Annotated in this window: 36 protein-coding genes; 17 read left to right on the forward strand and 19 right to left on the reverse strand. The window is 59.0% G+C overall.

Annotation, left to right across the window (positions count from 1 at the left end; all coding sequences use genetic code 11):
* Window positions 1–42 precede the first annotated feature (42 nt).
* The 6 genes from WMP96_RS06560 to WMP96_RS06585 all read right to left on the reverse strand — a co-directional run bounded on the left by WMP96_RS06560 (window position 43) and on the right by WMP96_RS06585 (window position 7,396).
* Complete coding sequence (locus tag WMP96_RS06560) at window positions 43–1,215, reverse strand: alpha/beta hydrolase (protein WP_340432486.1); 1,173 nt, start codon at window positions 1,213–1,215, stop codon at window positions 43–45.
* A gap of 245 nt (window positions 1,216–1,460) precedes the next feature.
* Window positions 1,461–2,360 carry a polyphosphate kinase 2 gene (ppk2, locus tag WMP96_RS06565; RefSeq protein WP_023019951.1) on the reverse strand — a complete coding sequence of 300 codons (900 nt, stop codon included), beginning with the start codon at window positions 2,358–2,360 and terminating at the stop codon, window positions 1,461–1,463.
* A 171-nt stretch (window positions 2,361–2,531) separates the two neighbouring features.
* A complete protein-coding gene (locus WMP96_RS06570) occupies window positions 2,532–2,666 on the reverse strand; it encodes a hypothetical protein (RefSeq protein ID WP_023019952.1) in 135 nt (44 codons plus the stop codon).
* A 44-nt stretch (window positions 2,667–2,710) separates the two neighbouring features.
* Window positions 2,711–2,884: a hypothetical protein gene (locus WMP96_RS06575; RefSeq protein WP_023019953.1), complete on the reverse strand. Its 174-nt coding sequence runs from the start codon at window positions 2,882–2,884 to the stop codon at window positions 2,711–2,713.
* A 662-nt stretch (window positions 2,885–3,546) separates the two neighbouring features.
* Window positions 3,547–5,193 (reverse strand): chaperonin GroEL, encoded by a 1,647-nt coding sequence (groL, locus tag WMP96_RS06580; RefSeq protein ID WP_023019954.1) that lies wholly within the window; start codon window positions 5,191–5,193, stop codon window positions 3,547–3,549.
* A gap of 232 nt (window positions 5,194–5,425) precedes the next feature.
* Window positions 5,426–7,396, reverse strand: coding sequence for an OPT family oligopeptide transporter (locus WMP96_RS06585; RefSeq protein WP_340432489.1), 1,971 nt, complete (start codon window positions 7,394–7,396; stop codon window positions 5,426–5,428).
* A gap of 228 nt (window positions 7,397–7,624) precedes the next feature.
* On the opposite strand from WMP96_RS06585, the gene WMP96_RS06590 reads away from it, so the two are divergent.
* The 8 genes from WMP96_RS06590 (at window position 7,625) to WMP96_RS06625 (ending at window position 17,281) form a co-directional block, all read left to right on the forward strand.
* Window positions 7,625–8,992: a M20/M25/M40 family metallo-hydrolase gene (locus WMP96_RS06590; protein WP_340432492.1), complete on the forward strand. Its 1,368-nt coding sequence runs from the start codon at window positions 7,625–7,627 to the stop codon at window positions 8,990–8,992.
* 330 nt (window positions 8,993–9,322) lie between these two features.
* The gene (locus tag WMP96_RS06595; RefSeq protein ID WP_301716764.1) at window positions 9,323–12,304 is read left to right on the forward strand and encodes a Na+/H+ antiporter subunit A; all 2,982 of its coding nucleotides are present in this window, start codon (window positions 9,323–9,325) and stop codon (window positions 12,302–12,304) included.
* The gene (locus WMP96_RS06600; RefSeq protein WP_200288613.1) at window positions 12,305–12,805 is read left to right on the forward strand and encodes a Na(+)/H(+) antiporter subunit C; all 501 of its coding nucleotides are present in this window, start codon (window positions 12,305–12,307) and stop codon (window positions 12,803–12,805) included. It begins immediately after the preceding gene.
* On the forward strand, window positions 12,798–14,624 hold the full coding sequence (locus WMP96_RS06605; RefSeq protein WP_301716763.1) for a Na+/H+ antiporter subunit D: 1,827 nt from the start codon (window positions 12,798–12,800) through the stop codon (window positions 14,622–14,624). Before WMP96_RS06600 ends, WMP96_RS06605 begins: the two co-directional genes overlap by 8 nt.
* Window positions 14,617–15,144, forward strand: coding sequence for a Na+/H+ antiporter subunit E (locus tag WMP96_RS06610; protein ID WP_239205427.1), 528 nt, complete (start codon window positions 14,617–14,619; stop codon window positions 15,142–15,144). The genes WMP96_RS06605 and WMP96_RS06610 overlap by 8 nt, the downstream gene beginning before the upstream one ends.
* Window positions 15,144–15,419: a monovalent cation/H+ antiporter complex subunit F gene (locus tag WMP96_RS06615; RefSeq protein ID WP_086588236.1), complete on the forward strand. Its 276-nt coding sequence runs from the start codon at window positions 15,144–15,146 to the stop codon at window positions 15,417–15,419. Before WMP96_RS06610 ends, WMP96_RS06615 begins: the two co-directional genes overlap by 1 nt.
* Entirely contained in the window at window positions 15,416–15,796 is a 381-nt protein-coding gene (locus WMP96_RS06620) for a monovalent cation/H(+) antiporter subunit G (protein ID WP_239205425.1), read from the forward strand. Before WMP96_RS06615 ends, WMP96_RS06620 begins: the two co-directional genes overlap by 4 nt.
* Before the next feature lie 15 nt (window positions 15,797–15,811).
* Window positions 15,812–17,281, forward strand: a complete 1,470-nt coding sequence (locus tag WMP96_RS06625; protein ID WP_239205423.1) for a glycosyltransferase 87 family protein — start codon at window positions 15,812–15,814, stop codon at window positions 17,279–17,281.
* Between the two features lie 34 nt (window positions 17,282–17,315).
* Here the strand turns inward: WMP96_RS06625 and WMP96_RS06630 are convergent, their stop codons facing one another.
* From WMP96_RS06630 to WMP96_RS06640, 3 genes are all read right to left on the reverse strand, one after another.
* Window positions 17,316–18,452, reverse strand: coding sequence for a glutamate--cysteine ligase (locus WMP96_RS06630; protein ID WP_023019965.1), 1,137 nt, complete (start codon window positions 18,450–18,452; stop codon window positions 17,316–17,318).
* A gap of 180 nt (window positions 18,453–18,632) precedes the next feature.
* A complete protein-coding gene (locus WMP96_RS06635) occupies window positions 18,633–19,436 on the reverse strand; it encodes a LytR C-terminal domain-containing protein (protein WP_234288159.1) in 804 nt (267 codons plus the stop codon).
* A gap of 23 nt (window positions 19,437–19,459) precedes the next feature.
* Window positions 19,460–19,735, reverse strand: coding sequence for a DUF3263 domain-containing protein (locus WMP96_RS06640; protein ID WP_086588240.1), 276 nt, complete (start codon window positions 19,733–19,735; stop codon window positions 19,460–19,462).
* Here WMP96_RS06640 and WMP96_RS06645 point away from each other — a divergent pair.
* The 4 genes from WMP96_RS06645 (at window position 19,734) to cls (ending at window position 23,708) form a co-directional block, all read left to right on the forward strand.
* Window positions 19,734–20,357, forward strand: a complete 624-nt coding sequence (locus tag WMP96_RS06645; RefSeq protein ID WP_023019968.1) for a peptide deformylase — start codon at window positions 19,734–19,736, stop codon at window positions 20,355–20,357. The two genes, WMP96_RS06640 and WMP96_RS06645, sit on opposite strands and share 2 nt — an antisense overlap.
* Window positions 20,357–21,346: an N-acetylglutamate synthase, CG3035 family gene (locus tag WMP96_RS06650; RefSeq protein WP_301716761.1), complete on the forward strand. Its 990-nt coding sequence runs from the start codon at window positions 20,357–20,359 to the stop codon at window positions 21,344–21,346. The genes WMP96_RS06645 and WMP96_RS06650 overlap by 1 nt, the downstream gene beginning before the upstream one ends.
* A gap of 88 nt (window positions 21,347–21,434) precedes the next feature.
* Entirely contained in the window at window positions 21,435–22,244 is an 810-nt protein-coding gene (locus tag WMP96_RS06655; protein ID WP_301716760.1) for an exodeoxyribonuclease III, read from the forward strand.
* Window positions 22,245–23,708, forward strand: coding sequence for a cardiolipin synthase (gene cls / locus WMP96_RS06660; RefSeq protein ID WP_023019971.1), 1,464 nt, complete (start codon window positions 22,245–22,247; stop codon window positions 23,706–23,708).
* Between the two features lie 131 nt (window positions 23,709–23,839).
* Here the strand turns inward: cls and WMP96_RS06665 are convergent, their stop codons facing one another.
* From WMP96_RS06665 to WMP96_RS06675, 3 genes are read right to left on the reverse strand one after another with little or no spacing between them, the layout of a single operon-like run.
* Complete coding sequence (locus WMP96_RS06665; RefSeq protein ID WP_023019972.1) at window positions 23,840–24,619, reverse strand: ABC transporter permease subunit; 780 nt, start codon at window positions 24,617–24,619, stop codon at window positions 23,840–23,842.
* Between the two features lie 6 nt (window positions 24,620–24,625).
* Window positions 24,626–25,609, reverse strand: coding sequence for an ABC transporter ATP-binding protein (locus tag WMP96_RS06670; RefSeq protein ID WP_023019973.1), 984 nt, complete (start codon window positions 25,607–25,609; stop codon window positions 24,626–24,628).
* A gap of 29 nt (window positions 25,610–25,638) precedes the next feature.
* Window positions 25,639–26,133 (reverse strand): NUDIX domain-containing protein, encoded by a 495-nt coding sequence (locus tag WMP96_RS06675; RefSeq protein WP_023019974.1) that lies wholly within the window; start codon window positions 26,131–26,133, stop codon window positions 25,639–25,641.
* Between the two features lie 70 nt (window positions 26,134–26,203).
* Here WMP96_RS06675 and WMP96_RS06680 point away from each other — a divergent pair, with 70 nt between their 5' ends.
* From WMP96_RS06680 to WMP96_RS06690, 3 genes are read left to right on the forward strand one after another with little or no spacing between them, the layout of a single operon-like run.
* Complete coding sequence (locus WMP96_RS06680) at window positions 26,204–27,649, forward strand: hypothetical protein (RefSeq protein ID WP_023019975.1); 1,446 nt, start codon at window positions 26,204–26,206, stop codon at window positions 27,647–27,649.
* Window positions 27,649–28,662, forward strand: coding sequence for a glutamate ABC transporter substrate-binding protein (locus WMP96_RS06685; protein ID WP_301716758.1), 1,014 nt, complete (start codon window positions 27,649–27,651; stop codon window positions 28,660–28,662). The genes WMP96_RS06680 and WMP96_RS06685 overlap by 1 nt, the downstream gene beginning before the upstream one ends.
* On the forward strand, window positions 28,659–31,232 hold the full coding sequence (locus tag WMP96_RS06690) for a serine/threonine protein kinase (RefSeq protein ID WP_340432504.1): 2,574 nt from the start codon (window positions 28,659–28,661) through the stop codon (window positions 31,230–31,232). Before WMP96_RS06685 ends, WMP96_RS06690 begins: the two co-directional genes overlap by 4 nt.
* 133 nt (window positions 31,233–31,365) lie before the next feature.
* Here the strand turns inward: WMP96_RS06690 and WMP96_RS06695 are convergent, their stop codons facing one another.
* Window positions 31,366–32,589, reverse strand: coding sequence for an acetate kinase (locus tag WMP96_RS06695; RefSeq protein ID WP_005325574.1), 1,224 nt, complete (start codon window positions 32,587–32,589; stop codon window positions 31,366–31,368).
* Window positions 32,590–33,951 (reverse strand): phosphate acetyltransferase, encoded by a 1,362-nt coding sequence (gene pta / locus WMP96_RS06700; protein WP_301716756.1) that lies wholly within the window; start codon window positions 33,949–33,951, stop codon window positions 32,590–32,592.
* Window positions 33,952–34,179: 228 nt separating this feature from the next.
* On the opposite strand from pta, the gene WMP96_RS06705 reads away from it, so the two are divergent.
* Both WMP96_RS06705 and WMP96_RS06710 read left to right on the forward strand, forming a co-directional pair.
* Window positions 34,180–35,541, forward strand: coding sequence for an FAD-dependent oxidoreductase (locus WMP96_RS06705; protein ID WP_301716755.1), 1,362 nt, complete (start codon window positions 34,180–34,182; stop codon window positions 35,539–35,541).
* A gap of 3 nt (window positions 35,542–35,544) precedes the next feature.
* The gene (locus WMP96_RS06710; RefSeq protein WP_023019981.1) at window positions 35,545–36,027 is read left to right on the forward strand and encodes a GNAT family N-acetyltransferase; all 483 of its coding nucleotides are present in this window, start codon (window positions 35,545–35,547) and stop codon (window positions 36,025–36,027) included.
* Window positions 36,028–36,050: 23 nt separating this feature from the next.
* Here the strand turns inward: WMP96_RS06710 and purT are convergent, their stop codons facing one another.
* The 5 genes from purT to WMP96_RS06735 all read right to left on the reverse strand — a co-directional run bounded on the left by purT (window position 36,051) and on the right by WMP96_RS06735 (window position 45,876).
* Window positions 36,051–37,403, reverse strand: a complete 1,353-nt coding sequence (gene purT / locus WMP96_RS06715; RefSeq protein WP_301716754.1) for a formate-dependent phosphoribosylglycinamide formyltransferase — start codon at window positions 37,401–37,403, stop codon at window positions 36,051–36,053.
* A 151-nt stretch (window positions 37,404–37,554) separates the two neighbouring features.
* Window positions 37,555–38,388: a class F sortase gene (locus tag WMP96_RS06720; protein WP_301716753.1), complete on the reverse strand. Its 834-nt coding sequence runs from the start codon at window positions 38,386–38,388 to the stop codon at window positions 37,555–37,557.
* A 155-nt stretch (window positions 38,389–38,543) separates the two neighbouring features.
* Window positions 38,544–43,154, reverse strand: coding sequence for a VaFE repeat-containing surface-anchored protein (locus tag WMP96_RS06725; protein WP_340432508.1), 4,611 nt, complete (start codon window positions 43,152–43,154; stop codon window positions 38,544–38,546).
* A gap of 734 nt (window positions 43,155–43,888) precedes the next feature.
* Entirely contained in the window at window positions 43,889–44,212 is a 324-nt protein-coding gene (locus tag WMP96_RS06730) for a malonyl-CoA-ACP transacylase (protein ID WP_239205399.1), read from the reverse strand.
* Window positions 44,213–44,583: 371 nt separating this feature from the next.
* Window positions 44,584–45,876 carry an adenylosuccinate synthase gene (locus WMP96_RS06735; protein WP_301716751.1) on the reverse strand — a complete coding sequence of 431 codons (1,293 nt, stop codon included), beginning with the start codon at window positions 45,874–45,876 and terminating at the stop codon, window positions 44,584–44,586.
* Window positions 45,877–46,099: the final 223 nt, after the last annotated feature.

Genomic DNA, 46,099 nt, shown 5'->3' on the forward strand with positions numbered 1-46,099 from the left:
TACATGCCTGCCAAGAGTCCTCACTTTGAGGTCCGCGTGAATTTAGGCGTGGCGGTCGAGCCAGTCCACGACGGTATCGAGAGCCTGATCGGCAGCCGGCTCATTAAAGACCCCGTGCTTCTGCCCCTCCCAGGTCACGTACTCCACGTCCTTGGAGGAGATGGAGTTATACCAATCCTGGGAGAAGTACGGCGGAACGATGCCGTCTTTGGTGCCGTGCATGATGAGCGTCGGTGCGGTGAAGAGGTCCGCATTGACGGCGTCGTAATTCGCAATTGCCGCCAGCTGCAAGGCCGTGCCGGCACTGGTCTTCTGCGCAATGAGCGGGCTAGAGGCATACTCGTCCTTCACCGCTTGGTTAGTGGAGATACCATCCGTAAATGGATTAGACAGCTGAATGTCCTTGCTCCACTCCGGCGATTGTGCGCCGATTTCGGTGCGGTGCGGAATCAGGTTCTGCGCATAGTTCGCATTAAAGCTGGTGAGTTGGGCTAGCGGCAAGCGTTCAAAGATGGTGGGATCCAGCTTCTTCTGGGTCTCAGAAATATCATCCGGCGTGATGTTCTTTCCCGCAACATTCTTGCCCGAAAGGTTCAGCGGCGCGCCGCCACCGTTAGTGATGATGCCATCGACCTTGCCCGGCTCACGAATGCCATAGGCCTCCACGGTCAGCGAGCCCATCGAGTGGCCCAGCAGGAAGGTCTTTACTCCCTGATTTTCTTCCTTCGCCATGTCCACGACACGGTCGAAATCATCGAGGATGTACTGGAAATTATCGATATGCCCCATCGGTACGCTGCCGCCGGCGGATTTGCCGTGGCCGCGGTGATCTACGCGGTAGACGTTGTAGCCTGCATCGAGCAAGCGCTTGGCGACGTAATCGTAACGCCCCGAGTGCTCAGATACACCGTGCGCCAAAACCACCGCACCGCGTGGGTTTGCCACCTTCTGCTTCCGGTAGTAAATCTTTACACCCTGACCGCGCTGGCTATCGAAGTAGCCATCCTCGTCAGAAACCTGCTTGTCAGAGACGGTCGGGCGTCCCAATACATCTGGCTTCTGGTCTGCCGTTGGGGCCGGTGCCTCTTGAGCAGCTGCGCCAACTGTAAACGTTCCAGATACCGCCACTGGTGCCGCCATGACAGCAGCCGCCGTCAAGCAAGCGGTTACATGCTTCTTCATCATCACCGTCTCCTCTTTAGTGTTGTATCTCATAGTGCTTTCCTGGATGAGATTGAGATAACAGTGATGCTAAATACGCGACGATATAAAGCACAAATAACTTCCAATTATGTAACCTACGGTTCCGTAAAATAACCGCACGGAAACGGACTTTTAGGAAGAACAAATTTTGCCAAAACTATTGCCCAAATCCACCCCCGTTACCCCCTTAATACAAAAAGCGGGAAACTCGAAGTTTCCGAGTTTCCCGCCGTCGTGATGGCTAATCCAGCTAAAGCTTAGTCACCAATCTGGTCGCGACCACGCTTAACAATATTCTCATCAACCTCGCCCACCAGCTCGTGATCCTTGTTCGTATACTCGAACTTGGACAGTACATAGCGCATAGCGTTAATGCGGGCACGCTTCTTGTCGTTGGACTTAATGGTAATCCACGGCGACTCTTCCGTATCCGTATAACGGAACTGCTCTTCCTTAGCACGGGTGTAGTCGTCCCACTTATCCAGCGAGGCCAAGTCCATCGGGGACAATTTCCACTGGCGCACTGGGTCAATCTGGCGAATAGCGAAGCGAGTGCGCTGCTCCTTACGAGTAACCGAGAACCACAGCTTGGTCAGGGAGATACCCGAGCCCAGAATCATATTCTCCAGCATCGGAACCTCGCGAAGGAATTCCGCGTGCTGACTTTCGGTACAAAAGCCCATAACCCGCTCCACCCCGGAACGGTTATACCAAGAGCGGTCAAAGAAGACGATTTCACCACCGGCCGGGAAATGCTCGATGTAACGCTGGAAGTACCACGAGGTGGACTCACGCGGCGACGGCTTTTCCAATGCCACTGTGCGGGCACCGCGCGGGTTCAGGTGTTCGTTAAAGCGCTTGATAGTGCCGCCTTTACCGGCTGCGTCGCGCCCCTCAAAGATAATAATATGACGCTGACCAGTTTCCTTGGTCCAGTTCTGCCACTTCAGCAATTCAATCTGCAGCGCACGCTTAACGGACTCGTACTCATCGCGAGTCATGCGTTCATCGTAGGGGTAATTTTCACGCCAAGTCTGAACCGGGGAACCATCCGGCATGATCAGCGAAGGGTCATCCTCATCGGTTCCGTCGACGACGTAGCCGTCTGTTTTTGCCAGGTCAATCTCGGGAAGATCGTCGTCTTTAATATCAGCCATGCATTAAGTGTAACCCGAATATAGACAGCAAGCGCGTTAAACTTTCGAAGTTATCCCTTCCCTAAGAAGTTATCCCTTCCCTAAACAGCCACCAAAACGAAAAGAAGGCCTACCGAGACGGTAGACCTTCTTGCTTCAGTGAGCTTTAAAGCTCAGAACTGGAGGATGTTCTTATACGAACATGCCGATCAGCTTGGAAGCGCCTTCAGCAATGGACAGCAGCGGAGAAAGAACCTCGTGGATAGAGTTGAACAAATTGCTGCTCAATTCTACGAAGCTGCCGAAGTTGGAGGAAAGTTCCTGCATTTTAGTGTCTCCTTATTGAAGGTTGGTTGATGGAAAGGTCTTGCTTACTTGGAGCTCAGTTCTTCCAAGCCGTTACCGAAAGTCTCGAAAGCTTCCTTCAGGGCCTCAAATCCTTCAGCGACGCCTTTCCAGTCCTGGATGCCCTGAACAATCTTGCCCCAGCCTTCCCAGGTAGTTACGAAGTTATCCAAGTGCATCTGAATGGTGGAGAGATCCATGTTTGAACTCCTAAAATAGATCCGAAGCTACTGCCGCGGAGGGGTTTGCAGTTTGCAGACACCCTCAGCGGGCGTCACAAAAGATATTTTGACACAAGTTTGAACGAAATCAAGTCAAATTTGCATAGATGCCCCATCACGCAGGCAACTTGATAGGAATAAGTTTATGGCTTTTGGAGGCATTAAAATTTTTTACCTTAACTGAAAGGCTACTAAACTGGGCTTTTACATTACGCTTTAAATAGCTAGGTTAGCTCAGGCTTAACACTGTAACGCTTCCGGAGTAACGAACGATAGGTAGGCGCAAAACCCACTCTCCGAGAGCGAAAAACCTTTTTAAATTCCGCCCCTTCAGCTACCCCTATACGGGGTCACTGGGGTGCATGGTTCGCATGTTAAAAGCTGTGGCGGAGAATCGCGAGCCATATAGCGCGGTGAATTTCCCAAAAGCTCTCCGATCTCCAGCCCCAATTGAAACCGACTATGACGAGCACATTCGGAAAGTCATCTCGTAAAGACGCAGCGTTCACATATCGCATCACTTAATGAAAATGGTGCAGACACGCCGAAGCGCCCCGTTTCATGCGCTCTAAAGCACAGAAACGGGGCGCTCAGGCTGATGCTAGGCCCGTTGTTATTGGCGGCCTATGGGGTATAGGGCGTTAGAAGCCCATGCCGCCCATGGCGTCAGCGTCCGGCATGCCGTTGTTGGCTCCGGCCGGCTCAGGCTTGTCGGCAACGACGGCCTCGGTGGTCAGGAACAGAGCTGCAATGGAAGCAGCGTTCTGCAGTGCGGAGCGGGTGACCTTGACCGGGTCATTGATGCCAGCCTCCATGAGGTTGACGTACTCACCGGTAGCAGCGTTCAGGCCCTCGCCTGCTGGCAGGGAGGAAACCTTGTCAGCAACAACGCCCGGCTCCAGACCAGCGTTGTGTGCGATCTGCTTCAGCGGTGCGGACAGGGCCTCGCGGACGATCTTGACGCCGGTAGCCTCATCGCCCTTGAGGTCATCCAGGGAATCCAGGACGGAAGCAGCCTGCAGCAGGGCTACGCCACCGCCGGCAACGATGCCTTCTTCCACGGCAGCCTTTGCGTTGCGGACTGCATCCTCGATGCGGTGCTTGCGCTCCTTGAGCTCGACCTCGGTAGCGGCGCCGACCTTAAGGACGGCAACGCCGCCGGAGAGCTTAGCCAGGCGCTCCTGGAGCTTCTCACGGTCGTAATCGGAATCGGAGCTTTCGATCTCAGCGCGAATCTGCTTGATGCGGCCGTCGATCTGCTCCTGGGAGCCAGCACCCTGAACGATGGTGGTCTCATCCTTGGTGACAACGACCTTGCGTGCCTGGCCCAGGTACTCGAGCTCGGCGGTCTCGAGGGAGAGGCCGACCTCTTCGGAGATGACCTGGCCGCCAGTGAGGATGGCCATGTCCTGCAGGGTGGCCTTGCGGCGATCGCCGAAGCCAGGAGCCTTAACGGCAACGGACTTGAAGGTGCCGCGGATCTTGTTCACCACGAGGGTGGACAGGGCCTCGCCCTCAACGTCCTCGGCGATGATCAGCAGCGGCTTGCCGGACTGCATGACCTTCTCCAACAGCGGAACGAGGTCCTTGATATTGGAGATCTTGGAAGAGACCAGCAGGATATATGGGTCCTCCAGGACTGCCTCCTGGCGCTCCATATCAGTAGCGAAGTAGCCGGAGATGTAGCCCTTGTCAAAGCGCATGCCCTCGGTTACCTCGAGGTCAACACCGAAGGTATTGGACTCTTCCACGGTGATAACGGAGTCCTTGTTTACGGAGCCGTTGCCCACGGTGTACATAGCCTCGGCGATCTTCTCGCCGATGGCCGGGTCAGCAGCGGAGATGCCAGCGGTGGTAGCAATCTGCTCCTGGGTTTCTACTTCCTTGGCGGAAGACAGCAGGGAGTCCACAACCTTCTTGGTTGCGGTCTCGATGCCGCGCTTGATGCCCATTGGGTTGGAACCTGCGGCTACGTTGCGCAGACCCTCGCGTACTAGAGCCTGTGCCAGCACGGTTGCGGTGGTGGTGCCGTCGCCTGCGACGTCGTCAGTCTTCTTGGCAACTTCCTTGACCAGCTCGGCGCCGATCTTCTCGTAAGCATCCTCGAGCTCGATTTCGCGAGCGATGGAAACACCGTCGTTGGTAATGGTCGGGGCGCCCCAGGACTTTTCCAGGACGACGTTGCGGCCCTTAGGGCCGAGGGTGACCTTGACGGCGTCGGCAAGCGTGTTTAGGCCGCGCTCAAGGCCGCGGCGGGCCTCTTCATCAAAAGCGATAATCTTTGCCATTGTGTTTGTGCTCCTTGGTTTATTGAGGACGACACTCACGTCTTTCTCGCTGCGGACGCCCGCGACGGCATGGCTGGTGAGTGTGAACCAACCTCAACCACAACGATGTAGATTTATCTAGCACTCATACTGTGCGAGTGCTAACGACCATTCTGGCACTCTCCCACCGCGACTGCAAGAAAAAATGGCGCCCCCGCGAAGGGACGCCATTATATAAGGAATGGATCAGGAACTAGGAGCTCTTCACCGTGCGCTTGGTCCAGCGGTAGATGAACGTTAGCGCGATAATGAAGAGGATCACGCCTACCACGGTGGCGGAGGCACCACCCTCAAAGATTTCCAGCGGGCTATCACCGCCAGCAGCGGCGATAATGCCGGCATTGACCACGCCGAAGAGGGACTCACCCACGATCAAGCCGGTAGCCAGGAGGGTTCCCATGCGCTTGGCAAACTCGGGGCGGGATTGCTTCGCGGCCCACTTATCGTAGAAAGTGCCCAGGATGGCGCCGATGGGGATGACGATGGTCAGCGCGGCCGGCAGGTACATACCCATGCCAGCTGCCAGCGGGGACAATGAGTACTTATCGGTGAACTTGCGCAGGAGCTCGTCAATAATAATGAGGACAGCGCCGATGGCCATGCCGATAAAGATGAGGTCCCAATCCAGCGAGCTATCGAAGATGCCGGAGGCAACCGAAGACATCAAGGCGGCCTGTGGGGCGGCCAAGGCGTCTTCGCCGGCACCCTCCATGCCTTGGAAGCCGAAGCCGTTGAGCATGACCTGCAAAATCGGCGGGATGACTAGGGAGCCGAAGACCACGCCGATAATGAGCGCTACCTGCTGCTTCCACGGGGTAGCGCCAACGAGTGCGCCGGTCTTCAGGTCCTGCAGGTTGTCATTGGAAATGGTGGCAATACCAAAGACAATGGCCGCGGTAAAGAGCGTATACGCCACCAAGGACAAAGGATCAGCGCTGGTGCCGCGGGTAACGGCGGCGATGAGCAGCGAGGCAGCAAGCACGGCAATGATACCGATGGAGGAAATTGGCGAGTTAGACGCACCAATCAGGCCGGCCATGTAGCCGCACACGGAGGCGATAATCAGGCCTACCAACAGGGTAAAGAGGACGGAGACTGTAATGAGCACGGCCATGTGGTCATGGATATCGGTACCCTGCACGAAGTCCCACAGCAGCAGCGCGATGGGCACCATAAACGCCACGATGGTGGTGGCAACATAGGGGAAGGGAATATCTCGCTCGGTCACATCCACGGCGGAACCGGACTTACGGGCGCGCGAGGAGGCTAGCGACTGGCGGATACCCAGCGCAATGGGCCCGGCAATCTTCAGCAGGGTCCAGATAGCGGCAATGGCCATGGTGCCCACGCCGATGAAGCGGATGTCATCGGAGAAGGTGGTATCGACGACGTCGGCAAGCGCGGTGGCGCCCGAAATATCACCGGTGGTGAAAATGGGCAGCAAGATGAAATAGGAAATCACTACGCCAACCAGCATGGCGATGCCCACCGGCAGGCCCACCAAGTGGCCCACGCCGATAAGGGCGGTAGAAAGGCTTGTGCCCAGGGTGGTCGCGCCGGCGCCGAATTTGAAATAGGCGGTGACCTCAGAGGCGGCCGCCTTCATTGCGGTCAGCAGCGCCATGACGGCCGAGGTAATACCGCCGGCGACGATGATGCGCAGGCCCTTGGCATTTTCTTCCTGGCTGGCGCCGGAAGCATTTTCATCGCCCACCTTGAGGACCTCGGCCGCGGCCACGCCCTCCGGGTAGGGCAGATCGGAGCCCGTTACCAAAGCGCGGCGCAACGGAATGGAATACATCACGCCCAGCACGCCGCCGATGATGCACACACCGGCCGTCTGCAGGAAGCCGAAGCCCTGCCAGTACCCCACCATCACTAGGCCCGGGAGGACGAAGATGATGGCGGACAAGGTGCCCGCAGCAGAGGCGATGGTCTGGACAATATTATTTTCTTTAATGTTATGACCTTTGAAATGGCGCAATACTGCCATGGAAATCACGGCAGCGGGAATGGAGGTAGCAAAGGTCAAGCCCACCTTCAGGCCTAGGTACACGTTGGCAGCGGTGAAGATGAGGGTAATCAGGCCGCCGATGATAATGCCGCGCAGAGTCAGCTCGGGCAGGGTGGCCTTGGAACCTGCGGCGGATGATGCGTTCGCCATGCCAGGTCCTTTCTATTCTCGGCTATGAAAGTTTCTCGTTTCACCCCGCGTAACAAACCGCAGCCTGCCACGTCCGTTCCTGTCTGTTTGGCCCCGATTCCTCGCCGGAATAGGGTCCGAACGGACAAAATCCGCACAGGGTGGAATGAATAAATTTTAGTTCACCACCCCAGCGTTTTCCTATTCCGGTTGCTCTATAGCTTGGGCAGGGCGGGTACGGTAGTACACATGACTGCACTTAATGAAAGCATCCGCAACGACCGCGAGACCATTTTCCGCCAGCTCAGCGAGCTCGTAGCCTTCAACTCCGTCCACAATGAGGAAGGCTTGGAGGACCAGACCAAGGGCGCGAGCCAGTGGGTTAAGTCCGCACTCGAAGAAGCCGGAGTGAGCGTGGAAACCATCACCACGGCCGATGGCTCCACCGCCATCTTGGGCGAGCGCAAGGGCGACGAGGGGGCCAAAACCGTCCTGCTTTACTCCCACTATGACGTAGTACCGGCGGGCAACCGCGAAGCGTGGGATTCTGATCCTTTTACCCTTGCTGAGCGCCAGGCCGCCGATGGCTCTACTCGTTGGTACGGCCGCGGCGCCGCCGATTGCAAGGGCAACGTGGCCATGCACCTAGCGGCCCTGCGCGCGGTGGACAGTAACGGCGGCACCAAGGTCAACCTGAAGTACCTCATCGAGGGTTCTGAGGAACGCGGCGGCGAGGGCCTGTCCCAGCTCATCAAGGACCGCCCGGAGCTTTTTGCGGCCGATGCCATCCTCATCGCCGATGCCGGCAACTCCGCCGTAGGCCAGCCGACCTTGACCACTTCCCTACGCGGCGGCGCGCAGATTGGTGTGCAGGTCGATACGCTGGCCGCCGGCGTTCACTCCGGCCAATTTGGTGGCGCGGCCCCGGACGCCGCCAAAGCCCTGATGCGCGCCATCGACTCCCTATCCGATGAGTACGGCCGCACCGTTATCGATGGCGTAGATACCACCGCCGAGTGGTCCGGCCAGGAATACTCGGCCGAGGCCTTCCGTGCCGATGCACAGCTGCTGGAGGGCACCAAGATCATGGGCGAAGATGACCCGGCTGGCGCCACCCCGGTGGCGAATATGGTCTGGTCCCGCCCAGCCATTACCGTGACCGGCTTTACCTCTACCCCGGTTGCAGAAGCAGTCAACGCCGTGCCCGCTACCGCTTCCGCCCAGCTCAACCTGCGCGTTCCGGCTGGCGCCGATGCCGCCGCGATTGCCGACGCCGTCTGTGCGCACCTCCGCAGCCACACCCCTTGGGGCGCCCACGTCAAGGCCGAGGTGCTCGAGTCCAATGCCGGCTTTGCCACCGATCCGGAAAAGCCAGCCGCTGCTCTGCTAGGCGAATGCCTTTCCGAGGCCTATAACGCAGAGACCGCCGCACAGGGCATGGGCGGTTCCATTCCGCTAACCACCGAGCTGCAAGAGGCGCATCCTAACGCGGAGATCGCCCTCTACGGTGTGGAGGAGCCCAAGTGCACCATTCACTCCGCCAATGAGTCGGTGGATCCCACCGAGATCGAAAATATTGCCGCAGCCGAGGCACTCTTCCTGCAGCGCTACTCCTAAGGCTTGCGCCCCTGGCCCAGCCTGGGTCCTGGCTATTGCCGCGGCACTGCGGCGTACCCCGCTCCCCACGGAGCGGGGTTTCTTTATGCCGCAAAACAGCAGCATATAATACAGCGCCAAAAATAGTTCTTTCAAAGCCGTAGAAAAGCCGGTAAAGTGGCAAAAAGTTGGCCCCGCGCTCGGCCATGTTGCTTGCACTATGCCCCCGCGGCGTACTCAGCGGCGTGCGGCTCGTGAATGTTCTCGTCTCTCAGTAGTTGTGATGCTCGTGGTGTTCGCGGCAGCGGGGCAAGAGAACGCGATACAACCAAAAGGAGCGCAGTAACCAACGTGCTAATACTCCTGGGTACTCTCATCGCCGCCACCGTGGTGGCACCGCTGCTCATCATGCGAATGGGTCGCCCGGCATTTGGAATTTTGGCCCTAGTCCCCGGCGCAGGCTTTGTGTGGACGCTCATGCACTTTCTGCGCGGCACCTTCGCAGACGGTGGCGCGGTTGAGCATACCGTGGAATGGATGCCCTCCGCGAACCTAAGTTTTGACCTCCGCTTAGACGGACTAGGCGCGCTGTTTAGCCTCATCATCTTGGGCATGGGCGCGCTGGTATTGATCTACTGCTGGGGCTATTTCGACGGCACGCGACGCCGCTTGGCCATGTTCGCGGCGCAAATGGTGGGCTTCGCCACCGCCATGTTTGGTCTAGTGGCCGCGGATAATTTCCTGCTGATGTACGTGTTCTGGGAGATTACCTCCCTGCTGTCTTATCTCTTGGTTAGCTACTATGCGGAACGAGCCTCCTCCCGCCGCGCGGCCCAGCAGGCGCTGATGGTCACCGCGCTGGGCGGGCTAACCATGCTCATGGGCATTATCTTGCTCGGGCGACAAACTGGGGCGTGGACCTTTAGTGATATCTCCGCCTATGAGAACTTTGCGCAAACACCCTATGTCACGGTGGCCATCGTGCTCATCTTGGCGGGCGCACTGACAAAGTCTGCAATCGTACCGGCGCACTTTTGGCTCCCCGGCGCGATGGCGGCGCCGACTCCGGTCTCCGCTTATCTCCACTCCGCCGCGATGGTTAAGGCCGGCATCTACCTCGTCGGGCGCTTGGCGCCCTCGATGTATGAGGTGGCAACCTGGCACGTGGTGGTTATCTCCTTAGGCGTATTTACCATGCTGCTCGGTGGCTGGATGGCGCTCAAACAGCGCGACCTGAAGCTGATTTTGGCCTATGGCACCGTCTCCCAGTTGGGTTTTATCACCTCCATCATGGCCGTAGGCTCGCGGGAAGCCATGCAGGCCGGCCTCGCGCTGACCTTTGCGCACTCGCTATTTAAGGCGGCGCTTTTTATGGTCGTCGGAGCTATCGATCACTGCTCGGGCACGAGGGATATCACCAAGCTATCCGGCTTGGGGCGCAAGGAGCCCTTCCTTTTCGGTATTGCGATCATTTCCGGGTTCTCCATGGCCGGCGTCCCACCACTGTTTGGCTTCGTGGCTAAAGAGGCCGTGCTGGAAGCCACCATGCACGAAGAGCTCTTGACCGGCATGCCGCGCAATATGATGCTTGTGGCCTATGTCCTCGGTTCTATCCTCACGATGGCCTATACGCTGCGCTTTTTGTGGGGCGCCTTTGCCACCAAGAAGGAGGTCAATGGAACGGAGCCCGCAGAGGCCGTCGCCAAGATGCATCCGGTCAACCTGGGGCTATGGCTCTCCCCTGTCTTACTTACCGTCCTGACAGTGGTACTTGGTGTATTCCCCAAGCCGCTTTCGGCAGCCTTTGACCAACACCTCAATTCCACCTTCGACCCGGAGGAGCATAGCGAGCTAGCCCTGTGGCATGGCTTGACGGTGGCGCTGGGCCTCTCCGCACTCATTATTGTGGCCGGTATTATTATGCACTGGCAACGCCAGGTCCTGGTCAAGTGGCAATTCTCCTACCCCGCACTGGGCAATGCGGATGACGCCTACGATTCGGTCATCGCTCTTTTGCGCCAGCTCTCGCTGCGCACGACGGCAACCACGCAGCGCGGCTCCCTGCAGCTGAACTTGACGGTTATCTTTGCCACGTTGATGCTGCTGCCACTGGCTATGATCATCAAAGGCGATCTCACTGATATCCGCATGATAGTGGCGGAAAATCCTTGGCAGATCGTCGCCGCCTTCATCATCATGGTGGCCGCCGTGGCTGCCACGGTCACCGATAATCGTTTATCAGCCGTCATCATCGTCGGGGTGACTGGCTATACGCTCGCCTTCATCTTCGCTCTGCACGGTGCGCCGGACCTGGCGCTGACGCAGCTGTTGACCGAGACCATCGTGATGGTTCTTTTCATGCTGGTTCTGCGCCGCATGCCGGCCTCCACCGAATGGAAGCAGGACCCCAAGATGGGCCGCCTGCGTGCCTGGCTTTCCGTGGGCACGGGTCTTACCGTCACCGTAGTAGCGATGTTTGCTATTAACGCGCGTCAGTCCAAGCCCATCTCCGAGTTCATGCCGGATCTGGCCAAAGAGATTGGACACGGTGCCAATACTGTCAACGTCTTGCTGGTGGACCTGCGCGCCTGGGATACCTTTGGCGAAATCACGGTGATTATCATTGCCGCACTGGGCGTGGTCTCGCTGGTTTATCGCACCCAATCTTTCGGCCGTGAAAGCCGCCGCCCCACCCTGCGGGTTACCGGCCGGCGGTGGCTGGCCGCCGGGGTGGAATCTGAGCAAGCACTCAACCGCTCGCTGATGATCGATGTCTCCACCCGCGTGCTCTTCCCGTCCATGGTCGCACTGTCCTTCTATTTCTTCTTCTCCGGCCACAATGCTCCTGGCGGTGGCTTTGCCGGCGGCCTCGTGGCAGCGCTAGCACTCATCCTGCGTTACCTGGCTGGTGGGCGCGCGGAGCTGGAAGAAACCCTGCCTATTGACGCCGGCCGCACCATGGGCACCGGTCTCTTGCTGTCCGCACTAGCCACGGTGACCCCGATGTTCTTTGGTCACCCGCCGCTTACCAGCGGATACACCTCACCGGAGATTCCGCTCATCGGCAAGGTTTCGCTACCTTCAGCGTTGGTCTTTGACGCAGGTGTCTACCTCATCGTCGTGGGGCTCACGCTCTACATCCTAAATTCCTTGGGCGCCAAGCTGGATGAAGAAGAGGATATGCGTAAGCAACGTGCCCGCGATCGCGCCCGCTCGCTGGCCCGGCAGCAGCGCCAACGCACCGCCAAGCAAAAAGCGCAACGGGCCCAACGCAAGGAAAAGAAACAAGCCGCTACAGCAAGCACAGCCGCCACCACAGGGAAGGAGAAATAGATGGAAGCCAACCTCTTCCTCCTCTTGGCCGCCGGTGTGCTCGTAGCCGCGGGCGTCTACCTGCTCTTGGACCGCGCCATGACCAAAATGCTGCTTGGACTGCTGCTTTTGGGCAATGGCGCAAACCTCTTCCTGCTGCAGTCCGGCGGTTCGGCCGGTTCTCCGCCTATCGATGGCCGCGACTCGGAACCTTTCGGCACCGAGATTGCAGATCCGCTGGCACAAGCAATGATTCTGACTGCCATCGTCATTTCCATGGCGCTGACGGCCTTCATCCTTACCCTGGCCTACCGCCAGTACCGCTACCGCACGGATGATGTCATTGAAGATGACGCGGAAGATACCGCTATTGCCGCCAAGGCCGCGCGCCCCGGCAATGCGGCCGCCAGCCCGGACCACGATGCGTCCAATGATCCGGCTACCGGCCGCGCCACCAAGCAAGGCGATAACTTCGGCCCTGCATCCTTCGAGGAACCAGTAAAGGGGGCCCGCGATGAGTGAGACCGTACAGCCGCTTGTCGATGCCCTCTTTCCCTACATCGGCTACCTCATTCCGCTGCCCATTATTATCCCGGCAGTGGCCGCGGCCCTCGCCTTGATCTTTTGCCGCATTCCCAATGTGCAGCGCCAGATCGTATTTTTCTCACTGCTCATTACCGCCGTGGTCAATGCCGTACTCATCCTCATCGCAGATTTTGAAGGCATCCAACCCCTGCAGGTAGGAGGCTGGGACGCCCCGGTGGGTATCACGCTCGTGGCGGATCGCCTCTCTGCGGTCATGCTCTTTACGTCCTCCGTGGTGCTGTTTTCTGTCATTTGGTACGCCATTTCTCAGGGCGTTCGCGACGGCACCAAGGACGAACCGGTGGCCGTCTTCTTGCCCACCTACATGCTGCTGACCATGGGCGTTAATATCTCCTTTTTGGCTGGCGATCTCTTCAACCTCTACGTGGGCTTCGAGGTCTTCCTCGTGGCGTCCTATGTGCTGTTGACCTTGGGGGCCTCGGCTGGTCGAGTGCGCGCCGGTGTGGGCTACGTGATGGTGTCGATGGCCTCATCCATGATCTTCTTGCTCGCGTTGGGGTATGTGTATTCCTCCGTGGGCACGATGAACATGGCACAGATTGGCCAGCGCATGCAGGACATTCCGGAAGGAACTCGCACCGCTATCTTTGCCACGTTGCTCGTCGCCTTTGGCATTAAGGCCGCCGTGGTCCCGCTGGATGCCTGGCTGCCGGACTCCTATCCCACGGCACCTTCGCTGGTTACGGCCGTCTTTGCCGGCCTGCTGACCAAGGTGGGTGTCTACGCCATCATCCGCGCCCGCACCTCCGTCTTTACTGCGGGTGGGCTCGATACCGTGCTCATTTGGGTAGCCCTCGCCACGATGCTGGTGGGTATTTTGGGCGCCATCGCGCAATCCGATATTAAGCGCCTTTTGTCTTTTACCCTGGTCAGCCACATTGGTTATATGATCTTCGGCGTCTCTTTGGGTACCGCGCAGGGGCTTTCTGGCGCCATCTTCTACGCCGTACACCACATTCTGGTCCAGACTGCGCTATTTCTGGTGGTCGGACTGGTTGAGCGCCAGGCCGGAACATCTTCGCTGCGCCGTTTGGGCTCGCTGATGTATTCCGCCCCGCTCATCGGAATCTTGTATTTCATCCCCGCCATCAACCTGGGCGGCATCCCGCCGTTCTCCGGTTTCCTGGGCAAGGTCATTTTGCTGCAAGCCGGTGCGAATGAAGGATCCTGGATGGCCTGGGTACTTATCGTTGGAGCCGTGGCTACCTCCCTGCTTACCCTCTACGTGATGATGCTGGTGTGGGCTAAGGGCTTTCAACGCGACCGCGCCGATGCCCCTGAAGGCAACGTGGCGCTCGCCCGCCCGGCCCCGCTTTCCGATATCACCGATGAGGTGGAATTTTCCTCCCGCCAGGATGTGGGCAGGGTGCCCTTTGGCATGATCGCCTCTACGACCCTGCTGGTGGCCGCGTCTACGTCCATTACTTTCCTGGCCGGACCGATTTCCGGTGTAACCTCGCGCGCGGCCGAATCCGCGCAGGATACGTCCATCTACCAGTACGCCGTGCTGGGCGACCGCGCGGATGATCCCACCCGCCACCTCAACCAGAAGGAGCGCTACACCGGCGGCGCTGATTCCTATGAAAATAGGCGCAGCCACTCTCCTGAGGCGGAGCCCCCGGCCTCGCCGGGCCTGGATTCCCGCACCGATCCAGAAGCCGGTGGACGCGATGCGCATTCCACCACCGTAAAGTCCCCGGACGCCGCCAAGAGGAAGGATATTAGCGATGACTAACTCGCGCTTTTCCGGCCTGCACCACCGCTTCCGTCCGTGGTTCATCGTCTGGCTCATCATCATGTGGTGCATGCTGATGGGCGAGGTCACCGTGGGAAACTTGGTGGCGGGACTTATCATCGGCGTCGTTATTGTCTTTGCCCTACCGCTGCCGGCCATGCCGATTACCGGCATCGACGTCTCCTGGGGCAAGCTCATTGCTTTTATGCTCCGCTGGTTCTGGGAGTTGTTCTACGCCTCGCTCAAGGTGGGATGGCTGGCCGTGCGCCCGCAGCCGGTGCCCAAGACCGCCATCTTGGAGCTGCCCATGCGCTTGGATAATGAGTTTGCCATCTCTTTGGCGGTGACGCTGTACAACCTGCAACCGGGTGGCACGGTAACCGATATTGATATTGCTAACCGCATGCTCACCGTCCACATCTTAGATGCCCACGATGAGGAGCAAATCCAGCGCGAGATCAATGCCGTGGCCCGTATGGAGGCCTCATTCATCGAAATCTTTGAAAGGAGCCACCCCTAATGGATCCTCAGATCTACAATGCGATTTTGCTGGTGGCCGCCGCGCTGCTGGTCGTCTCCTTCCTCATTACCGTCTGGCGCATTATCACCGGGCCTAATTCGCTGGACCGTTTGGTGGGTATGGATGGCTTTACCGCGATGTTCCAGTGCGCGCTTGCTACCTACATGTGCTGGTCGCTCAACACCACGGTGGTCTCAGCCATGCTGGTCATTGCACTCTTGGGCTTTATCTCTACCGTGTCGGTTACAAGGTTTAGGAAGAGGGATAACCAATGAGCTGGTCCTTTATCACTGATGTACTCTCGCTCATCCTCATTATTAGCGGCAGCCTCCTCACCTTGGCCGCAGCCATCGGCATCGCTCGATTCAAAGACACAATGTCGCGCGTACACGCGGTGAGCAAGCCGCAGACCACCGGTCTTATCCTCACCATCCTGGGCGCGATCATCCGCCTCACGGGCGCGGAATCCTTCAGCGTGGCCGAGCGGGGGGATTTAGGAATGCTCATTTTGCTGGTACTGTTTGCCATGTTCACTAGCCCGGTAACCGCGCAGCGCACCTCACGTATTGCACGCCGTGAGGGACTGTACGGCACCGAGGAAACCATGTCCCGCAACGACCGCCCCGCCGCGAAGTCGCTGCGCCGCAAGTAGGAGACGCTTTTCACCGTGAAAAAGCTTTATGGGCTTCCCACTGTGGTGACTTTGCTCGCCGCCCTCATCGGCGTCATTGTCTATCGCTTCAGCATCTACGATGGCAATAGCGCCTTTGTGTGGCGCGTTCCGCTAGATCTGAAGATTTATTGGCTCGCCGGTGGTGAGGTAGCGCAGGGCGCAAACTTGTACGATAACGCCTATATTGGTGACCTGCCTTTTACCTATCCGCCCTTTTCCGGCACTCTTTTCACGTGGCTTTCCTCGCTTGCCGACGACCCTTTGATCCTCCTTTGGCAAGGCGGCACCGCCCTTGCCCTGTTTACGGTCATCATGCTGGTTCTGCGCGAGCGCGGGCTCAAGCTCTCCCCGGCAATGTGGTTATTGGGCATCTTGCTTTTGTGCTGCACCCCGGCAAATGAACCGGTACACGGCACCCTATTCTTTGGCCAGATCAACATCTTTTTGATGTTGCTGGTTGCCTTGGACCTCCTCCCGCGCAAGCGGGCCCTGCCGGGCATCGGCATCGGTTTGGCTGCGGGTATGAAACTTACCCCCGCTTATATGGGACTGGTTCTGCTCTTCCAAAAACGCTGGTGGCAGGCGATTATCGCCATCTTGACGTTCGCGGTAACCGTTGCCATTGGCTTTGTAACCATCCCGGATGCCGCCGAATTCTGGACCGATGCCATCTTTAAATCCTCCCGCGTGGGCGAGCACACTAACCCAGGTGCGCAGTCCATCCGCTCCGTGATGGTCCGCGCATGGGGCATCGACGGCGGCTGGGTATGGCTTGCCGCCGTGGTCGTGGTCTTTATTCTGACCTGCTTGGCGCTGCGTACCGCGATGAAACACCGTAATAACTCGGCCGCGCTTGCGCTCGCCGGTATCAGTTCCTGCTTGGTCTCCCCCTTCTCCTGGTATCACCACTGGGTATGGACGGTGCCGTTGGCCGTCGTCGTACTGGTTTCCGTTAACCAGGCGCTGGGCAGGCGCTTGCACGGCTTCCTCGGCGCACAGTTCGCTGGTTTCGTATCCGTGCTGGCCATGTGTGCGGTAACCATGCCGTTCATTTCCGCCCCCGTGTGGCTATCTGCTGCGAGCCGTTCCCTCAACCACTGGGATCTGCAGCCCTGGGGCATGTTGGCCTTTACCGGCGCCGGCGTTATCTATATCGCCTTCTACGCGGTGTGGGGATTTATCCCTGGCACCCAACCGGCCAAGGAAACGACCGCCCCTGGTAGCCCCCAGCAGCCCGCTGCCGCGCAACCTGCTGCCACCACGACCGCGGCCCGTCCGGCGCATTCAGTGAACACCGAGTCTACGACCCGTGGTGGTCATTCACGGGCAGCGCGCACTATCAGCGATGAAACGGCAGAAATGCCCGCGGTGGGTCCCGAAACGCGCGCTTTCCCCGCGTCCCAGGACATCACCGATATCCCCGATACCCCGGCTTATGGGCGCCACTCGCGCTCCGAGGACTAAGCCCGAGGCGGCTACCGGCCCCTGCCCTCCCGCTTTAGAGCGGGCGGAAGGTGCGCAGCTCGCGGCAGGTCTCCTCAACCACCTCGCGCCAGCTGCCAGTTTCTTTGAACAAGCGGCGCTGCCGCTCATAGCCGGCGCCGCCATCAATAATTTCGTGGATAAGCTGCAGCTCATTAAAGCATCCCAGCTCGCGGGCGATGGGGGCGAGTTCTTCCACCATCTGCGCTAGCTCGTCTTTGACCCAGGCTTCATCGGTCTCGCGGGAGGTAATTACCAGCGCATCCATGCCGTAGCGGGCGCCGCGCCACTTATTTTCTGCCACGTGCCAGGGCTGCAGGGTGGGAAGGGGTTCCGCGGCGTCGATAAGCCGGTCGTAGTAGACCACCAAGCAGTGAGTAAGCGCAACGATGGCGGAAAGCTCGCGCAGATTCGACGTCGCATCGCTCACGCGCACCTCCACCGTGCCCCACTTGGCGGCCGGCCGAATATCAAAGTGCATGGAGCCGGTGTGGTTGATAACGCCGGAAATCGCTTGGTCGCGCATATAGGACTGCCACTCGGCCCAATCGCGGAATTGATATGGCATGCCTGCGGTAGGCAGCTGCTGGTAGAGCATGGTGCGGTTGGAAGCATAGCCGGTATCCAGGCCCTCCCACCCCGGCGAGCACGCTGATAAGGCCAGCAAGTGGGGGTACTTGGTCATTAGCGCATTGATGATGGGCCACACGCGGTCCTCGTGGCTAATGCCCACGTGCACGTGCGTGCCCCAAAGCAACATCTGCTTGCCCCAGTACTGGGTGCGCGCGATGATTTCTTGATAGCTGGGTTTATCCGAAAGCGGATTCTCGCGGAAATCCGTAAATGGGTGCCCACCGGATGCCCAGACATCTACCCCCAGCTTATCGGCGGCTTCTTCCACCGCGTTCAGGGAATTTTTCAGGTCAGCGATTGCTTCCGGAACGGTGTGGCAAATGCCTGTAACTAGCTCCACCGTATTTTGGAGAAATTCCTTTTCCAGATGGATATCGGGATAGGTCGCATTGGCCAGATCGATAAGTTCCGCACCGCGCGGGACGAGGTCGCGCGTTTCGCGGTCCACGAGCGCTACCTCCCATTCCACACCTAGCGTTGGTTCGGGAGAGCGGGCGAATTGTTCTGCCGGGATCTTCACCCATTCAGCTTAACGGCTGACAGGTATTAAGACGTGAATTTTATTTAACCCATTCTCAGCGGCGGCCGTGCGGGTAGGCAATATCTCAGATCATAAAAGTCCAAGGGCATCCGGCCACAGAACAATAAAGTTTCTTTGTGGCCGGATGCCCTTGGACTTTAGGTCAGGTACGCAGCTAGCTTAGGCCTGCGGCACCGCTAGGGCGACAACGACGGCGCCGTCATCGGTTGCTTCCTTAGGCAGGTCGCGATTCATGGGCGCGATATCGGCCTGATAGCGAGCGGCTACCTCTTTGGCCAGTGCTTCAGCAGAGGTATCGCCTTCCGGGTAGAAAACGGTGGTCTTCGGGACGGTAAGGACATCGCCAGGCAGGTTGCCCACGTAGCCCACCTTGAAGCCGCCGCCTTTGAGGGAATCGGCTTCCTTCTTGGCTTTGTCTACCTCACCGGAGTTATTGAGGACGCTGACCTTAATATCTTTGCGGTCGCGCGCGGCGGAGTGGGCGTTTTCCTCTCCTGCAGCGTCATTGCCCTGAGGCGCAGCAGCCTCGTCGGCAGCACCGGAAGCAGCCGAATCACGTGGGGCATCGCCCTTTCCTGGCGCCGGTGCAGGGGAAGGAGCGCTTGCGCCCTCGGAAGCGCCTGGGGCACCGGGGGCACGGGAACCTGCGGCATCGGGACCAGCGGAGCCTTCGGGTGCGGCACCAATGGTGGAACCGGTGGAGTTTTCTTGCTTGCTCTCGGAGGCCACGGTGGAATCATCGTCGCCCGAGGTTATGGAGTACAAAGCCCAGAGGCCGAGCATGACGGCCACCGCGATGAGGACCATCGCCAGGCCGCGCAGCGGGAGTCCGCCCTTTTTAGCGTGCGCGCCGCCACCAGCGGGGCGCTTAGCGGCACGGGAAGCGGACGCACCGGCAGCGGAGCCGGCGCGGGTTTCGTCGGGTACCTTGTCGGTCGAATTTTCCGGATTCACATTAGTCACATACGCAACACTAGTACCCAGAATTAACTAAAAGGGGTATTTCCCCGCGCGGCGCGCCGCGTGTTTTCTCTCTCCTCGCGCACGCGGCGCAGCCGGGCGACTAGGAGCGGGTGGGATTGGGCGGCCGCGGGGGCGTCGAGAAGCAGGTTAAGGCGCTGATGGTAGCGCACCGGGGAGATATCCAGTTGCGCGCGGATGGCCTCTTCCTTGCGGCCGATGCTGCGCGGCGCGGTTTCTTCAAAGTCCAAAATGGCGGCGTCTAGGTCAGACAAGGGGTTCATGCCTAAACTGTAAGGCATGACTATTCGCCCCATCGTTATCCACGGCGAGCCCGTGCTTCACAACCCCACCCAACCGGTGGAAGAATCCGAAATTTCCACCCCGGAAATGCAGCAACTCATCGCGGACATGTATGAAACCATGGATGCCGCCCATGGCGTGGGCCTAGCCGCAAACCAGGTAGGAATTGGCAAGCGCCTCTTTGTCTACCACTGCCCTGATACGGACGGACCCAATGGCACCGAGCTGCCGTCCGAAAAGGCAGGCATGCGCAAGGGCTGCGTTATTAACCCCGTGTTGGAGACCTCTGAAATTCCGGAGACCATGCCGGCTGACGACGGCTCCGATGACGAAGGCTGCCTCTCCGTTCCAGGCGAGGGCTTTCCCACCGGCCGCGCCGACTGGGCACGCGTGACCGGCAAGGACGAAAACGGCAACGACATCTCCGTCGAAGGCTATGGCTTCTTCGCCCGCTGCCTGCAGCACGAGACCGGCCACCTCGATGGCTTCCTGTACACCGATACCCTCATCGGCCGCTATAAGCGCCAGGCCAAAAAGGCCATCAAACGCAATGGGTGGACCGAGCCGGGTTATTCTTGGGTACCGGGCGAGGACGCCGATCCCTTCGGCCACGACGACTAATGTCACGTATCTTCCGCTCCGATGCCGTCCAGGTGGGCGAGCGCGTGGTGGCCCGGCGCGATTTCGGCGGCGTACATAGCGACGTCATCGGGCACGTACTGAGCCTCAATCCGCTGGTTATCCGCCCGCAGGAGGTCGGTGGTTTCCCCTCTGACCTGGATGCGGTAGAGATCCCGCCGGAAGAGCTGAAGATTATCAAGAGGCTCTCCCCGCGCATGGTCCGCAATTCCGATATCCGCGCCGTGGAGGTTGCAGCGGCCGCGACTTTCCCCGGCGGGGAACACACCTGGACAAGCGATGGTTCCTGGCTCCTGCGCGCCGGCGACGGCGCTACCGGCAGTTCCAATTCGGCCGTGCCTTTGGGCCCTTCGGCCGGCTTTACCCCGGTGCCGATGGAAGAGATTAAGGACTTCTTCGCCCGACGCGACCTGCCGGTGCGCCTATTGGTTCCAGAGCGCATTGGCAAACCCGCCGAGCGCCTGCTTGCCGACGCCGCCTGGGAAACCGAACCAGAAACGCTCGCTATGGTCTTGCGCGATCTGCCCGCGCTTGCCGAAGCCCCCTCTGCTTCCCCCACCTTCCATGTCGAAGACCATCCCGATGACCAGTGGCTGGAGATGTATCACTCCCGCAGCGGAACCCTTTCGCCTCAGGCACTGAAGCACCTGAGCGCCCCCATCGAGGGCACACTTGGCTTTGGCCGCCTAGCGCTCGAAGGCGTAACCGTCGCCATTGCCCGCGGTGCCATTAGCGAATCCGGCGATGGCACCGCGTGGCTGGGCCTTTCTAATGTGGAGGTAGCTGCGAACTCCCGCCGCCGCGGATTCGGCACCCTGCTAGGCCAGCACCTGCTGCGCTGGGGCCGCGATAATGGCGCGGAGCATGCCTACCTCACCGTTCCGGCTTCCAATACCGCAGGAGTGCGGCTGGCTGAGAAGCTCGGCTTCATCGAGCAACACCGCCGTGTCTACGCCCGCCTGCGGGGCTAGGCCCCGCGCAGCACCCTTTCGGGCTGGGTGGTGAGCCTTATGGGACTGCCCACTGACCTCGCTGCAGCGGGCAGGTACTGTATGTGGCATGCGCATCGCCACGTGGAATATTAACTCCGTTCGTACCCGCACACAGCGGGCGCTGGACCTTATCTCCAAGCACGATATCGACGTTTTGTGCCTGCAGGAAACTAAGGTAAAAGACGATAAGTTTCCACGCGAGCCCTTCGAGGAAGCGGGTCTGCACGTCACGTGCCACGGGCTCAACCAGTGGAACGGCGTGGCCATCGTGTCCACAGACGCGCCCGAGGAGGTCTTTGTAGGTTTCCCGGGACAACCCGGCTTTGCCAAAGATCCAGATAAGCCACAAGACCGTGAAGCACGAGCGCTAGGGGCCCGAATCCGTGGCGTAGAAATGTGGTCCCTCTACGTGCCCAACGGCCGCGAGATCACGGACCGCCACTATGACTACAAGCTGGACTTTCTCTATCACCTGGCGCACTATGCGGAAAAAAATGCGCAGTCTAAACTTCTCTTGACCGGTGATTTCAATATTGCTCCGCGCGATGAAGACGTATGGGACATCGAAGCCTTCCGCGGCAAGACGCATGTCACCGAGCCAGAGCGCGCCGCATTCCAGATGCTGGAAGAGTCCGGGCTCGAGGAGGTCACCCGCCGGTTCACGGAGGACCAACGCTATACCTACTTCGATTACAAGGGCATGCGCTTCCAAAAGAACGAAGGCATGCGCATCGATTTCCAGTTGGCTTCCGCCCCACTTGCCCAACACGTAACCGGCGCACAGGTAGACCTGGTTGAGCGCGCCGGCGATAAAACTTCCGATCACTGCCCGCTTCTCGCAGATTTCGATCTGCCCGATTTCGATTCCGTGCGATAAATGTCTTGGTCGCTTGATCTCAGCTTCTGGCAGCTATTATTCCTAATCCTGGATTACGGCATCAAGATTATTGCCGTCGGCTTCGTGCCCGAAGGCCGCCGCCCGTCCAGTTCCACCGCGTGGCTGCTGGCTATTTTGGTGCTGCCGTTTATCGGTCTGCCGCTGTTTTTACTTATGGGCTCGCCGTATATCAACCGGCGCCGCCACCGCATCCAGCAGCAAGCAAATGAGAAGATTGAAAACGTCACGGCCCACACCCCTGACCACCCACAGGGCATACTTTCGGCAGAAACTGAGTCGGTCATCCGGCTCAACCGCGAGCTGACCGGATTCCCAGCGTTGGTGGGCCACAACCTGGGTCTGCACGCGGATTATGACGAGTCCATTCGCGCTATCGCCGCCGCCATTGACCGCGCCAAGAAGTACGTGTCCATCGAGATCTACATCCAGTCCTGGGACGAGGTCACGGACGTCTTCTTCGAGTCACTGCGCAGGGCTACCGCCCGCGGCGTGAAGGTGCGGCTACTGCTGGATCAGATCGGCAGTTTTAAGTACAAGGGCTATTTCAAGCTGGGCAAGCAGCTGACAGAGATAGGCGTGGACTGGCATCTCATGCTGCCCATTCAGATACACAAGGGCCGTTTCCGGCGTCCGGACCTGCGCAACCACCGCAAGCTGGTGATCATCGATGGCAAGGTGGGCTTTATCGGCTCGCTGAATATGATTAAGCGCCAGTACAAAACCAAGGACCGCTACTGGATCGACTACATGGTGGAACTCTCTGGGCCAATTGTGACTTCTATGTCCGCGGTCTTCGCCGTGGATTGGTACCTAGAGGCAGACGAGAACCTTCCCCTCGATGAGCTGCCTTATGACGACGCCCAGACTGCCGACGCCAATCACCTCCAAATCATCCCCTCCGGACCTGGTTATACCACTGAGCCAAACCTGCGAATGTTCAACTCCCTGGTTCACCACGCCAAGGACCGGCTAGTTTTGTGCTCGCCCTACTTTGTCCCGGATGAGTCCTTGCTGGAGGCCGTGACCACCGCTTGCTACCGCGGCGTGGATGTGGAGCTTTATGTATCGGCAAAGGCGGACCAGTTTATGGTCAACCACGCCCAGTCCTCCTACTATCAGGCCCTGCTAGAGGCAGGCGTACACATCTACCAATTCCCCTATCCCTTTGTTCTTCACTCCAAGTTCATTATTACCGACCCGGACGATCCCGGCCGCGATCCGCTGTGTATGTTCGGCTCCTCCAATATGGACCCGCGTTCCTTTGGTCTGAACTATGAGTCCACCATGCTGGTGGCCAAGGGAGACCTCATTGACCAGTTCAACCAGCTCGTAGCCAATTACCGCGCCGTGTGTCACGAGCTAACTTTGGAGGAATGGAATGAGCGCGGCTTTATCCGCCGCTACGTGGATAATGTCATGCGACTTACCTCCGCGCTGCAGTAGAGCGAACACGGACCACCGCGGCTGCAGCGAAAACGGTCCGGAAACAAGACACCGCCCCGGTGAGCAGCGAATGAGCTGCCGGCCGAGGCGGTGAAGCGCCTAAGCAATGGGGGCTTAAGCGTTAGAGGTGTTTAGGCGTCGCGCTTTTGCAGGACGATGACGCCGAGGACCCACAAAAGGAGAGCCCAGGCAATAAATACCAGGCAAAATACCCAGTTATCTTTCCAGGGAGCATCAACCGGATCTATCTCCCACAGCCAAGACTGGAAAGACTTGAACGGCATAAAGTTGACCAGCTTGCTACCAAACTTGGGAAGGGCAGCCACAAGATTATCCACGCCGAGGAAGAGGATGAGACCAATGGCCACGGAACCAGCCGTCGAGCGCAATAACAGTCCGAGACCTTGGGAGAAAAGGACGAGCAGCGCGGCGGCTAGAGGATACTTCCACAGCTGCTTCTGCCCCATCTCATCGTCCCAAGGCTGGAATTGCGCGGCTACCTCATCGTGAGCAAAAAACTCGGTGAGCAGGTAGGCACCCACCACGGCCACAAAGGTCAATGCTGCGGCGATAACCGCGTACATGAGCAACTTGACCACAGCGACCGACCAGCGGCGTGGGGTGGCCATGAAAGTGATGGTCTGCGTACCAAAGCGGTACTCAGTGGTGACAATCATGATGGCTTGGATCATGAGTACAGGCAGGCCAAGGGAAAAAAGGAAAGTCACTGCGCCATCTGGGGTAATAATCCCCATGCCCAACTCCACATCCTCGGGGGTTTCCGCCGGTTGGGTAAGGCGAGCATTCAAGATGGCCCAACCCCAGACAAAGAAGAGGAAGATGAAGGTAGTCCACCAGAAGGAGCGGGTGGTGTGCAGCTTGGTCCATTCGGACTTCAAAGTATTCAGCATGGCGACTTAAACCTCCTGCTGGGTGGGTCGAGCGAACGGAGTGGCGGCGCCAGCGGTTCCGGGGGTGGGGGCGCCGGTGGAGCCGTGGTACTGGACGGCGTCGCCAGTAAGCTCCATGAAAGCATCCTCTAGGGAGGCGCTCTTGAGGCTTAGCTCATTAAGCGGCACACCGGTGGAGTACGCCAGCTGGCCCACGAAATCCGTGGTCTGGTTGGCAATCACCAAGCGGGGGCGGCCTTCCTCGTCGGTGGACTCGGTAAAGGAGATTCCCTCGGCGCGCAGAGCAGAGCCAAAGGCATCGAGGTGATCGGAGCGCACCAGCACGGAGGACTCCGAGTGGTCCTTCACAAAGTCATAGGTGGGCTGGTCCGCTACCAAGCGGCCCTTACCAATGACCACGAGGTGATCTGCGGTTTGGGACATCTCCGACAGCAGGTGGGAAGAAATCAAAATGGTGCGGCCCTCTTTGGCTAGGGCACGTACCAGCTGGCGGACCCAGCGAATGCCCTCCGGGTCAAGGCCGTTGACCGGCTCGTCCAAAATGAGGATGCCCGGGTCACCGAGCAGTGCGCCGGCGAGGCCCAAGCGCTGGCCCATGCCGAGGGAGAAGCCGCCGACTTTCTTACCGGCGACGTCGGAAAGCCCTACCAGCCCCAAGACCTCGTCAACGCGGGAAGTAGAAATGCCATTGGACTGTGCGATCCATTTCAGGTGATTAGCGGCGCTGCGGTTGCGGTGCACTGCCTTGGCATCGAGCAAGGCACCCACCTCACGCAGGGGCTGCTTGAGCTCGTGGTAGTGCTTGCCGTTAATGCGCGCCTTGCCGGCCGTAGGAGCATCCAAGCCGAGGATCATGCGCATGGTGGTGGATTTGCCCGCGCCATTGGGGCCTAGGAACCCGGTGACCATGCCGGGTTTTACCTGAAAGGTGAGATCATCAACGGCGCGGACAGACTTATATTGTTTAGTCAGTCCTTCTACTTCGATCATGGCACTAGAGTGCCATAAATCTGGCAACTTTACCTGTTCAATGCCTCCATACTCTCCCGCAGGGTGGGAAAGGAGCGGCGAAAGGCAGCCAATAATGGGAGGGTCTCCACCTCGTCGAAAGGCACCCAGCGCAGCTCATAGGACTCTTCATTAGCTGTAGTAGGAAGCGGAACACCGGTGCGCGTGCGCGCGAGCACGGTGGTATAGGTCCACTCCCCCGGTAGATCCCCCGCTGCGGGATAAGGCCCGGCCGTGACTTGCGCATCGAGTACCTCTACATCGTGGGGCGCAATCGCGCATTCTTCCTGAGTTTCGCGCAACGCGGCCTGGGTCGGCGTCTCCGTAAAATCACGGGCGCCACCCGGAATCCCCCATGTATCGCCGTGATTGGTCCACGCGGCACGGTGTTGGAGAAGCACCTTGCGCCCGGCAACAAGAAAGAGGCCAGCGGCACCGAATTTTCCCCAGACCCGAATGCCGCCAGGACCTGCCGCCCAGCCGTCTCCACTGTGAGGATTATGCATGCTGCCTATCCTAGCCACACACGCGGGTATATGGTGGCGCCCAGCACACTGCGGACGCTATTCTGAGTTAATGACCGAGCAGGCAGTCCGGGCAGAAAGCGTGCACAACGAGCACGCTCACCCGAGCGATCACTGGCTCGATGAGGTCACCGCGCCCACCGGCCCGGCCTTCAGCGGGCTCAGCAGCCGCGCCATGCAATGGTTCGCAGGCCCGGCGCGCCTGATGCGCCGCTTTTACTACTTTGCCTCCACCACCCCGGGCAAGCTTTTTACGGTCACGCTCATCCTCACCGTGGCCCTGGGCGCTGCCGGCTTATCGATGTCCCAATCTTCCGCCGCCCGCCACTCCGATTTGGACGAGCTGCTAAGCACTACCGAACCGATGTCGAATGCGGCGCACCACCTTTATAGTTCGCTTTCGGTGGCCGATACCGTGGCCACCACCGGCTTCGTACAGGCCGGTGTGGAATCAGAGCAAAATCGCGATAGCTATAACGAAGCTATTGATGCCGCTTCGGTGGCAGCCACCGAATCCGTGCTGGGTACCACACAGGAAGATGGCCGTGTGCGCGAGCTGGTGACCTTTATCCAGCGCGAGCTGCCCGTCTATACCGCGATGGTGGAAAAGGCCCGTTCTAATCACCGGGCGGGCAATGCGGTAGCTAACTCCTATATGTCCAATGCCTCTGCACTAATGCGCGAGCATATCCTGCCGGCCGCCTCCGAGCTTTTCCAACTGACCACCGCCAAGGTAAACCAGCAGCAGCAAAAGCTCACTTCGCCGCAGTGGGTGCCGCTCTCCGGCCTCTTTGCCGCGCTCTTTTTCCTCGTTGTGGCCCAGTGGTGGCTGTGGCGCCAGACCCGCCGGCGTTTTAATCGTGGCTTTTTGACGGCCAGCGTGCTGCTCTTCCTGGCCATTTCTTGGGTAGCACTATCCAACCTCGCTACCTGGTCCACCGGCCACCAGGGCTTTGAGACAGCCTCGCGCCCATGGGATTCGCTGACGGCTTCGCGTATTGAGGCGCAGCAGGCGCGCACCTCTGAAACCCTGGCGCTGGTGCTGCGTTCCTCCGAGGAGGATACGATGGTGCGCTTTTCCAGCTCGATTAACTCCATCGAAATGGCCTTGCAGGATTATGAGGATGCCCTCAATGATGAGGACGTGGAGGTCACCGACCCCGAACTCATCCACAGCGCCCGGGCGGCCGCCGAGCAGTGGCGTGGCACCCACGATAAGCTCATGGGCGCGCTGAAAGACGGCGACTATGATGAAGCCATCTACCAGGCCACGGCCACCGAGCCCAAGGACGGTGAGATGACCACGGCGCGTTCCTATGACGAGCTCGACGCGGAGCTCTCCGATCTCATTAGTCAGGCGCGCGTCGCTATGCGCAGCTACCTGGAACGCGGCCTGACCGCCATGACCGCGGTGTCCTCGGCCGTATTCTTGCTGACCTTATGCGCCATTATCGCCGTGTGGCTGGGCATCCGTCCCCGATTGCAGGAGTACCTCTAATGCGCCGCCCACGCCTCGTCCTCGCTTCGCTTGCCTGCGTCTGCGCCGCGCTGCCTCTGGCTTCCTGCGATGTCCGCTCTACCCCGCCACTGGAGGCGCCCGCCGAGCAGGCCCTTGACGCAAAGCCGGGCCCGCCGCTGCCAGATGGGGCAAAGATTGAAAAGGCAGGAACCACCCCCGTGCACCGCGCCTCTGGTGAAGACATTAAAGGCAGCTACCGCCCAGATGACAAGAAAGCGAAAGAACGGGTGCCGGACATCGTCAAGCGCGGCCGGCTCATCGTGGGTGTGGACCGTTCCAATAACTTGCTGAGTTACCGCGACGCCGCCTCGGGTGAAGTACGCGGCTTCGAGGTAGATATCGCCCGCGAGGTTGCTCGCGATATTTTTGGTGATCCCAATAAGGTGGACTTCCGCTTCGTGGAATCCTCCAACCGCGTCGATGCCCTTAATTCCGGCGCGGTGGACATGATTGTGCGCACGATGACCATTAGCCCGGAGCGAGAGCGGGAGGTGGCCTTTTCCATCCCCTATATGCGTACCCAAACCCGCATGCTGGTGCTCAGCAAATCTGGCATCAAATCCATCAAGGACACCGCTGGGAAGACGCTGTGCGGTGTGGGCGAATCCACCGCACTCGATACCATCCGCGAGCACGCCCCCAAAGCCGATATCTTGGTCACCCGTTCCTGGGGCGATTGCCTCATGGCACTGCAGCTCAACCAGGCCGATGGCATCGTCGTCGATGATGCCCTGCTCTCCGGCATGGCCGCCCAGGATTCCTATACCTCCATCGTGGGCGAACCGCTGGAAACCGAAAACTACGGCGTGGCCGTGCGCCTGCCCAGCAAGCAGCATGACACCCGCCCACTGCTGCGCCAAATAAATTCCACGCTAGAGCGCATACGCCGCGATGGCACGTGGTCTTCCCTTTTTGAGGAGTGGCTCGGTGCCTACTTAGAAGAGCCCACGCTGCCGGCCGGAAAGTATATCGAGGAGGAGGCTAAACCATGAGCCATAACCCGAACTTTAGCGATGATGAGCTCGAATACATCGAGCCGGAAAACCTTGATACCCAGCGTGCCTTCCGCCAGCCCACCAATGCCACCAATTCCGCGCAGGAGCCGGATGCGCTAGGCGATGCCTCCTCGGACGACGGCCCCGCCACCGCAGCCGTAGCTTTTGACCCGTTTGCGGACGAAGACGAGGAAGCAACCGCGGCGGTGGCCTTTGATCCCTTCGCTGACGAGGATGAAGCAGACGGTGATACCGGCACCTCCGCGGTAGCCTTCGATCCCTTCGCAGACGATGACGAGGATGGCGATGGTTCCATCGACCCGGACCATATCTCTAGCCTCTTGGCGGACCTAGACAATATCCGGGCTAAGCGCGAACAGCAGCGCGCCCAGCAGGCCCAGGAGGACTCCTCGCAGCGCTCGCGCCGCCGCGCACTCGATACCTTCCGCGAGCGCCGTGGCACCCACCGCACCGAGCGCCGCGTGGCCGATGGCATGGTGCGGCTGCCGTTTATCACCCCCTCCGAGCCGACCGACGCCCTGATCGACCCACACGAGGCATCCTCCGGTAAAAAGATCCCGCCACCGCAGTTACAGCCTGGTGACATGGTGGCCGGCCAATATGAAATCTTGGGCGTCATCGCCCATGGCGGCATGGGCTGGATTTACCTGGCCAATGACCACTTTGTTTCTGGAAGAGTGGTGGTCCTCAAAGGTATGCAGGCCCAAAAATCGGCCGATGAAACCGCCGCTGCGGTGGCAGAACGCGAGTTCCTCGCGGATATTACCCACCCGGGCATCGGCAAGATTTTCAACTTCATCGATGACCCCCGGGTACCCGGCGGCTTTATTGTCATGGAGTACGTCGGCGGGCCGTCGCTTAAAAACAGGCGGAAAAAGCAGACGGACAAACTACTGCCGGTCGATATCGCAATCGCTTATATCCTGGAAGTCCTGCCCGCGCTGGAGTACCTGCATTCGCGCGGGGTGGTCTATAACGACTTAAAGCCCGATAACATCATCGTCACCGAGGACCAGGTTAAGCTCATTGACCTGGGCGCGGTCTCCGGCATCGGCGCCTTTGGCTATATCTACGGCACCAAGGGCTATCAGGCCCCGGAAGTCGCCACCGAGGGGCCTTCCATCGCCAGCGATATCTACACCATCGGCCGTACCTTAGCCTCGCTGTGCCTCAAGCTTCCTACCGAAGACGGCGTTTATCTGCCAGGTATCCCCACCCCCACCGAGGAGCCGGAACTGCGCCGTTTCTTGTCCTTATACCGCCTGCTACAGCGCGCCACGGACCCGGATCCGGAGCGCCGCTTTACCTCCATCAAGGAGCTGCGCACCCAGCTCTACGGCGTGCTGCGCGAGGTCATTGCCATCCGCGACGGCCTGCAATATCCTTCCCAGCACTCGCTCTTTTCGCCGCAACGTACCACCTTTGGCACCAAGCACTTGGTCTTTCGCACCGACCAGCTTATTGACGGCATCGATCGCACCGTCCAGATCACCGCCCCCGAGGTAGTCTCCGCCCTGCCCACCCCGCTGCTAGACCGCGACGATGTGGGCGCCGGCCTGCTGCAGGGTGCTTCCTACGCAGAGCCACAAGAAGCCCTCGAAACCCTCCGCCAGGCCATGCAGACCCCCGAGTACGAGCACTCGGCCGAAATTCCACTCGGCGTGGTGCGCTCCATGATCGACCTGGGCTATACCGGCCAGGCGCGGCAGTGGCTCAGCTCCATCGAAAACCGCCTCGGCCGGGACTGGCGCTTCCAGTGGTATGCCGGCATCACGGAACTGCTCCTCGATGACTACCGAGACGCCCAGAAATACTTCTCCGCCGTCCTCGATCTCCTTCCGGGCGAGGCGGCACCCAAACTCGCCATCGCCGCCATCAACGAGCTCATCCTGCAGCAACTGGACTACAGCGAAATCTCGCTCATTGATCCCAGGGTGGCCCGGGCCTGTTCCAATATGCATTCCACCTTGGCCGATCTCCCCAACTCCGCCTTTGAGGGCCAGCCAGAAATCTGGAACCACGTCACGCAAGACCCCGCTGCCCTGCGGTTTAACTCCATGCGCCTCTACGGCATCGTGTGGTCCACCAACCCCACCACCGTGTCCTCCTCCTTTGGCCTCGCCCGCCAGCTGCGCTCCGAGGGAGAGGTGGAGGTCGCCGTCACCGTACTAGACAAGGTTCCTAATGCCTCGCGTCACTACCGCATGGCCCGCTTGACGACGATCCTTCAGCTCATCGTCCACGATCTCTCCGAGTCCCGCATCCGCCGCGCTGCCCGACGCCTCGAAGAGGTCCCCACCAACGAGCCGCGCTTCCTCCAGATCAAGATCGCCGTCATCTCCGCCGGCCTAAACTTCCTGCGCAACGCGGATCTTTCCCATGCCGCCTCCCCCAACGATCTTTTCGAATACGCCTTCACCCAACGCGGTCTGCGCACCGGCCTGTCCGAGACCCTCCGCGCCCTCGCCCGCCAGGCACCGTTTAGCCGCCACCGCTACGCCCTCGTGGACCTTGCCAACCAGGTCCGTCCCGTGACCACCTTCTAGCTTGCGTTCTTGCATCTGCTCGCATCTGCTCGCACAGCGCAGAAAACAAAAGAAGGGGGGGCGTGCGGTCTTCTTTACCGCACGCCCCCTTGTTCACTGCTCGGCCGCTTTCGCTGGCCGGGGAGGAACCTTCTTATTTGTAGAGCCCAGCCTCGCGCGCCATAGCGGCGATTTCGGCAGACTTCTGGGCGATAGCCAGCTCCTCATTGGTCGGAACGACAAAGACCTTAACCGGGGAGTCCTCAGTGGAAATCATGCGCGGCTGGTCGGAGCGGACCAGGTTGCGCTCCTTATCAAAGTGGATGCCGTACATATCCAGGTTGTACAGGGAATCCTGGCGCACCTCGGTATCGTTTTCACCCACACCAGCGGTGAAGGTGATTGCGTCAACGCGGCCCAAGGCAATCATGTAGGAACCGATGAAGCGGCGCAGCTGGTGGATGTAGATATTGTAGGCCAGCCACGCGTCCTGGTCCTCGTTGTCGATGCGCTCGCGCAGCGTACGGAAGTCATTGACACCGGAGATGCCCTTGACACCGGACTGCTTATTGAGCAGGTTGTCAATCTCATCTACGCTCATGCCCGCTTGGCGGACAAGGTGGAAAATGATGCCTGGGTCAATATCGCCAGAACGGGTACCCATGGCCAAACCAGCCAGCGGGGTCAAGCCCATCGAGGTATCAATGGCGCGGCCATTGCGGATGGCCGCAGCGGAAGCGCCGTTGCCCAGGTGAAGGGTGATCTGGTGGGTATGCATCGGGTCGCGACCCAGCAGGCCTGGCACCTGCTGAGAGACGAACTCGTGGGAGGTGCCGTGGAAGCCGTAGCGGCGAATATCGTACTTGGATGCCACCTCATTATTGATGGCATACAGCGCGGCTGCCGGCGGCAGGGTGTTGAAGAAGGCGGTATCGAAGACGGCAACGTGCGGGATATCCGGCAGCATCTTGCGAGCCACGCGGATGCCGTCCAAGTTAGCCGGGTTGTGCAGTGGAGCCAGCGGGATGAGGTCCTCAATCATGGACTCGATCTGGTCCACGATGAGCTGCGGCTCGGAGAAGAGACGGCCGCCGTGGACGACACGGTGACCAACGGCGATGACATCCACGTCGGTCGGGCCCACGTTGTGCTCACTCATGATGGCAAAAGCGCGCTCAAGGCCGAAGGAGTGAGTAGGAATCTCCAGCTCTTCCTTGTACTTCTCGCCACCGGTCTTCACGGTGACAGCGCCGAGGGGCTCGCCAACCTGCTCGACCAAACCAGAAACCAACGGGGTATCCGTGGCGCTGGATTCGGGATCGACCAGCTGGAATTTAACGGAGGATGAACCTGAGTTAAGGACCAGAACGTATGACATTTATTTCTCTCCAGCCTGAATAGCGGTGATTGCAACGGTGTTGATGATGTCCGGAACGGTCGCGCCACGCGACAAATCGTTAACCGGCTTGTTCAGGCCCTGCAGAATCGGGCCCACGGCGAGCGCGCCGCCGGTGCGCTGTGCCGTCTTGTAGCCAATATTGCCAGCCTCCAAGTCCGGGAAGACGAAAACATTTGCCTGTCCGGCAACCTCAGAATTCGGCATCTTCTTCGCAGCAACGCCTGGATCGCAGGCGGCATCGAACTGCAGCGGACCATCCACCTTGACGGAGGAATCCAGCTTCTTGGCGGCCTCTACGGCGGCCACGGCGCGCTCGACGTCCGGGCCGGAACCGGAAGTACCGGAGGAGTAGGACAGCATGGCCACGCGCGGGTCGATGCCGAACTGGGAAGCGGTCTGTGCGGAGACAATCGCGATCTCACCCAGCTGCTCGGCGGTGGGGTTCGGGTTGACGGCGCAGTCACCAAAGGCCCACAGGCGGCCGCGCATGACCATCAGGAAGATGGAGGAGACGACGGAAGCATTCGGCTTGGTCTTGATGATCTGGAAGGAAGGCTTGATGGTGTGGGCGGTGGTGTGAGCAGCGCCGGAGACCATGCCATCGGCCAAGCCCTTGTGGACCATCATGGTGGCGAAGTAGGAGATGTCCTGCATCGTCTCGCGCGCCTGCTCGAGGGTAACGCCCTTCTTCTTGCGCAGCTCGGCAAAGTCGGCGGCGAATTCCTCCGCCAGCGGGGACTCGAGGTGATTGATGATTTCGGCACCAGCCAGGTCGAGCTTGAGCTCTTCGGCGCGAGCCTTGATATCGGCCTCATTGCCCAGAATGGTCAGCTTGGCAACCTTATCGCGCAGCAGCACATGAGCGGCTTCGAGGATGCGGTCATCGTCGCCTTCCGGCAAGACGATGTGTGCGCCAGCCGCGCGGGCCTGGTCAATGAGCTGCTTCTGGAAGAGGTCTGCGGACATGACCGGGGTGACGTCGCCAAGCGAGGCAAGTGCGCCCGGAACCGCTTCCAGATCGGTGAAGATGCCAGCGACGGTGGCACCCAAGGATTCCGCATTGTGCTGTGCCAGCTCGCCGGTGCGCTGCGGGGCGCCGGAAATGATGGCCAAGGGCAAACCGAGGGCGGCAGCTACCTCAGCATCAAAAGAGATATCGCCGGTGCCCTGCGCCACGATGTTCTCGGCAGCAGGAACCTCAGCGAGTACAGCGGCGACGGTGGGGTCAAAGTCTTCGAGACGGATGAACTCCGCCCCCAAGTCTTGGGCTAGGGCCGACACGTCGAGGCCATCAAAGCCACGGCCGATAGTGCTGATAACTGCAGAATGGGATGCAGACATGCAAATTACCTTTCATTCACGGTCACTTGAACACAATTAACGCGTGTCATAACTTCATGTCATCCATCACAGTTATTAACACGCGGTGACTCTTCCACTGTACGCGATTTACCCCCTCCTATGCCCTATCGTGACCGCCCTAAACTGGGGTTAGTAATGCTGTGGTTTTTATCGCATAGTGACCGCGTAGAATATGCAGCACAACGAAAGAAAGGACACCCTAAGCACATGACTACCCCAGTGCGCGTCGCCGTGGTCGGCTCCGGCCCGGCAGGCATTTACGCCTCTGACCTTCTAGTGAAATCCGACCTCGATGTGCAGATCGATCTTTTTGAAAAGATGCCAACGCCGTTCGGTTTGATCCGCTACGGCGTGGCACCGGATCACCCGCGTATTAAGGGCATCGTGCAGTCCCTGCACAACGTTATGGAAAAAGAAGAGATCCGCTTCCTGGGCAATATCGAGGTGGGCAAGGACATCACCGTCGAGGAGATGCGCGAGTATTACGACGCTATCATCTTCGCCACCGGCGCCACCGCCGATAAGCGCATGGGCATCCCCGGTGAGGATCTTAAGGGCAATCACGGCGCGGGCGAGTTCGTAGGCTTTTATGACGGCAACCCCAACTTCGAGCGCGACTGGGATCTCTCCGCAGAATCCGTCGCCGTCGTGGGCGTGGGCAATGTCTCCCTCGACGTCTCTCGTATCTTGGCCAAGACCGCCGACGAGCTGCTCGTTACCGAGATCCCGGATAATGTCTACGCAGCGCTGAAGAAAAACCGCGCCAAGGAGGTCCACGTCTTCGGCCGCCGCGGCCCGGCACAGGCCAAGTACACGCCGAAGGAGCTCAAGGAGCTAGACGAGTCCCCGACCATTGAGGTCATTGTCAACCCCGAGGACATCGAATATGACGCCGCCTCCGAGGAGGCACGCCGCGCCGCCAAGTCCACCGACCTGGTATGCCAGACGCTAGAGTCCTACGCTATGCGCGAGCCGGGCGATGCCCCGCACAAGCTCTACATTCACTTCTTCGAATCCCCGGTAGAGGTACTGGGTGAAGACGGTCATGTCACCGCCATCAAGACCGAGCGCACTGAGCTCAACGGCGATGGTACCGTAACCGGTACCGGCAAGTACACCGAGTGGCCGGTCCAGGCCGTCTACCGCGCGGTGGGCTACCACCCACAGTCCGTCGACGGTGTGCCCTTCGACGAGACCAAGGCCACCATGCCAAACGACGGCGGCCATGTGCTGGCCAATGTCGACGGCGAAAAGCTGCCTGGCCTCTACACCACCGGCTGGATTAAGCGCGGCCCAGTAGGCCTGATTGGCAATACCAAGTCCGATGCCAAGGACACCACCACCATGCTCATCGCCGATTACAAGGCCGGTGACTTGGAGCCTGCCACCAAGCGCGATCCGCAGGACATCCTGGACTTCCTGGCTTCCCGCGATATCGCCGTGACCACCTGGGAAGGCTGGCACCGCCTGGATGCCGCGGAGCGCGCCGCCGGCGAGCCGCACGGCCGCGAGCGCATCAAGATCGTCGAGTGGGACGAGATGGTCAAGCACGCCGGTCCGCAGGCCTAGCCCATGCCGCATTTCATTTCCGCCGCGCCCTTGGGTCAACTGGCAGCCTTGGACGTCCACCAGCTCTACAAGCTGCGGGTGGATGTCTTTGTGCACGAGCAGCGCTGCCCGTATGCCGAGATTGACGCCACCGACGCCGACCCCCAGACCGTGCACCTGCTGGCCTGGGATACGGACTCCCACGAATTGCTCGGCACGGCCCGCGTCTTTCCGGCTGCGCCTACTGACGCCGCGCTTGCCGACGCCACCGGCGCACAAATCGGCCGCTTCGCGCTCGCGCCCGCCGCGCGCGGCACGGGCCTCGGCCGCGAACTTCTCCAGGCGGCCGTCGACCTAGGCGAGCGCATGCACCCAGGCAAGCCGCTCTACCTAGAGGCGCAGGCCGGCCTCGTGGACTATTACGCCGGCTTTGGCTTTACTCCGGTAGGCGAGCTATTCGACGACGAAGGAGTCCCCCACCAGCCGATGCTGCGCCCCGCCAGCTAGACGCTTGGACAGCTGGCCGCCTCCTAGTCGGCGTCGTCCACGCCGGAGGCGAGCTTCGGATCGAGCTCCACGCCGCCTTCGTACTCCACGACCTCAATATCGGGAACATTCTCGGTTTCTGGATCGATGCCGCGGGCGCCGCCTTGCGCCAGCAGACCCGGCGTGGTGGTCACCTCGATCTTGTGTGCCGCTAGAGCCGCACGGTCGCGCGCTTCTTCCACATTTTCTGCAGTAGAAGAGACCAAACCCATGCGGCGGCCCTTGTAGGCCCCCGGCTTGCCAAAGAGTTTCACGTCCGTCTCCGCATAGCTAAGGGCCGCGGCGACGCCGGTATAGGCCACCTCATTCAGCTCCTCGTCCGCGTGGATGACCACGCTGGCACCCGGGGTGACCAGGGTGGCGTCAATGGGGTAGCCCAAAATCGCGCGCGCGTGCAGGTCAAACTCGGAAAAGCGCTGCGTGTAGGCGGTAAGCATCGCCGTATCCGAGGGCCGCGGGGAGACGGAGGAAAAGTACACGTCATCGCCGGCGACAAAAAGCTCCACGCAGTACACGCCGCGACCACCCAGCTCATTGGAGATGCGCGCCGCCACAGAGCGGGCATTTTCCAGCGCAATCTCGCTCATTCCAGTAGGCTGCCACTCCTCTACGAGGTCGCCGCGCTCGTGGCGGTGTCCGATGGGCTCGCTAAACCACGTGGCCAGTTTGCCCGTGGCCGGGTCGATGGAGCGGATAGCTAGCAGGGTGACCTCAAGATCAAAGTCCACGAAACGCTCGGCCACCACGCGCTGCGAGTCCGAGGACACCCGCCGCACGGTCTCCCAGGCCACACGCACATCGTCCTCATCTCGGGCAATCATGTGGCCCTTGCCGGAGGTGGAGACATCCGGCTTAATGATGCACGGAAAGCCCAGCTCCCCGACTGCTTCTTCTAGCTCCTCCAATGAGCTAGCAAAGCGATACGCGGAGACCGGCAATCCAATATTCTCGGCCACCTCGCGCACGCACTGGCGATCCTGCGTCATGGCGCAGGCGCGAGCCGAGGGGACCACGATGGCATCACTTTGCGCTTCTATCTCTTCCAGCGCTTCTACCGCAACGGTTTCTACCTCTGGGACCACAAAGTGCGGCTGAATCTCCTGCGCTAGCTGCAGGATGCGCCCGGCGTCCTTGATATCGGCGACGTAGCTATACTGCGCCACCTGGTGTGCCGGCGCCCCCGCATACGAGTCCACCGCGTGGACCTCAAGGCCCAGGTTCTGGAAGGACATGGCCAGCTGCTTGCCCAGCTCGCCTGAGCCCAGCAGCAATACCTTGGTGGCATTGCTGGTCAGCGGCGTGCCAATATGACCGGCGATCTCGCCTGGATTATCCATGAAAATGCTCCTTCTAAGCCGCAGGCAGCGGCGGTTACTGCCCTAAATTATTTCATATTTAGGCCCCAACCCCACTACCCACATGCCAGGTGCCACGGATAAGAAAAGGCGCCCTGTGGGCAATTCCACAGGGCGCCTGAAACATTTCCGCCTAGGCTGCAGGAGCCTCAGCCGGAGCCTCCCCTGCCGGCTGCTCGGCGGGCTGCTCCGGCTCGCCTACCGGCTCCGCTACGGTAATGATGTTGTCCTCATAACCCAGTGCGCCGCCAACAAACTGGCCGCCGCAGGTAATAAGAACCAGGCGGTTCTCGCCTTCCTTATCATTGACCACATCCGGGAAACCGGAACCCTTGGGCAGACGGTACGGCGCCTCGGTCACGCGGAAGGTGCGCTCCTGGCCGTCGATGACCACGGTGAATTCCTGGTCCTTCTTCAGCTTGGTGAACTTCTCCGCATAACCGGTACCCTGGCCCTGGTAGTTAATGTGGCCGGTAATCACACTCGAGCCCACATTGCCCGGCTCACCCGGCACTGCGGAGGCGGAGTACCAGCCCACGCGGGTGACGTCGTGCGGCGGAAGCAGCACGCCCTGGTCCGTGACCTGTACGGGGTCTACGGCCGCGTACTCGCCATCGATGCCCACGGACATGCCTTCAAAGCCCTTGAATTCACCAGGCGCGGCCTCATACTCGTGCTCCTGCTGGCCCGAATCATCCACAAAAGCATCGGACTTCGGCCCAGATTCCTCAGGGGCACTCTCGCTGGCCACCGTCTCCGGCGCCGAGCCGGCCTCATCTCCATCATCGCGCGCCAGATACAGCACTACCTGCAAAAAGATCAACGCCACAACAATGATGGCCGCGATAATAGCGATCAGCTTGCCACGACCCATGCCCCGCTTGCCGACGCCCCCTTCTTCCCCACTCGCCGGATACTGCGAAGCGCCGTTTTCCTCCGGCTGCTCTGGCTCCCTGTGCTTTCCCATAGCTAGCTTCCTTCACTTCCTCGATTTCTCTACCCTGTGCAGGTTATATGCAAATCCCCTCCAGCGTGTGCAGTCACACCCTGGAGGGGATTTTTGGTGTTTAAGTCTCAACCCCGGTGGGGCGACCCGGGGGGCGCCTCACCGATGCTTATGGACTACTTGATGTAATCCTGCATACCCGGCTCAAGCTCGGTTGCGCCGGACGGTACGGACTTAATCTCAACGCGCTCGGCGTTGGATGGCAGTGCGTTGCCAGTCTCTTCAGGTTCCTGACCCTGGACCTCGACGCCGCGGCCGTTTCCATTGTCAGAGTTGCCGCCCTTAGGAGCGTCCTGACCCTTGACCTCGTGACCATTGCCACCATTGTGGTTGCCGGTGTTGTCACCGTGGCCGCCATTGTGGCTGCTGGTGTTGTCACCGTGGCCACCGTTGTGGTTGCCATGATCCTTGTGGTCGAAGTGATCCTTGATGATCTTGCCCAAGCCGATGCCCGGAATCAGGATGAGCCACCACTTATTGTCCTTGGAGGAACCGTTAGAGGATCCACCGTTGGAGGTGTCATCGTCAGGATTGTCCTGATCCTCAACCTCGTGGGAAATCACGGTCTGGTCATCATCGTCGATGTCCTTATGCTCAGCGATGTGGTTCGGCTTCTCCGGAGTAGTACCCGGAGTCTCCTCACCCTTGTCGTTGACCTCAGTGGAGGTGAGCTCCTCGAAGGCAACCGCAGCCTGGACAGGCTCCTTCACATCATCGTTCACGGTAATGGTCACAGGGACCATGCCGTGGGACTTCTCCGGAGTGAAGGTCTTCTCACCGGTACCCAGAACAGACTTGCCATCCTTCTTGTTAATGAGCTCAGCCTTCAGGGTGTATTCCTTGCCTGGAACCAGACCCTCGTAGGTCACCTCATCAACAATCTTGGCACCAGCAATAACTGCGTGGGAACCCTTCTCGAAGTCAGCGTTAGTGGTGATCTTCGGGGTCTTCTCAGAGCCCTCGGAGGTCACAGTCTGGTCATCATCGTTGATGTCCTTGTGCTCACCAACCGGATTCGGGTTGTCCTCATCGGCAGGCTTATCCTCACCGTGCTTATCCACCTGAGTGGAAGTCAGCGTCTCGAAAGCAACCGCAGCCTCAACCGGCTCAGTTACCTTCTCATCGACAACGATGGTGACAGCCTCAGTGCCATTAGCCTCATCCGGAGTGAACTTGTGGCCCTTGGTCTCACCCAGAACAGTCTTACCGTCTTCCTTGGAAATCAACTGAGCGTCCAGAGTGTATTCCTTGCCTGGAACCAGACCCTCGTAGGAAACCTGGTCCACAACCTTGGCACCAGCAACAACCTCACGCAGGCCGCCCTCGAAGTCCGCATTAGTGGAAACCTTCGGGGTGTCCTTCTCGTCGTTGTCACCAGGGGTGCCCGGTTCGTTAGGCTCGGTCGACTCAGAAGGCTCGCCCGGCTTCTCCGGAGTAGTCGAACCGCAATCCGAAGGCTCGTCAGACTCAGAGGTCTCGGAAGCCTCAGAGGACGTGGTCTCTACAGACTCAGACTCAGACGGCTCGCTGGACTCAGAGGAAGACGGTTCCTCAGACTCGGAAGGCTTCTCGCTCTCAGAGTTACCCGGCTCCTCAGACTCACAAGTCTCGTCGCCGTCACCAGGCGTACCCGGAACTTCTTCCTTCGAGGTGGTGGTCTCCGGAGCAGAGGTCTCCGGCTCATCCTCGGAGGTCACAGTCTGATCCTCATCATCGATGTCCTTGTGCTCAGCAATCTCATTCGGATTATCCGAAGAAGCATCCGGAGTCTCCTCACCGAACTCATCGACCGCAGTAGAAGTCAACTCCTCAAACGCAACCGCAGCCTCAACCGGCTCAGTCACATCATCGTTGACGGTGATGGTGACAGGCTCCTTGCCTTCGGACTTCTCCGGAGTGAAGGTAGCTTCACCCTTGCCCAGGACAGTCTCGCCATCGGCCTTGGAAATGAGCTCAGCCTTCAGAGTGTATTCCTTGCCCGGAACCAGACCCTCGTAGGAAACCTCATCAACAATCTTGGCACCAGCAACAACCTCATGAGAACCATCCTCAAAATCAGCATTCGTGCTGATCTTCGGAGTCTGCTTAGAAGTTACAGTCTGATCCTCATCATCGATGTCCTTGTGCTCAGCAATCTCATTCGGATTATCCGAAGAAGCATCCGGAGTCTCCTCACCGAACTCATCGACCGCAGTAGAAGTCAACTCCTCAAACGCAACCGCAGCCTCAACCGGCTCAGTCACATCATCGTTGACGGTGATGGTGACAGGCTCCTTGCCTTCGGACTTCTCCGGAGTGAAGGTAGCTTCACCCTTGCCCAGGACAGTCTCGCCATCGGCCTTGGAAATGAGCTCAGCCTTCAGAGTGTATTCCTTGCCCGGAACCAGACCCTCGTAGGAAACCTCATCAACAATCTTGGCACCAGCAACAACCTCATGAGAACCATCCTCAAAATCAGCATTCGTGCTGATCTTCGGAGTCTGCTTAGAAGTTACAGTCTGATCCTCATCATCGATGTCGCGGTGTTCGGTAATCTTCTTCTCTTCGTCAGAGTTCGGAGTTTCCTTACCGTTCTCGTCGACCTGCTTGGAGTACAGGTCCTCGAATGCGACAGCAGCCTTGATGACACCCTCAACATCGTCGTTGACCTTGATGTCAACAACCTGCTCCCCGGCAGACTTCTTCGGGGTGAAGGTTACTTCGCCCTTGCCGACGACATCGTGCTCACCCTCAGCATTCTCTGCCTTGTTACGCAGCTCAGCCTTCAGGGTGTATTCCTTACCTGGCACCAGGTCGGTGTAGGTAACGGTGTCCTTGACGGTGACGCCAGCCTTTACCTGCTTAGCGTTGTCAAAATCAGCGTTGGTCTTAATGGACGGGGCCCACTTGGTGTTAACGGTCTGCTTCTCATCGTTGATGTCTTCGTGAGTAGCAATCACGTTTTCATCGGTGGAGCCAGTGGTCTCGTTGCCGTCCTTATCTACCTCGGTAGATACCAGCTTCTCGAAGGCAACCGCAGCGTCAACAGCAGGATCTGCCTTGTCGTTGACAGTGATCTCGACGTCCTTCTTGCCGGCGGACTCTTCCGGAACCAGTTCCTCGGAGCCTTCACCCAGTACGGTTTCGCCATCTGCCTTGGAAATCAGCTTCGCCTTCAGGGTGTACTTCTTGCCCGGAACAAGGTCCTTATACGTCACAGTGTCAATAACCGTGGCGCCCTTCTCTACACGGTCGCCATCCTTAATCTTGGCCTCCGTGTGGATCTCAGGGTTCCACTTGGTATTGACGGTCTGCGCCTCGTCATTAATGTCCTCATGCTCCGCAATGAAGTTGCCATCGCCAGAGTCGTTCGGGGCATCCTTGCCGCTCTCGTCCACCTCGTGGGAGTACAGCTTCTCGAAAGCAACGGCAGCAGCAACTGGCTTCTCCAGCTGCTTATCGACGTCAATCTCTACCTCAACGTCGCCAGACTCACCCTTAGCTTCAAAGGTCTCAGAACCGGTACCAAGAATAGCGTGCTCGCCGTTCTCGTCAGCAGCCTTGTTACGCAGTTCAGCCTTCAAGGTGTACTTCTTACCCGGAACCAGATCCTCGTAGTGAACTTTGTCCTTAACGGTGGTGCCAGCAACAACCTGCTGCTTGTCGCCTTCAAAAGAAGCCTCGGTTCCAATCTTCGGCTCGAGGTTCTTCTCCTGCTCTTCAGTACCGGGAACCGGAGCGGTCGGCTCGGTTACCTTGGTGGTCTCCTCAGGGGAGGTCGGTTCAGTAGTGGAATCTTCAGGAGTGGTTTCCTCAGTGTTAGACGGCTCAGAATCGGAAGTCGTCTCACTATTAGGGGTAGTTTCCTCACCCGGATTCTCAGGAGTGGTCTCATCGGACGGATTTTCTTCCGTCTTCGGAGTCTCCGGAGAAGTAGTAGGTTCCTCAGTTTCACCTTCATCGTCGGGCAGACCCGGCTGATCCGGCGGCATTACTCGCTGCATGCCTGGAGCCCTGTTCCCACTCTTATCAACCGGAAGAACCACAGTGACGAAATAGTCTTCAGGTTGCTCAGGAATCTCTGAAACCTTCTTGAAAGAAGGGCCGCCACCATTTTCGTTAGTTCCCGGATTATAAGCGCTCTCAATCTCAAGACCCGTTAGATCTGTAAACTCTTCCATAGAGCCATTAAAGGTCGGAAAGTTGACTAGACCATAAGGGTTCATGTACTTGGGATTTTGCCCGTTGATGGTATAGGCGGCCGCAGTCCTGTTATCCGGACGTTCACTTACCAGCGCTGTCATGTATACCACATACGTACCCGCAGCGGCCTTATCCCCAGCCTCGATGGCCTTTTGCCACTCGAGAGCTAACCGAATCACAGCGTCCCGATACTCGGAAGGAATGCTCAATTTTGTCGCGTTGTCCTTCGAGTACAAAACGCTAGTTTTGTTATTTGGGTACTTGTCAAGGGGATCTATACACCAAGCCCATCCCACGTCGTTATTTGGGTTTGCCTGCGTGCCATCCTTAGGGGGACCTGCCCACGTCAGAGAGCCCCACGCCTGGGCGTCGGTGCCTACATTAACCCTACCGCCCATCTCTTCGTTTGGCGTAAAGTCTGTCGGCTCAGCAGCCTCTGCTTTACTACCCGGAACGGTGACCATGGCCGCGATTACCGCAATTGCAGCAAGCACTGCGGTAAAGACCATCCACCCCTCTCGGGATATGCTTCTTAATTTACTCATTCTTTCCTCTTCGAGCGGTACAAATACTTACATTCGTTTTCCTGTACAGCGAGTGTTTTCGCTGAGCAGAACCTGAAATTGAGACTTGAACACACTGCGGTTAATCAGGGTTTTGAACCCGAACCTGAATTAACCCTTATTGTGCTCTCAGGATAGTATCACGGGAAAATTTAAGGCGCCAGCCAGAAAATATTAGAAAACTACACGTTATGCAGGATTTCTAATCTCATACCCGCAGGTAGATGCGTTTATTTTTACGGCCAACCTAGTATTAAATACATATGTTCGACGCCCGCTACGCGCTTTCTAAGGCTAAAGAGTTACGCCGGTAGCTTAACCAATACTAAGATTAGATTTAACTAGACCCATGTAAACACTTCCATACGCTGCGTTTTATCTAACTTCGTGCAAATTCAAGAGAGAGATTTGCACGGACTTTCTTCGCATTACTCCGGAATTATCCATAGAAAGTTGGTGTTACAGGTGTGACTGGAGAGCGTTCGATAGGGTGCACGCACGTTCGACATACTAGACATGCAGTAAGCCTTAACCCCCATTGCCATTCACCTTCAAGAAGGCATATGTGAGCAAAAACTCTACCTAGGGTTGCCACAATCACACTTAGGGGTCTCGCACATGGGTGAGGGAAAATTGGGCAAAGAAAAATCCGCACGGGCGTCGGCAAGCGTATGCTTTACCGAGGCCGCAGTGCGGATCCTGAAATGAATTAAGTCTTAAAGAACAGCAGTGACCTGGTAGCCCTTTTCCTGCAGGAGCTGGGAAACTGCCTCAAAGGTATCGCCGTCCTTGTCCGAGTTGTAGGTCTCCGGGTTCAGAGCAATATTGGCGGTGTCGCCCTCGTAGCGGACGCTGATGAACTCGTAGCCGGCTTCGGCATGGGCGGCGTCGATAAGAGCCTGCACGTCGTCGGTGTTGCCCTGCTCAGCAACAGCAACCTGCTCCTGCTCAGGTGCCGGCGCAGCCTCCTGTGCCGGGGCGCCCAGCCCGAAGAAGCCCATAATCGTGGCTAGCAGGCCGCTCAAAAGCTTAACAATCATTGAAATAACTCCCTGTGTTGAAATACGCGGGAATTGGGCCCGCGAAAGCTGAAAACTCTCTGCACTTAAAGCGAACTTAACTTTAGATGAGTTTTTGGTTATGTTCAACAGGGAAGGACCTATGCCGGCATGTCACGGTCTTGCGAGCAGCTTAAAGGGCACTGAAATGCCACAGCGCCCGTGCTCCGTCTCAGGGGCGGTACACGGGCGCTTTCGCTCAATTAGGGCTAAATCCCTTAGAGGGACCAAGAGCTAGGTGGGGATAGGAACCTTTGTTGTCTACTAGGAGGGCTAAAAAACATCGTGCAGAGAGCCAAGTCAGCTGTGCTAGAGGGTGGGGCTCTCACACCACGCTAATAAGGACTACATCCTTACTGGTCTTCCATCACATCGTGACGCACGATGGTCTGGTCGCGGCCAGGGCCGACGCCGATGTAGGAGATGCGGCAGCCGGAGAGTTCCTCTAGGCGCAGGACGTAGTCTTGGGCCTTTTGCGGCAGCTCTTCAAAGGTGGAACATTCGGTAATGTCCTCGTCCCAGGCCGGCATGGTCTCGAAAATGGGCTCGGCGTGGTGGAACTCGGACTGGGTAAGCGGCAGTTCGTCGTAGCGCTTGCCGTCGACGTCATAAGCCACGCAGATAGGAATCTCACCAATGCCGGTAAGAACGTCCAGCTTGGTCAGGAAGTAATCGGTGAAGCCGTTCACGCGGGTGGCGTAGCGCGCAATGACGGAGTCGTACCAACCACAACGGCGCTTGCGGCCGGTGTTCACACCAATCTCGCCGCCGGTGGTCTGCAGGTACTCGCCCCACTTATCAAAGAGCTCGGTGGGGAACGGGCCAGCGCCCACGCGGGTGGTGTAGGCCTTGATGATGCCCAGCGAGGTCTTGATGCGGGTTGGGCCAATGCCCGAGCCCACGGAAGCACCACCGGCGGTCGGGTTAGACGAGGTCACGAACGGGTAAGTGCCATGGTCCACATCCAGCATGGTGGCCTGGCCACCCTCCATGAGTACGTGCTTACCGGACTCGAGGGCTTTGTTGAGCTCGAGCTCAGCATCGATAACCATCGGGCGTAGGCGATCGCGGTAGCTCAAGAAGTAGTCCACAATCTGGTCTGCCTCGATGGCCTTGCGGTTGTACATCTTCACCAGCATCTGGTTTTTAATGTCCAGCGCAGACTCGACCTTCTGGCGCAGGATGGACTCATCAAAAATGTCCTGGACGCGAATGCCAATGCGCGCGACCTTATCGGCATAGGTCGGACCAATGCCGCGGCCGGTGGTACCAATCGCGCGCTTGCCCAGGAAACGCTCCTGCACGCGGTCGAGCGTCTGATGGTAAGGGGCTACTAGGTGCGCATTGGCGGAAATCTTCAGGCGCGAGGCATTCGCACCGCGGGCTTCGAGGCCATCAATTTCATCAAAGAGCGCCTCGAGGTTAATTACCACGCCATTGCCCAGCACTGGGGTAGCGTTCTCAGACAAGATGCCGGCCGGCAGGAGCTTCAGCTCATATTTATCGCCGCCTACCACGACGGTGTGGCCGGCGTTATTACCGCCGTTCGGCTTGACCACGTAGTCAACCTTGCCGCCGAGGATGTCGGTCGCTTTGCCCTTGCCTTCGTCGCCCCATTGGGCGCCGACAATGACGATCGCTGCCATTGTTTAGTCACTTCCTCATTATTGAAGCCAAAATACTCTCCAACTTTACACTTTCCCGGCCAAAAAAGCGCGCGTAGCATGGTGCGCATGCGTTTTTTGTTCCTCCGCTGCGGCGCCCCGGACATCCCCATGCCCGCTGAGGCCCATGATCTCTCGGCCATTCCTACCCGCAAAGAGCTCGCGCTTATCGACGCCTTCCTATCCCCCCTCCTTCCCACCGACC

Source organism: Corynebacterium sp. KPL4035 (assembly GCF_037908325.1).
Taxonomy (GTDB): domain Bacteria; phylum Actinomycetota; class Actinomycetes; order Mycobacteriales; family Mycobacteriaceae; genus Corynebacterium; species Corynebacterium kefirresidentii.

What these genes read in the sequence shown, in the direction of transcription:
- WMP96_RS06560 (WP_340432486.1), bottom strand. Translation starts at nt 1,215, where the DNA reads ATGAGATACAACACTAAAGAGGAGACGGTGATGATGAAGAAGCATGTA.
- ppk2 (WP_023019951.1), bottom strand. Translation starts at nt 2,360, where the DNA reads ATGGCTGATATTAAAGACGACGATCTTCCCGAGATTGACCTGGCAAAA.
- WMP96_RS06570 (WP_023019952.1), bottom strand. Translation starts at nt 2,666, where the DNA reads ATGCAGGAACTTTCCTCCAACTTCGGCAGCTTCGTAGAATTGAGCAGC.
- WMP96_RS06575 (WP_023019953.1), bottom strand. Translation starts at nt 2,884, where the DNA reads ATGGATCTCTCCACCATTCAGATGCACTTGGATAACTTCGTAACTACC.
- groL (WP_023019954.1), bottom strand. Translation starts at nt 5,193, where the DNA reads ATGGCAAAGATTATCGCTTTTGATGAAGAGGCCCGCCGCGGCCTTGAG.
- WMP96_RS06585 (WP_340432489.1), bottom strand. Translation starts at nt 7,396, where the DNA reads ATGGCGAACGCATCATCCGCCGCAGGTTCCAAGGCCACCCTGCCCGAG.
- WMP96_RS06590 (WP_340432492.1), top strand. Translation starts at nt 7,625, where the DNA reads ATGACTGCACTTAATGAAAGCATCCGCAACGACCGCGAGACCATTTTC.
- WMP96_RS06600 (WP_200288613.1), top strand. Translation starts at nt 12,305, where the DNA reads ATGGAAGCCAACCTCTTCCTCCTCTTGGCCGCCGGTGTGCTCGTAGCC.
- WMP96_RS06605 (WP_301716763.1), top strand. Translation starts at nt 12,798, where the DNA reads ATGAGTGAGACCGTACAGCCGCTTGTCGATGCCCTCTTTCCCTACATC.
- WMP96_RS06610 (WP_239205427.1), top strand. Translation starts at nt 14,617, where the DNA reads ATGACTAACTCGCGCTTTTCCGGCCTGCACCACCGCTTCCGTCCGTGG.
- WMP96_RS06615 (WP_086588236.1), top strand. Translation starts at nt 15,144, where the DNA reads ATGGATCCTCAGATCTACAATGCGATTTTGCTGGTGGCCGCCGCGCTG.
- WMP96_RS06620 (WP_239205425.1), top strand. Translation starts at nt 15,416, where the DNA reads ATGAGCTGGTCCTTTATCACTGATGTACTCTCGCTCATCCTCATTATT.
- WMP96_RS06645 (WP_023019968.1), top strand. Translation starts at nt 19,734, where the DNA reads ATGACTATTCGCCCCATCGTTATCCACGGCGAGCCCGTGCTTCACAAC.
- WMP96_RS06640 (WP_086588240.1), bottom strand. Translation starts at nt 19,735, where the DNA reads ATGCCTTACAGTTTAGGCATGAACCCCTTGTCTGACCTAGACGCCGCC.
- WMP96_RS06650 (WP_301716761.1), top strand. Translation starts at nt 20,357, where the DNA reads ATGTCACGTATCTTCCGCTCCGATGCCGTCCAGGTGGGCGAGCGCGTG.
- WMP96_RS06655 (WP_301716760.1), top strand. Translation starts at nt 21,435, where the DNA reads ATGCGCATCGCCACGTGGAATATTAACTCCGTTCGTACCCGCACACAG.
- cls (WP_023019971.1), top strand. Translation starts at nt 22,245, where the DNA reads ATGTCTTGGTCGCTTGATCTCAGCTTCTGGCAGCTATTATTCCTAATC.
- WMP96_RS06665 (WP_023019972.1), bottom strand. Translation starts at nt 24,619, where the DNA reads ATGCTGAATACTTTGAAGTCCGAATGGACCAAGCTGCACACCACCCGC.
- WMP96_RS06670 (WP_023019973.1), bottom strand. Translation starts at nt 25,609, where the DNA reads ATGATCGAAGTAGAAGGACTGACTAAACAATATAAGTCTGTCCGCGCC.
- WMP96_RS06675 (WP_023019974.1), bottom strand. Translation starts at nt 26,133, where the DNA reads ATGCATAATCCTCACAGTGGAGACGGCTGGGCGGCAGGTCCTGGCGGC.
- WMP96_RS06680 (WP_023019975.1), top strand. Translation starts at nt 26,204, where the DNA reads ATGACCGAGCAGGCAGTCCGGGCAGAAAGCGTGCACAACGAGCACGCT.
- WMP96_RS06685 (WP_301716758.1), top strand. Translation starts at nt 27,649, where the DNA reads ATGCGCCGCCCACGCCTCGTCCTCGCTTCGCTTGCCTGCGTCTGCGCC.
- WMP96_RS06690 (WP_340432504.1), top strand. Translation starts at nt 28,659, where the DNA reads ATGAGCCATAACCCGAACTTTAGCGATGATGAGCTCGAATACATCGAG.
- WMP96_RS06695 (WP_005325574.1), bottom strand. Translation starts at nt 32,589, where the DNA reads ATGTCATACGTTCTGGTCCTTAACTCAGGTTCATCCTCCGTTAAATTC.
- pta (WP_301716756.1), bottom strand. Translation starts at nt 33,951, where the DNA reads ATGTCTGCATCCCATTCTGCAGTTATCAGCACTATCGGCCGTGGCTTT.
- WMP96_RS06705 (WP_301716755.1), top strand. Translation starts at nt 34,180, where the DNA reads ATGACTACCCCAGTGCGCGTCGCCGTGGTCGGCTCCGGCCCGGCAGGC.
- WMP96_RS06710 (WP_023019981.1), top strand. Translation starts at nt 35,545, where the DNA reads ATGCCGCATTTCATTTCCGCCGCGCCCTTGGGTCAACTGGCAGCCTTG.
- purT (WP_301716754.1), bottom strand. Translation starts at nt 37,403, where the DNA reads ATGGATAATCCAGGCGAGATCGCCGGTCATATTGGCACGCCGCTGACC.
- WMP96_RS06720 (WP_301716753.1), bottom strand. Translation starts at nt 38,388, where the DNA reads ATGGGAAAGCACAGGGAGCCAGAGCAGCCGGAGGAAAACGGCGCTTCG.
- WMP96_RS06725 (WP_340432508.1), bottom strand. Translation starts at nt 43,154, where the DNA reads ATGAGTAAATTAAGAAGCATATCCCGAGAGGGGTGGATGGTCTTTACC.
- WMP96_RS06730 (WP_239205399.1), bottom strand. Translation starts at nt 44,212, where the DNA reads ATGATTGTTAAGCTTTTGAGCGGCCTGCTAGCCACGATTATGGGCTTC.
- WMP96_RS06735 (WP_301716751.1), bottom strand. Translation starts at nt 45,876, where the DNA reads ATGGCAGCGATCGTCATTGTCGGCGCCCAATGGGGCGACGAAGGCAAG.